This is a genomic window from Prevotella sp. LMAG:51 (assembly GCF_008680225.1).
Taxonomy (GTDB): domain Bacteria; phylum Bacteroidota; class Bacteroidia; order Bacteroidales; family Bacteroidaceae; genus Prevotella; species Prevotella pectinovora.
Genome location: NZ_NALQ01000015.1, coordinates 173,014 through 230,684 on the forward strand (window position 1 = coordinate 173,014; position 57,671 = coordinate 230,684).

Here is a 57,671-nt window from a genome sequence, read left to right on the forward strand (position 1 = left end):
GTATCAGGCTTGCTGGTCGTTCCCATAGTTATCACATCGGTCTTTCCGTCAGCGTTGAAATCTCCCATACAGTAATAACTTGTTCCGAAATCAAAACCGTTTGATTTTACAAGTTTTCCATTGTGGTCTATTGTATAAAGGTTGCCGGTATTGTTGTCATGCATGTTTAGAATCTCTACTGTCCCGTCACCGTCAAAATCTACAAGGCATGGTCTGTCCCATATATCTTCTTGGGAAATGAACTCTATTTCGCTTTGTCTGACCAATGGGGTTATGCCGTTCTCCGAAGACTCGGAAACAAGCATGCAGTAATCGCTCGATGCGTATCCTCCGCGGACAATCAGGTCAGCAGCCCCGTCGCAGTTTATGTCCGTGGCGTAAATTGAATGTTTCGATTCCAGTGCAGGCACTATGCCTTTTTCGTATTTTAGGCTGTAGTTTCCGGCATCGTCAACATCCGACAGATAAAGGTCTATCATATAGAATGGGTGACTGCCCCTTTCCACAACAATGTCGTCATATCCGTCGCCGTTAAAGTCGCCGCTTACGACCGAAGTTATGTATCTTCGTTTATGCTCTTCTTCTGGTGTGAGAAAATTGCCTTCATAAGCTTTTGTAAAAGACTTTCCGTCGCTAAGCAGGATTTGGAAATCAAGCCTGTCGCTGTAGTCTGGGCGTACAAGCATGTCAGTTTTGCCGTCGCCGTTGAAATCGCCGGTAACTGCTGTTGCCAATGTCGCATTGGTGTATGTCGTTGCGCCAAGGTTTGTTGTACCGTTCCACTCATTGTTGTTCCATGAAAACGATGTCGGCCTTTTCCTGTCATTGGCTGTTGACTCTTTTATGCTTCTGACCAGATGTTCATTGTTGGCAATGGTATAGTCTATATCGTACCTTCTTACAAGCTGTTCGCCGTATTTACAGTCTATCCTGTTTATTACATGCGATTTCTTTACCTTCTGTCCGCTTATGAAAGCGCAAGGAGAGCAGCAGGTCTTGTACGTGATGAGTATTGATGCATAGGGGGAAAGTCCGGCCTTGTCGTTTGCGGTATATGTTATCCTTTCCGGGAGAAACTCGTTGTTCTCACAGTCCGAATTGTAGGATATCCTGTAATAGTTGCCTTTCGTGTCTGTCACTTTGGTCTCAAGCCAAAACAGATTGTTGCTATTCCTCCCGCTAAGGTTCTTTGCATTTATATATTCTCTCGTCAGTCCGTCTTTTGTGTAGACCGTGAATTTTGAAGGATTGGCTTTGTTGCCTTCCGCTATGATTTTGGAAAAGCTGTTGTTTTCGGTCCGGTATTCACGATACTCTGCAGTTTCATTTACAATGGTCAGTCTCGCTCCATCAAGCATAAAGCGGTCACTTTCGTCAAAGTGTATGATGTCAGCCTTGCCGTCGCGGTAAAGGTTGCGCGGTACACGGCTTATAAGAGATATGCCCGACAGATCAAAGCTACGGCCAAACAGGCCGTCTCCTTTTGAACTGTCGTATACAATGGACAGTTGCGGAGACATGCCTCCTGTACCTGAAGCTACGGATATAGGCATCTCGTAATGAAATTGGCCGTTAGGAGTTACTTCATAACTGTCTGCCGTCTTGCCTACCGTATCTTTTTCCGACAGGTTGGAAGTTACCAGTATGAACAGCAGTATATACAGATTTTTTACCTTCATACACAAATTCAGTTTTTTATGACTTTTTTTGTAGCTTCGCTACAGGCTACTTTAATATTAAATATATATACTCCAGACGGGCAGTCATTCATGTCAACAGTATATGTACGTTTGTTGAACTCTGCAGATTTTACCACGATCGGAGACAAATCGCTCACTTGCAATGTTGCAGTTGTTCCATAGTCCTTTTTAAGGTCAATGGTAAATTTGTTGTCTTTGCCGATGATAGAAATATCGCCGGATATGTCAATCCGGTTGTTCCCGTCATTTGGCTTCAAAGATGGTATAGTAATGCCTTTACGACTTGTTATGTTACCATTTAAGTCGTATGAGAACGTTGTCGTCTTGTTTATGGCGATTGTTTGGGCGTTTATTTGCATTGTCCCAAATTGCACTATCAGTATGAGAGATGTTAATTTCATATTATAGATTATGTCTTAATCCGTTGGCGGAATTAATTTAAGTTGATAAATATGAGTAAAAGGTTGTACATATCGCTGATTATACCAACTTAGTGGTGCTCAAACATTAAGTTCAAACCATCGTACGTACAACATTTATACAAAATTCATCAAAATACTTGAGATATGCAAGCAATTCTCTGAAAATCTCGCCAATGAATCGGGGTATGTTCCATGTATATAGTCGAGGAATCGGGTAGCGCTACATGCCGTAGTACTGTTCCAGAGTCTTCTGACTTGGAAGTGTGCAAAGACATGCAACACATTGATTTGTCACACCTCTACAATTCTTCAATAAATGGGCACGGTGCTTGCCCAACTGGGGCACGATGCTTGCCCATGTGGGGCACGGTGCTTGCCCCAAGTGGGCACAACCAGTATCCAAAATGTGCCCAAAGCGTTTCAAAGACGAAACACCAGAAAAGGGGATGAAAAACGACCAATTCCCCAATGACACTTCGATGATACTTTAATGATACTTTTCTGTAAAGAATCCCGAAAAGTATCATTAAGCCAACTCGTTGGTACAATGGACTTTATATATATGGAGAAGCCGGAAAATGATACTATGACACTTCTCTATAGAAAAAATGAGAGTATGCCAAGAACATGACACACCCTCAATAACACTTGTTTAGTGACGGTAAAATAATAACTTGGTACGATTTGAGTAAGTAATGTCAACGACACACCTTGTTGTAGACATCCAACACTTTCTGCGCCACGTTGTTTCCCTCGAAGCGTTTCACGTATTGCTGACTTCTCTCTATGCGCTGCTCTCTGCCCGGCGCTCCACACAACACCTGCTTCACGGCTTCTGCCATTCCGCACACATCGTCGGGGTTGACGTATATGGAGTCGTTGCCGCCGGCTTCTTCAAGACAGCTGCCAGTGCATGCCACAACAGGGAGTCCGCTCTGTATAGCCTCGATGACGGGGAGTCCGAATCCCTCATAGCGCGAGGGGTAAACACATGCCTCTGCCATCTGGTATATTGACGGGAGGTCTTCGTGTGGCACGCCGTGGAGCATCTTCACACGGTGCTGCAGGTTGTTTGCCTCTACATACTCTTTCACCTTGTCGGCATACGGTGTGGGGCGTCCCACGATGACGATGCTGACCTCTTCGGGCAGCATGTGCAGGGCTCTCACGGCAAGCAGCACATTCTTGCGCTCCTCGATGGTTCCCACATTCACGATGTATCTCTCTGGCAGCATATATTTGGTGTGGACCTGCTGGAGCTTCTTTTCGCTCTCTCTGGTCTTGAATTCTGTGCTGCAGCTCTGGTATATGACGTCTATTTTCGACGGGTCAATGCCACCGAAGCGCATGATGTCTCTCTTGGTACACTCGCTGATGGCTATGATGCGGTCTGCCTCGCGACAGGTCTTGTGGAATTTCCATGCGTATATCTTGGTGTCTATCCAGTTGTAGTATTCTGGATGACACATGAATATGAGGTCGTGGATGGTGACGACGGTCTTGATGCCGGCCTTTTTGATGCCGAGAGGCAGTTCGCCGGTCAGTCCATGATAGAGGTGCACACCGTCTTTCTTCAGGTCTTCCACTATTCCCTTCATTCTCCACAAGTCTCTCGACAGCTTTGTGTAGCAGCCATGCGGATAAACGAATCTGAGGTTTGAAGATTCTTTCACCTGTCCCCGCAAATCATCGCGTCCCATGTCGGGAGCGTAGAGTCTGAGCTGCGTTCCTTCCGGCACTATACGTTGCAAATCCCCCACAAGGGTCCTGGAATAGTTTCCGAGTCCCGAGGCGTTCCTCACTATGCGCTTTGCGTCAAATCCTATTATCATAATTCTACGTCTTTTCTTTTTATGACATGCCCGTTCTCCATGACATAATATTTGTCGAAATGCTCATGGTTTCTCTTCCATCTGTCGTGGGTCCAGAGATATAGTCTGGGATCCCTCTTTATGGTGTCCTCAAGCATCTTGAAGAAGCGTGTCGTTATCTCGTTCTCCTGCATCTCGGCAGGTTTGTCGGTAATCAGTCTGAAGGTGCAGATGTATTTGCCGCGTTCCGGTCTCTGCATGTCAACATAGAACACGGCGTCGTTCATCTTCTTCATTATCTTCTCGCCGCCGGTTAATACTGGTGTGTCGTGGTTGAGGAACGGCAGCCAGCAGTGTATGTTCAGGTATTTCGGCGACTGGTCTGAGATGTATCCGAAGAGCCACATGCGTTTCTCGCGTTTGTATCTCACGAGGTATCTTAGTATTTCCTGTTTCGGTATGCATACTCCACCCTTGCTCTGGCGTATATCCTTGAAGAGCATGTCGAATATTTTGCTCCTGAGCGGATGATATATAAGTCCGCACACCGCCTCTTTGTGACGTTTGAAGGCGAGTCCCGTGGCAGAGAGCAGTTCCCAGTTGCAGTAGTGGCCGAGGATGGCGGCGCATGTCTGCCCCTTGTCGTAATATTCTTCTATCTGCTCCGCATTTCTGAATTCTATGTGCTTGAGCAGTGTCTCGTCGCTGACGGTGAGCAGCTTCAGTGTTTCCACGAAATAGTCGCAGAGCCAATGATAGAATCCATGCTCTATTTCTTTCAGTTCCTGAGGTGTTTTCTCGGGGAATGAACTGCTGAGGTTTTTCCTCACCACCTTCTTCCTGTAACCCACGATATGATACATGATGATATAGAAGAAGTCGGAGATGCCATACAATATTCTGTAGGGCAGTAGCGACAACACGTAGAAGATGGGGTAGACTATTTTGTATGCCATATATGAATGAATATTTTGTTACGACTGCATATCGTGCAGCTTCTTGTAATATCCGTCCTTGCTGATGAGTTCGTCGTGGGTGCCCCGCTCCACTATCTGTCCCTCGTGGAGCACGCATATCTCGTCGGCATTCTTGATGGTGGAGAGCCGGTGGGCTATCGCCACGGTGGTGCGCGTCTTCATCAGTCGTTCCAGAGCGTCCTGCACGAGTCTCTCGCTCTCTGTGTCGAGAGCCGATGTTGCCTCGTCGAGGATTAGTATCGGCGGATTCTTGAGTATGGCTCGCGCTATGCTCACGCGCTGTCGCTGTCCGCCGGAGAGGCGGCCGCCGCGGTCACCGATATTGGTGTCGTAGCCGTTTTCAGAAGCTTTGATGAATTCGTCGGCATTGGCTATGCGGGCAGCCTCTTCCACCTGCTGCTGCGTGGCGTTGTCAACACCGAAGGAGATGTTGTTGAAGAAGGTGTCGTTGAAGAGTATCGCCTCCTGGTTCACGTTGCCGATGAGCTGTCTGAGGTCGTGGATATCGAGGTCTTTCACGTTGATGCCGTCGATGAGCACCTCACCCTCCTGCACGTCGTAGTATCTCGGAATGAGGTCTACCATGGTTGACTTTCCTCCTCCGCTCTGTCCCACAAGGGCTATCGTCTTTCCTTTCTCTATCGTGAGGTTGATGTCTCTGAGCACCCACTGCTCGCCGTATCTGAACGACACATGGCGGAATTCTATGGTGTGGTCGAAGCTGGAGATGTGTTGAGGGTTCTCCTTCTCCTTGATGTCGCTTTCGGCAAGCAGGATCTTGTCTACACGCTCCATTGAAGCCAGTCCCTTTGGGATGTTGTAGCCAGCCTTGGAGAAGTCTTTCAGAGGGTTTATGATGCTGTAGAGGATTACGAGATAATAGATGAACGTGGGACCGGAGAGCACCTGCTGGTTGAGCACGAGGATGCCGCCGAACCACAACACGATGATTATCATCACCGTGCCGAGGAACTCGCTCATGGGGTGTGCCATCTGCTGACGGGTGTTCACCTTGAGAATCTGGTTTCTGTAGCTGGAGTTGGTGTTGTCGAAGCGCCTGTTCATCTTCTCCTCAGCACAGAATGCCTTGATGATACGCAGTCCGCCGAGAGTCTCCTCCACCTGACTCATGGTGTCGCTCCAGAGGGCCTGCGCCTCCTTTGACTTGCGTTTCAGCTTGCGGCCCACCTTGCCCATTATCCATCCCATGACGGGAACGAAGAGTATGGTGAAGAGAGTGAGTTGCCAACTGATGCAGAGCAGCGTGGCGAAATATGCTATTATGAGGATGGGGTTCTTGAAGAGCATGTCGAGCGAACTCATTATGGAGTTTTCTATCTCCTGCACGTCGCCGCTCATCCTGGCTATGATGTCTCCCTTGCGCTCCTCTGAGAAGAAGCCGATAGGCAGGGATGTTATCTTGCGGTAGAGCTGGTTGCGGATGTCTCTCACTATTCCGGTCCTGATCGGTATCACGGTGGCCGACGACAGGAAATAGGCTCCCGTCTTGAGGAATGTCATGGTGGCGAGGAAGAGTCCGAGCACGAGCAATGTGGTAGTAGGACCGATGTCGGCAATCAGCGCGTTGACATAATAGTCCATGTTGTTTGCCGCAACTTCCTTCATGTTGTCCCAGTTCCATGCCATGAGGTGTGGCGCTGCGGCAGCCTTCTCTGTCTTGAAGATAATCTGCAGGATAGGGATTATGGCTGCAAACGAGAAGATGTTGAGCACAGCCGACAGAATGTTGAACGACACCGTCATGACGAGGTATCTCTTGTATGGCGGCACGAAGCGCCTGAGTATCTGGAAAAATTCTTTCATATAAGAAACAACCCCTTGCCAGCTCGCGGTATCAGCCACTTCCGACTTGTCTCTCCCTCATGACGGAGAGACGCCGACATGCCTGGCGGACGGAACAGCAGGGGATATTTATGTTTGTTATTTATTGATTATCTGATTATGCTTTTGTCTGTCACTATATTTTGTCTGTCACTATATTTTGTCTGTCACTATATAGGAAGGCGGATTATGCCCCGCCTCACTCTGCTGCTGAAGGAGATGGCACGAGAGTGCCGAAGAGCGTGGCGCTGGTGCTGCCCGTTATCTTCACTCTCACCGTCTCGCCCACGTGGTGGTTGCCTTTGTCGAACACCACCGCCTTGTTCTGCTCCGTCCTGCCCATGAGCTGCTGGCGGGAACGCTTGCTGTAGCCCTCAACGAGAACGTCGAACTCCTTGCCCTCGTCTTTTCTGTTCTGCTCGGCGCTTACTTCGGTCTGCAGCTTTATCAGTTCATTGAGTCGCTGTATCTTCACCTCCTCCGACACGTTGTCGGGCAGATGTTTTGAGGCATAGGTGCCCGGGCGCTCCGAGTATTTGAACATGAAGGCAGAGTCGAAGCCCACCTCCCTGACGAACGACAGGGTCTGCTGGTGGTCTTCTTCCGTCTCGTCGTGGTATCCCACGAAGATGTCGGTGGTTATTCCGCAGCCGGGGATAATGCGGCGTATGGCATCTATGGTGTCGAGATACTGCTGACGGGTGTATTTTCTGTTCATCAGCTTCAGTATCTTGTCGCTTCCGCTCTGTGCAGGGAAGTGGATATGGTTGCAGATATTCGGTTCTTCGGCTATGACGTGCAGGATGTCCTCCTTCATGTCTTCGGGATTGGAAGTGGTGAATCTCACTCTCATGTCGGGCACTGCCTGAGCCACCATTCTGAGGAGTTCGGCAAAAGACACCTTGCCTTCTTCTTTCTTTCCCGACGGTGAGAGACCGTAGCTGTTCACGTTCTGTCCGAGCAGCGTAACCTCCTTGAAACCGCGGTCGTGCAGGTCTTTTACCTCTCTGAGGATGCTCTCCGGATCACGGCTGCGCTCCCTGCCTCTGGTGTATGGCACGATGCAGTAGTGGCAGAAGTTGTTGCAGCCACGCATGATGCTCACGAAGCCGCTCACCTTCTGTCCGCCGATACGCATCGGCACGATGTCGCGGTAGGTCTCGGTGGTGGAGAGTTCGATGTTGATGGCGTTGCCGCCGTTCTCACACTGGGCTATAAGGTCGGGCAGAGTGAGATAGCTGTCGGGACCGCACACGAGATTGGCGTGATGGTTGTCTATCAGGTCGTCTTTCACTCTCTCCGCCATGCAGCCCAGCACGCCGAGGATGACCTTGCGGCCCTTCTTCTGCTCTGCATGGAGGGTTTCGAGACGGTTGTATATCTTGTTCTCAGCATTCTCCCTGATGCTGCATGTATTCAGAAAAATAGCGTCTGCGTCGTCTTCCTTTTCGCAAAGTTCATAACCCGCCATCTGCATCACAGAAGCTACAACTTCGCTGTCTGCCACGTTCATCTGGCAGCCATAAGTCTCTATGAAGAGTTTTTTCATTATTTCCTTTATTCGTTTAAAATTGCATACTTTGGGTGCGAAATTAATAAATTTAAATTGTATTTGCAAACTTCACAACGTATTTCAACTTTTCGTTACATTTCTCACTCAAATCGTACCAAGTTATTATTTTACCGTCACTAAATAGATTATTATCAGTTTTTTCCTTACATTTGCAGCTGAAAAGAAATGACAAGAATGCAAAAAGACAAGATACTCATCACTGGCGCCACAGGTTTCATCGGCAGCTTCATCGTTGAAGAGGCTCTCCGCAGAGGAATGGAAGTGTGGGCTGCCGTAAGGGCTACAAGCTCACGGAAATATCTGCCGCAAGAGGGGATAAACTTCATAGAACTGGATTTCAACGACGAGCATAAGCTCAAGGAGCAGCTGCGCCAACACAGCTTCGACTATGTGGTGCATGCCGCCGGCGTGACGAAATGTCTGAACAAGGCTGACTTCTTCAAGACGAACAGCAAGGGAACGAGGCATCTGGTGAATGCCATCCTCGATCTCGCCATACCTGTGAAGCGCTTCGTGTTCATAAGCAGCTTGAGCATCCTCGGACCGATACGGGAGGAGGAGCCGCATACCGACATCACCGACTCCGACACGCCACAGCCCAACACAGCATACGGCAAGAGCAAACTGGAGGCGGAGGACTATCTGCGGTCGGTGGCAGACAGACTGCCGTTCATCATACTGCGACCGACGGGAGTGTATGGTCCGCGGGAAAAGGATTATTTCATGATGGCGGAGAGCATAAAGAAGCATGTGGACTTCGCCGTGGGATACAAGCGGCAGGACATCACGTTCATCTTCGTCAGCGACGTGGTGCAGGCGGTGTTCCTGGCTCTCACCAACGGAAAGACGGGCAGCAGCTACATTCTGAGCGACGGTGAGGTGTATTCGTCACGCACGTTCAGCGACCTGATACAGAAGGAACTGGGAGTGAAGCACGTGCTGCGTATCGTGGCGCCACTGTGGTTCCTGAAAACCGTGTCTACGGTTGCCGAGGCTATGGCGCACCTGACGGGAAAGATTTCTGCCCTTAACCGCGACAAATACAATATCATGAAGCAGCGCAACTGGCAATGCGACATATCTCCGGCAAGAAAGGAACTGGGCTTCGAACCGAAATGCCAGCTGCCGGAGGGTGTGAGAATCAGCATGAAATGGTATAAGGACAACGGATGGATGTAAGCATCATACGGATGTAAGCACCAGACGGATGTCTACACAACGGATGTATGCAATACAAAAGTTGGATGCTGGCAAAGAAACGGATGGAATGATTTGAACGATCGGAACGATTTAAACAACCTGAAAAGGAAAAGACAACGATTATGAAAGATTTATTCAAGATAGAGAAGAAGCCCAAGAAGGGTCTCTTCTGGCTGGAGTGGGTGATGACTGGATATCTCGTGCTGACATTGCTCATGGTGTTCTTCACATACACCAAGGTGGCAAACCCTGAGGCAATGATATGGGGCAGAGTGAGAATCATGGTGGTGACGCTGGCTCTGTGGGGAGTTTACAGGATGGTGCCATGCCGATTCACGAGGTTCTGCCGCATCACGGTGCAGATGGCGCTGCTCAGCTGGTGGTATCCAGATACCTACGAACTGAACCGCATGCTGCCGAATCTCGACCACGTATTCGCCCAGGCGGAACAGTCGCTGTTCGGATGCCAGCCGGCACTGATATTCCATGAGGCAATGCCATGGAGCGTGGTCAGCGAACTGCTCGACATGGGTTATGCGGCATATTATCCGATGATAGCTCTGGCGGCGATATACTATTTTATATGGAGATACAAGGAGTATGAGCGCTGCGCATTCGTTATAATGGCTTCTTTCTTCGCATACTACGTGATATTCGTGTTCGTGCCGGTGACAGGACCTACGTTCTATTTCAAGGCTGTCGGCATAGACCAGATAACGGCTGGCGTGTTCCCCAACCTTGGCGACTACTTCAACACCCACACCGAATGTCTGCCGAGTCCGGGATATACCGACGGCATCTTCTACCAGCTCGTTGAAGACGCCAAGGCAGCCGGAGAGAGACCTACGGCGGCTTTCCCAAGTTCGCATGTGGGAATAAGCACCGTGATAATGCTGCTGATATGGCACACCCGCAACAGGAAGCTGCTCTATATTATGGCTCCCTTCTATGTGTTGCTCTGCTTCGCCACGGTATATATTCAGGCCCACTATGCCATCGACGCCATCGCCGGACTCATCACCGGCACGATGTTCTACTTCATCTTCATGTGGATGTCGAAGGGGATGAAAAATTGAAAGGAATAGAGAGAATAATAAAAGAATAAAAAAACAACAGACGAGTTGATGATGCACAATCGGACAACTCGTCTGTTTTATTAAACCCAAACCGGTCATTAGGGTGTTGGCGTCGATAATTCGTCTGCCGACATTCCTAATGACCGATTTTATTGTGGTAATGCCCCGTCTACTATCCTGCCGCTACACGCCGTCAGCCCAACAGACGGCGTGAGAAATATCTCACAGGATACCACACCGCCAGGAAACCGACAGCTATCACCGTGGCAAACACCACGAGCACGTCTTCCGGATGCACGCTTACGGGATAGGCATCCACTACGAATGTGCCGCTCGACTGTCCCAGCGCCACGATACCGAACTGCTGCTGAAGCCAGCAGAGAAGCAGTCCGATGAGTATTCCTGCCAATGCTCCGAAGAAGGATATCAGTCTGCCCTCAAAGAGGAATATACGGGAAATCTGACGGTCGGTAGCACCGAGATTTCTGAGCGTCACCACATCGTCCTTCTTGTCAATTATCAGCATGGATATCGAACCGATGATATTGAAGCTCGCCACGATGAGGATAAACGTGAGGAAGATATATGCAATGAATTTCTCCACCTTCATTATCCGGAACGTGTCTGCCTGCTGCTCATAGCGGTCGAGCACACGGTAGCGGTCACCTACGATATTCTGCATCTTCTCCTTCACGGCATTGAGGTCGCTGCCGTTCTTCAGGCGAATCTGCAGCGACGACAGCATTCCCTGCTGTTCAAACAGTGTGCGCGCCATGGTGATTGGCACTATCACGTGGTCGCGGTCGTATTTTCCCTGTTTCACCATGAACACCACTCCCGGTGAAATCAGCGAGTCCACTACGAATCCGTCGGATGGATTGGCGAGGTCGAGCTGTCCTGTCTTCCGCGGAGCGTATATCATCAGGTTGCCGTCCCAGTTGGCGTTCATGCCGAGAGTTTCGGCGAGGCGGATGCCCACCACGGCGAAGTTCAGGTTTGCAGCCTGGAGCAGAAACGTGCCGTCGCCATACAGTATGTCGTCGATGCGCGACATACGTTCGAAGTTGTCGTCAACGCCCATCACCCACACCATGGTCTGCTTGCCCTTGTATATGGCGAGCGCCTGGTCCTTCACACACTCCGACGCCACGTCAACCTCCGGCAGCTTTCTCACCTTCTGCAGCAGCGGGTCGTCGGCAGGTGCCGTCTTTCCCTCTGCAGGCACGAGTTCTATCTGCGGGTCGAAGGATGTGAAGAACGATGCCACGAGGTCGTGGAAACCGTTGAACACACTGAGTGTCACCACGAGAGCCATCGTGGCCACTGCCACACCAACGGCACTGATGCAGCTGATGATGTTTATGGCGTGTGTGCTCTTCTTTGAGAAGAGGTAACGGCGTGCTATGTAGAATGGAAAATTCATGACTCTCCTATTTCTTCAGAAGCTCGTCGATATGCTCAATATAGTCGAGTGAGTCGTCGATGAAGAAGCGCAGCTCCGGAATGATTCGCAGCTGGTTGCGCACCCGCTGACCGAGGTCGTAGCGCACCGTCTTCTCGTTCTTTCTGATGTTTTCTATTATCTCCTCTCCCTTGAACGACGGGAAGATGCTCAGATATGCCGTGCAGATGCTGAGGTCTGGGCTCACCCTGACCCTCGTCACCGACACCATCACTCCGTGCATGGCTCTTGTCTGACTCTGGAAAATAAGGCTCAGCTCCTTCTGCAGGAGTCTTGCTATACGATTTTGTCTTGTCTCTTGCATTTTGTAATCTTCTGTTTTTTTTATTTTTCAATTCTTTCTCTTGTGGTGCAGGCTATGCGGATGGCATATTTTTCCACAATCCCTGTACCTGTCGCCAGTCCACTCTCTGCAGGGACTTTTCATGGCGAGGCACCATATTGCCAACAAAGTTATCCACAATGCTGCCAATGGGCGAATAGTATGGAAACTTAAATACAAAAGTAATGATAATAGGGTAAACTCCCAAATTTATTAATTATTATTGTGTAAGTAAGCCCAAGTTTCGCAAGGATCGGGGGGGAAGACAGGCAAGAAGAGAATGGCAGAATCAGACTTTGGTTTTTAATCTAATACCACTGTTATCCACACTATTATCCACAACCGGCAATTATAACCGTAGCGGTACGGTAATATAGCTGCATGGGGAAGAATCACAATGTATAGTAAGAGGAAAACTCACCCCTATTCACCGTTGTCTGAATTCTGTAAACATAAACATGGATATAAATGCCTGTATCGGGCAACCGTTGGAAAGCAATTCTGCCCATCAGGGGAAAGCTGCTTGCCCATGTTGAGAAAGCAGCTTTCCCATATGGGGCAAGCACCGTGCCCCAAAAAGTACATATTTACCCTATCCATTACATATAATTTTATCCTTCCCACACAGTTGTGGAAAACCCTGTTGATAACCGTGTTGATAAGTTGTACTTTATCCACAGCAAAAAAAGAAATCAAAAATCCCTGTGGATATCCACAAGCTTATAAACAACTATTAGAAAACTTTTCCACGAAAAAGGAGCAGCAAAAGATATAAACTTATTATCTTTGCACCGAATGTGGAAATTGTGGATAAATGGGCTTTCATACTGAAATAGAGAAAGAAAGACACATAATAACCTGTTGATAAACCAAGATATTGTGTTGACAAGGAAATGACCAAGGAAATACGACAGAAGTTATGAACAAATCCACAGCATATCATACTACACATATTTGAATTTAAAAATTAAAAACAAAAAAGAAATATAATAATATGACTGTTGACAAGAAGTGGGTCGAGAAAGGTTATATCGACGAACCTGTGGCCGACGGCGTAGACCTGGCCAAAGAGATAAGAAACTTGTGCAAGGAGAAAAACGCTGTGATTCTCGCACACTACTATACCACCGGCGACATCCAGCAGGTGGCTGACTTCATCGGCGACTCGCTCGCACTGGCGAGAAAGGCTGCCGACACGAAGGCTGACATCATCGTGATGTGTGGAGTGCATTTCATGGCGGAGACCTGCAAGATTCTCTCACCGGAGAAGACGGTAATCTGTCCTGACCTCAATGCGGGATGTTCGCTCGCTGACTCATGCAAGGCTGAAGACCTGAAGAAATTCAAGGAGGAGCATCCTGGATATAAGGTGGTGAGCTATGTTAACACCACGGCGGCGGTGAAGGCGCTGACGGATGTGGTGGTGACGAGCGGAAACGCAAAGAAGATCGTTGACACCTTCCCGAAGGACGAGAAGCTGATCTTCGGTCCTGACTACAACCTCGGCTCGTATATCAACAGTGTGACGGGAAGAAACATGCTGCTGTGGAACGGCGGATGCCACGTGCATGAGCGCTTCTCGGCACAGGAGATAGTAAGACTGAAGAAGGAGCATCCGGGAGCTGAGGTGCTTGTGCATCCGGAGTGTAAAGGACCGGTGGTAGCGCTTGCCGACGTGGTGGGCTCTACTGCTGTTTTGCTGAAGCATGCCGTGGAGAGCGACACTAAGGAGTTTATCGTGGCTACGGAGTCCGGAATATTGTATGAGATGACGAACAAGTGTCCGGAGAAGACTTTCATACCTGTGCCGCCAGAGGTGAGCGAGGGTTCGCTGGGCTGCTCTTGCAACGAGTGTGACTATATGAAGATGAACACGCTGCGCAAGATTTACAACGCTCTGAAATGTGAGTGGCCTACAGTGGAAGTGGCTCCTGAAATCGCCCGCGACGCTGTGAAGCCTATCGAGAGAATGCTTGAGCTGAGTTAAGGAATTCTTTGGCAGACGAGTTGACGGATTGACAACTCGTTTGCTTTATATACACAGGCTTCTCCTCCCCCCTCTATTGGGGAGATGGGGAGAGACTTATCAGTTATACTAATAGATAATGAAAATATTGTTGATCGGCGAAGCCAGTTTTCTGCACAACACTCTGAAAAAAGGACTCCAGGAGCGCGGACATACCGTAGTGACCATGTCTGACGGCAACGGATGGCACGACGCTCCGAGAGACATCGACCTGAGGAGAGACAGGAAGTGGGGAAAACTGGGCGGACTGAAAGTGTTATGGCAGATTGCGAGACACCTGCCGCAACTCGTAGGCAACGATATTGTTCAGATACACAACTATCAGTTTGTTCCACTGAAATACGGGTGGAACAAACTGCTTTTCTTTTTCCTCAGACTTCTGAACAAGAAGACCGTGAAGGGCTGTTTCGGCGATGACCCTCAGATTTTCGCGCGCCAGAAAAAAGGAGTGCCGAGATATAGCGACACGTATTGGAACGGCAGACCGCAGAATATGGCAGAGAATGCGGAGCGTATCGACGAGGTGATGCTGCATGGGGCGTATGGCTGCTGGCGGTATACATCGGCAAAGGCCGACGCTCTCGTGGCTTGCCTGTATGAATATTGGTTGTGCTATAACGTGGATTCTTTTGTCCGTAAGCTTCATTATCTGCCGCTGCCTATGATTCTGCCACAGAACGGGACGGAAGGCGCCAGAAGGAAGGAAAACGGCGGTGTGGTGAAAATTCTCGTGGGTATACAGCCCAAGCGCGACTTCATGAAGGGTGCCATGCGTATGGCGGAATGGCTCGAAGCAATCAAGCTGCGCCATCCCGGCAGGATGGAGATAAGATATGTGGAGGGTGTGCCGCTCGAAGAATACAAGCGGATGCTTGCCGAGGCTGACGTGCTCGTTGACCAGCTCTACAGTTTCACTCCGTCGATGAATTCCTTGCAGGCAATGGCGCTCGGCACGGTGGTGATAGGTGGCGGAGAGGAGGAATATTATGATTTCATTGGCGAGAAAGAACTGCGTCCTATAATCAACGTGAGTCCGGAACTGTCGGATGCCGAGAACATGGCGATAATAGAAAAGGCTCTCTTTACCGACGGTATGATAGAAAGGCTCTCCCGCCAGAGCATGGCATTCGTGAAGAAATACCATGACTACAGAAAGGTGGCAGAGATGTATGAAGAGATGTACAGGTCATCTCTTCTCATTTAACCCCAAACGGTATGATTACCGGTCAGGGTTCAACAACTGTATCCATTTTCCAAATACATTTTCTTTATAATACGCGTGGCTTCCGGCTATGGCGTTGTCGCCGTATTGGCGTCTGAGGGCTTCGGAGTCCATCATCGTGGTGATACCCTTGATGAGCAACGAGTAGTGGCTTTGCTTCACAATGATGCCGTTGTAGCCGTTGCGCACGATGTCGGAGGCACCGAAGTCGAAATCGAACACCACGGATGGCAGTCCGCACGACTGTGCCTCTATCAGCGCCATTGGCTGTCCTTCGTATAGAGAGGGCATTATGTGCAGGCTGTATTGCGGATATACGTCCATGATGTTGTTCGACCGTCCGCAGAGTGTTATATGCTCCTGCATGCCGAGTCTCTCTATCTCAGCTTGCAGCACGGCGCGCAGCGAACCGTCACCATATATGTCGAGATGCCAGTCGGGATGCAGCCGGGCAATATCTTTCCAGTGGTCTATGAGCGGAAGAAATCCCTTCTGCTCTTCCAGTCTGCCCACGGCGATAGCCCGTTTCACGCTATAGTCCTCCACTCTCTTCGTAGGCTTCTTGATAAAGTTCGGAATCACCAGCGTGCGGCGTGCGTTGGAATATTCCATGGCATCGCCGTTGGTGAGGCATACCACGGTGTCGGCTTTGCGCTCCATAATGGAGAACATACGATGGTAGGGGGTGAACGGACGTGCCAGATGCGACTCGTATATCTTGCGTGCCTTGGTGTGGCAGAGTGGGAGTAGCAGTGCTCCGAGGGTGGTGGTGAAGAATATTATATCGGGCTGCAGGCTCTTTATAGTCTTGTTCAGTCGTCGGGCTGCCGTCATCAGCGTGTTAGTGCGGCTGATGAGCTTTATCAGCTTGCCGTGGTGCTTGTCGGCGAACGGCACACCGAGATGCACCATCTTGATGCTTTCGTCAAGATGGTATAGCTCTTTGCGCTTGTCGTCGTAAACCGACACCACGCTCACTTCATGTCCGTATTCTGTAGCCAGTGTGTTTGCCTTTTCTGTCACGATGCGTTCCACACCTCCGTTTTCAGAGAAATCTTCTACTATATATGTTATTTTCATGTTTGTTTCCTTACCTTTTCATCCTGCCGAACAGGCGGCAAGTGCGTTCCAGTCCTATGGTGTTCACGAACATCGCCTTCAGTGTGTCTTTCCATGTGGCATAGCCGAAGAGGGACACGTGCTGTTGTGCCAGTCTTATTTTTCCTGTCTTCTGGTATGAATAAAGCTGTGCTGTCAGCATATCCATATACACACGGTGCCAGCGGCGCTCCCTGGTGTTGATGTTCAGTTGGCTGACGAGATGCAGCTGGGCGTCGAGCAGCGACGACAGTCCGTTGCTCTTGTCGGTAGCCGCTATGCCGTTGTCGTTGTAGTGGTATAGGTATCTGCCTTTGTCTATGGTGGCTATTATCGGCTTCTGCTTTATCAGCAGCGCCATGAGTAGGATGTCTTCAAACTTCTTGCCTTTCTCGAATGCCACGTTATTGAAAAGGCTTCTCTTGTATATTTTGTTGCATGCCCAGCAGTGTTCCGTTCCCTTGTATGCCAGCCAGTCGAGGGCGTCTTTGAAGAGATGGTTGCCGGGATTGAAGAGGGTCTCGTCGCGTAGTCCCGGTCGCTGCAGCATGGGATATTCCAGTATGTCGAGAAACGGATGTTCCTGCAGCAATGCTATCAGCGGACTGTAAGTATTGGGAGCCAGTTCGTCGTCGCTGTCTACGAAGGTGATATAGTCACCCTCTGCCCTCTCGATGCCGAAGTTGCGGGCATCGGAGAGTCCGCCGTTCTCCTTCTTCCAGTATTTTATGTTCTTGTATGTAGCGGCATACTCCTCAGCGATGATTCCGCTACCGTCGGTCGAACCATCGTTGATGAGAAGTATCTCGATATCGTCGAATCCCTGTATTCTCACGCTGTCAACACATCGTCGCAGCATCTTTTCCACATTGTATATCGGGATGATTACGCTCAATGTCATGATTTGTGTGTTATTAGGTTCTTTATTGTTTTCCATCTGAAGAGAATCTGCCTTGCCGTCGAGAAGCGGCTTCCTTTGCCGTTGCACGATGCGGCGCTCTCGTGTCTGCGGAAATATATCAGTCGGTCGTTGATGAATGCCACGTCGAAGAAGAAAGCCGCCACGTTGCCTATCCAGATGTCGTGCATCGGTATGTCGGCAGGAAAGGGCAGCGCTTTCTGCATCACGTCGCGTCTGAAAGCCATGCAGCACCCCGTATATCCGTTGTGCCACAGCAGGTTATAGAGTCTGCCGGGTTTCATCTTTATCATCTTGTAGAAAGAGTCGTTGGTGGTGTTGAGGTCTTTGTCTGTCACTATGGCGTCGCTGACCACACAGTGGTGGCTGCGCAGGACTTCCATGCATACCGCCACCTTGTTTTCCATCCACACGTCGTCCTGGTCGGAGAGGAAGATATAGTCGCCTTTAGCATGGCGCAGGGCATTTTCGAAGTTCCGTGTCAGACTGTTGCTGAGGGTGTTTTTTCCACCTTCTTCCTTGTGACAATGCTTTCCATCTTCTTCCTTGTGATAATGTTTTCCACCTTCTCCTTTGCGGTTATCCACAATCCTTATCCTCTTGTCGCCGATGGAGCGCACTATTTCAGATGTATCGTCTGTCGATCCGTCGTCGGACACGACAATCTCGTCCGTCTCTGCCAGTTGTGGCAGGATGGACAGGAGTTGTTGGCGGATATATCTCGATCCGTTGTATGTCGCTATGCAGACGGTAATCATTATATAGTTATTGAAATTGTTTCATTGTCCTTGCCTACTTGAATACATCATACTTCTTGTCGATGTAAGGAGTGCTGATGTCGCCGGCATCGATGATGGAATGGAAGAGGAATGCCGTGTTGTATTTCTTCTTGGCGTTTCTCTCCAGGGCTGCGTATTTCTCTGGATAACGGCTCTTGTATTTGTCGGAGCACCATATCCAGCAGGCGGCGTTTCTCACCTCCTTGGTGTCGTTGGCATGTGTATATTGTCCGTCTTCGCCCAGATTTTCGCCATGGTCGGAGAGATATATCACTATGGCGTTGCGATGGCGCAGGCGTTCTCTCACCTGATGCCAGAAACTGTCGGAATATAATACGGTGTTGTCGTAGGAGTTTATGAACTGTTGCCGGCTGTTCTCCGTTATCACGCGACTCGTCAGTTCCGGTTTCCAACGGGCTGCCGACTTGGGATAATGGGCGTTATACCACCAGTGTGAACCGATGCTGTGTATGACGATAAGGTTGCGGCTGTTTGACTTTCCGTTTGTCAGTGCGCTGTCAAGAGGGGGCAGCACATCGTCGTCGAGCCATGAGTCATAGATATATAGCGACTTGCCGCCGTTTACATACGTCAGCTTGTCTGCCTCCTTCATGAAATATATGAATGTGGGAACGCTCTCCTGGTTTGAAATCCATGATGTGTGGTAGCCGGCTCTCTTGAAGATGTCGATGAACGACCGTTCTGTATATGCCCTGTCCTTGGTGTTGTGGTCGGCCCTGGTCATGATATACGGCACGCTCTCGTGGGTGAACCAGTATTCTGACTCTATGTCAGGCAGTGACACCACGTTCTTCTCCTTTGCCAGCAGCGGCGTGGTGGGCCTTGCATATCCGTTGATCTGCATGTGGTCGGCACGCAGCGTCTCACCGATGATGAACACCACGTCGATGCTGTCAGTGCCACATGTCGTCTTTCCGCCGAAGGCAGGACGCTTGTCTGCCACGATGCGCTTGTTGCCGAGATATTCGTTTAGCGAGGCATAGATATTGAAGGGCAGACGGTTGGATACCGGTATTCCAAGTCGTCCGTTGTGGAAAATGCCGTATATCAGTGCCATGCAGACGATGATGTGTATCCATTGCCATTTCAGATTGTCCAGCCTTATGAATCGCCATCTCGCTATGAATATAGCCGCGACGAGGTTTATGAGTATAAACAATATCAGCGGCAGCGTTATCATGTCAGATGTAGTTGTGAGGTCGTTGGTGAAGGTGAGGTCTATGGTCATCGGCGTCACCGTGACCTTCATTGTATAGCGGAAGAACGCCACGGCAGAAGTCAGTGCCGTCAGCAGCGGATACGCCACGGCGAAGACATATTTGTTTGCCGCTATCATCCAGATGAAGACAAAGGTTGTCATCTCTATCGCTCCCCATTGGAAAGCCTGTCCCACAAAGTCTTTCATGCTGTTGCATGGTGAGTCGTAGAAGTCGGCAAAGGCAAATTCCATTCCCCACAGCAGCGTTATTGCCAGTGTGAAGAAGACGAATCCCCTCATCTCATTCCATTTCTTCCTTATCGAATATTTCATCTGTCTTTATTTCCTTGTTTTTATATATAATGGACAAAACGCTTGATAAAGCACTTGGGCGTCATACCGTTGCTTTTCCTTGTTAATATATTATATAGGCTTGGTTATATCACCATATAAATATATATATAGAGAGAGACTTAGTTTATCACCGCAATCTTGCATACCGTGCCGCTGTCTCCGCTCTGCGTCGCTGTGTTCACCATATATATGCCGCTTGCCACTCTCCTGCCCTTCTTGTCGCATCCGTTCCATTGGAAGGATCCTCCGGTGCTTCGTCCTTCAGCCACGAGCACACCGTTTGTGGTTGTGATTTTCACGTCGCTGTCGTAGGCAAGTCCTACTATGGTGATGAGTCCCGTATAGTCAGGCTTCACGGGATTCGGATAAGCCCATACGTTGTCTTTGCTCATGCTCTCGTTGGTAGCCACGGCATTGCTTTCCACTGAGCACAGGCCCTTTTCAGTTCCTATATATACCGTTCCCGTCTGCTTGTCTATCTCTATATCGAGGATACCGTCGGCGAGCAGACAGCTGTTTGATGCCAGGAAGTGAGCCTCCTGCACCATGTTGTCGCTGCTTATTACATACACGCCGTCGCGGCTCGTGCCTATCCATTTGCGGTCGGCATTGTCTATTGCCATCGTGGTGATGTCGAGTCCGGCAAGCAGATAGTCGGCATAGTTGGTACCGTCGTTGCGGGGCACCTTTACCTGATAGAAGCCGAGCGACGGGTCGCGCTGGTATTCCTCTGTCAGTTCGAAGAGACCAACGTTAGTTCCCACCCAAATATTGCCGCTTCTGTCTTCGGCGAGCGTCTTGCATCTCTCGATACCGCTTATTTCCGCCATGTCCTCGTTCACGAAATGCGTGTAGCTATATAGATTGTTGCCGTCAGCAGAATAGCAATACACTCCAGGGTTGGCGTTTCGTCCGTTGTTTATCCAAATCCTGCCATGAGAGTCGTATCCCATGATCTTGGCATTGTTCACGGAGAGGTGGTTTATGGTCTTGTCTGGCGACGACCATTTGCCGTCGGCAGAATATTTCAGTATTCCTTTGTTTATCGCCTGATGGTTTATTACCCACAGCGTGTTGTCTTTGTCGTAGAACAACGATGTGATGATCTGATAGTTCGGATCACCTTCCAGACCGTCGACGAAGGATATCGGACTGTTTTTGTAGTCAAATCTGTTGATCAGTTTTCCGTCGAGGAATTCGTATAGTCCGCTTTGTGATCCAGCCATCACGTGGTTGTCGTTTTTGGGGTCGATGTCGAGACAAAGCATATCCTTATATATGATACCGTATTTCTCTGCTATTCCCTTGTCGTCGTAAGTAGTCCAGGTATTGCCGTCGATGTCGTACACCTGTATCGTGGCTGGCTTTTCCCTGTCCCACTCTCCACCGTTGCAGGTATAGAGCTTTCCGTTCCTTATCTTCAGAAAACCGATGGTATTGTATTTCGGTGTACCTACGGGATTTATGTCGCTCAGCGTCACGGTCTTCGTGCCGTCGGCGGTAACGGTGTATGCCTGCAGCTTCTCGTCCTCCTGGTTGGTCCAGTAGCATTTGTTTGTCTTGTCGTAGGCCACGTATTGCAGATATCCGTTGTCCCATGTCGTGGCGATGTCGTTGGCATGGTTGAACGACACATTGTCTGTCGTGGCGTGCCAGTTAGACTTGTCGAGCAGGTTTGCCGACTTGTCGGCTGCCAGTATTCCGTCGCTGGTGTTCACGTATATCTTGTTTCCGCTGAAGGCACAGTCGGTAACATTCTTTCCCAGATTGTAGGTGTCGAGGATAAGTCCCTCCTTCATGTCAATCTGCACCAGTCCGAAAGCCGTACACAGATATGCCAGACTGCCCTCTATCACCACCTTGTTTACATCCTTGCTTACCGTCATCGTCTTGTCGTAGTAGCCCGCGATGTTCGTCACGTTCAGCTTGTTGTCGAGCAGGTCGATGTTGTAGTTGTCGTATACAATGATAAGCTTCTTCGCCGTGTTGTTCCATGCTATCTGCGATATTGTGCATTCGCTGAGCGGGAACACCTTGTCGTATGTCGCCACGCTTCCGTCCGTGATGTTGTATGAGAACAAGTCGCCGGAGCTGAGCACATAAACCATGTTTCCGGCAGGCTCTATGTCTGTAATCTTTCCATAAGCCATATATGCCTTCCATTTGTCCAGATTCTGTGCTCCGGCGTTTGTCGTCATTGCGGCGAGCAATGTGAGGAGTGATATGAAGTGTCTGCGCATTTCTTTTTTTCTTTATTGTTTTCTCTTATAACGCAACAACCTGCAGAATTATTGCTGACAGGTGGCGGAAAAGAGGAATTGTGCGAATTTCTCCACAGCCCTTGCCCTATGAGAGATTTTGTTCTTTATGTCGTTGCCGAGTTCGGCGAATGTCTTGTCGTAGCCGGTAGGCTGGAATATAGGGTCGTAGCCGAATCCCGACTCTCCCTTCTTTTCTTCCGTTATCTCGCCTTCCACTATGCCTTCCATCTCTCCCTGGGCAGCTATACCGTCCGAGTCTTCGTCTTTTAGGATATAGGCTATCACGGTGCGGAAACGCGCCTTGCGGTTTTCCTCTCCCTTGAGGTTGGCGAGCAGCTTCTTCATGTTTGCCTCGCTGTCGTGTCCGTCGCCTCCCGCATATCTTGCAGAATATACTCCGGGTTCTCCGCCGAGAGCTTCAACTTCGAGTCCTGTGTCGTCGGCAAACACACTGATATGATAATGTTCAAACACGTATTTTGCCTTTATCATGGCATTTTCTTCCAGAGTCTTTCCTGTCTCCGGAATATCCACGTGGCATTCAATGTCGTTGAGCGACAATACCTGGAATTTGTTTCCAAGAATGTTTCTCACTTCTTCCAGTTTGTGAGCGTTGTTTGTTGCAAATACTATTTTCATTTTTATTTATAGTTGACGAGTAGACAAGTTGACGAGTTGACAAGTAAACGAGTTGACGAGAAGACAAGTCTTATGAGTTTACAAGTCAGCAAGACCCCTCCTGACATCTCCTTGTGTGAGAGACAGTATTATTTTCCTCATACTTCCTTATATGTTCTGAGTACTGTCTCTCTCTCTTCTGGGGAATGTCAGGAGGGGTCTTCTTCTATTTGTCAAGCATTCTCCTGTTGTTTTTTCATTTCCTTTTCCAGTTTCTGTGCCTTCACCTTCACCTTTATCGGATCGAAGCCCTCTCCGAATACGCCCTGCACGCTGCTTTGGCTTACGAAGGCATTAGGGTCTATAGACTTTATGACGCGGAAGATTTCCACGCTTTCCCTTTTCTTTGCCATTAGGCAGATCACCTTTATAGGGTCGCCGGAATACCATCCGTGACCGTCGAGTATTGTCATTGTGTGCTCGGTCTCCTTTGCTATGGCGTTGGCAATCTCCTGGTGTTTCTTTGAGAATATCATGAACTGCACGGACTGTCGCTGCCAGTTCATCACGAAGTCGAGCATGTTGCATTCGATGAACATCGTACATAGTCCGAACACCACCATCGTGCATCTCTCTGGGAACGTACCGAAGGATTCGATGAGCAAGCTGCTGCTGATGATACAGAGGTCCACCATGATAAGTCCCATACCGAGCGAGATATTGTGGTATTTGTTCACCACCGCCGCGATGATGTCGGTACCGCCTGTACTGCCGTTGTTGAGGAACACGATGGCGAGCGCCGTTCCCGTGAGCATACATCCGATGACGAGCGACATGAAGTCGTTGCCCTCTCCCATCAGCTTATAGAAAGTGCCGTCGGGCATCTCCACCACTTTCTGCGCTATGTCGAGCATCACGGTCAGTGCGAATGTGGCATAGATTGTCTTTGCCAGAAACCGCCATCCCAGTATCTTCAGTGCCGCCACTATGAGCGCGGCGTTGATGATGAAGAAAGTCCACTGCACCGGAAATTTCGTTGCATAGAACACGATGGCTCCTACACCGGCGATACCGCCCGTCACAATCTCGTATGGCAATAGGAAGACGGTGAATCCGAATGTGTATAGCATAAGTCCGAGAGTGATGAAGAAATAGTCTTTTATCTCTCTTCCCAGCGCCTTGCCGGCGTTACTTCTCATGAATTGTATTATTCCGCCACCATTTTTCTGTGCGAAAGCTGCATTGTTGTTGTCAGTTGCCATAATAAAAAGTTAGTTGTTAGAGACTCCTGGTCTCTGCTGTTTGATTAGTATATGAGTTAAGGTTATTTATAGGGCCGGTTTTTCTCTTTGCCAGGCCTTGTTTCTTTCTTCTCAGAATGTTTCCAATCCCCTCCCCTGCTCCATCCGCCATTTATCGGCAGCAGGTCAGGGAAGGGATTGTATGAGGATTATTTTATCACCACGTTAACGATTTTCTTAGGCACCACGATGACTTTCACAACCTGTTTGCCTTCGAGGTATTTCTGGCTCTTCTCGTCGGCGAGCACCTCGTTCTTTATCGTCTCGTTGTCGGCGTCAACGGGGAATGTCTTCTGGTAGCGCGCCTTTCCGTTGAACGATATCGTGAGCTGCATGCTGCTTTCCACGAGATATTTCTCGTTGAACTCAGGCCATTTGGCGTCGCATACCGTAGTCTCGTTGCCGAGCTGATGCCACAGCTCCTCTGCCACATGCGGTGCGAATGGCGAGATGAGAACCACGAGGTCTTGCAGCACCACCTTGCTGTGGCATTTCATCTGCTGCAGTTCTCCCACGCAAATCATGAATGCCGAGATGCTCGTGTTGTATGAGAAGTGCTCAATGTCGCGGGTCACCTTCTTGATGAGCTTGTGTATGCTCTTCAGCTGTTCTGCCGTAGGCTCTTCGTCGGTTGGCAGGAATTGTCCGTCGCGGCTGAAGAACAGTCCCCACAGCTTTTTCAGGAAGCGGTGGCAACCGTCGATGCCGTTGGTGTCCCAAGGCTTGCTTGCCTCCACCGGACCGAGGAACATCTCATACAGGCGCAGAGTGTCGGCACCGTATTTCTCTACGATCATGTCGGGGTTCACCACGTTGAACATCGACTTCGACATCTTCTCTACTGCCCATCCGCAGATGTATTTTCCGTCTTCCAGTATGAACTCGGCGTTCTCATATTCAGGTCTCCATTTCTTGAAAGCCTCCAGATCGAGCACGTCAGCGTTCACGATGTTCACGTCAACGTGTATCGGAGTAGTCTCATATTGGTCTTTCAGTCCGAGGCTCACGAACACCGGTGCCTTGGAGTGGTCGTCGCTGTTTATGCGGTATACGAAGTTAGAGCGTCCCTGTATCATTCCCTGGTTCACGAGTTTCTGATATGGCTCCTCTTTGCAAGAGCATCCGTAGTCATACAGGAACTTGTTCCAGAAGCGCGAGTAGATGAGGTGTCCTGTGGCATGCTCCGTACCTCCCACGTAGAGGTCCACGTTCTGCCAGTATTCGTCCACATCCTTTGCCACGAGTGCCTTGTCGTTGTGTGGGTCCATATATCTCAGGTAGTAAGCCGACGAACCGGCGAATCCCGGCATGGTGTTCAGCTCCAGCGGGAAAATCGTGGTGTCGTTGATGAGCGCCTTGTCCACCACTTCGTTCTTCTCCGTGTCCCAAGCCCATTTCCTGGCGTGTCCCAATGGCGGCTCGCCTGTTTCCGTAGGCTTATACTGGTCTACTTCAGGCAGTTCCACAGGCAGACACTCTTCCGGTACCATGTATGGCATACCGTCCTTGTAGTATACGGGGAATGGCTCACCCCAGTATCTCTGTCGTGAGAATATGGCGTCGCGCAGGCGGTAGTTCACCTTCACCTTTCCGATGCCATTCTCCGTAACGTATTTCTTTGTCGTTGCGATAGCCTCCTTCACGCTCAGTCCGTTGAGCGAGAATCCGGCGATGGCGTTCTTTGCCGTTGGTGCCGGTGAGTTGCATACCGTTCCCTCTTTGGCGTCGAAGCTCTCCTCGCTAACGTCGGCACCCTCGATGAGCGGGATTATAGGCAGGTTGAAATGCTTGGCGAATGCGTAGTCGCGTGAGTCGTGGGCAGGCACAGCCATGATGGCTCCCGTACCGTATCCTGCGAGCACGTATTCAGAAATCCATACAGGGATGTTCTCGCCCGTGAAAGGGTTCACGGCATAAGAGCCTGAGAACACTCCCGTAACCTTGTGGTTTGCCATGCGGTCGAGCTCTGTGCGCTTCTTCACATAGGCGAGATATTCGTCCACCTCAGCCTTCTGTTCGCTTGTGGTGAGTTTCTCCACGAGTTCGCTCTCAGGCGCCAGCACCATGAATGTCACTCCGAAGATAGTGTCGGCACGTGTTGTGAAGATGGTGAAGTCCCAGTCCTGTCCGGCCACTTTGAAGTTCATCTCCGTTCCTTCCGAGCGTCCAATCCAGTTGCGCTGGGTCTCCTTGATGCTGTCAGTCCAGTCCACCTGGTCCAGTCCGTCGAGCAGTCTCTGTGAGTAAGCGCTGACGCGCAGACACCACTGGCGCATCTTCTTCTGCACCACGGGGAATCCTCCGCGTTCCGACACACCGTCCACCACCTCGTCGTTGGCGAGCACCGTGCCGAGACCGGCACACCAGTTCACCATCGTCTCTCCGATGTAAGCTATGCGGTAGTTCATGAGCACCTGCTGCTGCTCCTTCTCCGTCATCTGCTTCCATTCCTCGGCGGTGAATGTCAGTTCCTCGCTCTTTGCCACATTCTCTGCCGCCTCGCTGCCTTTCTCTTCAAACATCTTCACCAGCTCTTCGATAGGCATTGCCTTCTGGCATTTCTGGCAGTAGAATGATTTGAACATCTTCTGGAAAGCCCACTGTGTCCACTTATAGTATTTCGGGTCGCATGTGCGCACCTCTCTGTCCCAGTCGAACGAGAATCCTATTTTGTCGAGCTGTTCTCTGTATCTTGCGATATTAGTCTCTGTGGTCACTGCCGGATGCTGTCCTGTCTGTATGGCATACTGCTCCGCCGGCAGTCCGTAAGCATCGTATCCCATCGGGTTGAGCACGTTGAATCCGTTCTGTCTCTTGTATCTTGCGTAGATGTCAGAGGCGATATATCCCAACGGGTGTCCCACATGGAGTCCTGCTCCCGAAGGATAAGGAAACATGTTGAGCACGTAGAATTTCTTTTTCTCCTTGTCTTCCACGACTTTATAGGTCTTGTCTTCCACCCACTTCTGTCGCCATTTCTTTTCGATTTCGTTGAAGTTATACTCCATTGTGTTATATGTGTTTTATTGTTTTTCGTGAATAAAAATTGTATTTATATGTTGAGTTCAATCTGCAAAGATAGTCATTATATTCTGTATATACAAGTTTTGATATTTTTTTGTTCAAGTTCGTCATGTCTTTGACATGCAGTATTATGTATTCCCTGTCGGGTGTGATGCCGTTAATAGCTTCAATTGCATTTTCACCGGCAAGTCCTAACGTCTGGTTTTCGTCAATGCAATGAAATACCCGCAAGTGTAATGAAAAGGTGCCATAAAATTGTGTGTAAGCAAATAAATCGTTATATTTGCAAAGTGATTACGCAAAATGCGTAACGCAAAATGCGTAATGATAATAAAACGTTGGTTATGAGAAAGATAGATAATCCTTTTTTGTTGTATGGATACGAAGGACCAGAGTATTTCTGCGACCGTAAGAAAGAGAGCGAAGACATTATATCATCGTTGACAAATGGCTGCAATCTCACCCTTATGAGTCCGAGAAGGTATGGCAAGACAGGTCTTATACGTCATGTGTTTCATAAGATAAAGGAGATGGACAACGATGCCGTCTGCTTCTATATCGACATCTATGCCACCAATTCTCTGTATGATTTCGTGCAGACATTCGCCAAGGCGATAGTCGGCAAACTCGACACGCCGCTACAGAAAGCCGAGAATGCGATAACAAATGTTTTCAAAGGCAGTCAAATCACGATGTCTACCGACTTCATGACCGGCCTTCCTCAGGTGTCGCTCAGTTTCTCACCACAGTCGTCGGAATCCACTCTCGACGAGATATTCTCATATATAGCCCAGTCAAAACGCCGTTGCTACATTGCCTTCGATGAGTTTCAGCAGGTGTTGGAATATCCTGAGAAAAACGTAGAAGCACTCTTGCGCACCCATATCCAGACTATGAGCAACGCCCGCTTCATATTTTCCGGAAGCCGTTTGCACATGATGATGGAAATGTTCAATTCACCAAAGCATCCCTTCTACAGAAGTACGGAGAAATTGAGCCTGCATACCCTCGACGAGGCTGTTTATTTTGCCTTTGCAGAGGATAAGTTGAGAGAGAAAAACGTTTCCATCTCACCGGAAGTTTTCCATGATATCTACGACAGCGTGGATGGAGTGACATGGTATATACAGGCAGTGATGAACCGCCTCTACCGTCTCTCCGACATGGAAGTAACCCGTAAGAAACTGGACGAGGTGGTGCGTCAGATAATACTGTCAGAAGAAGAAGACTACAAACGCCTGTTCCATCTGCTCACAGCTAACCAGGCAAACCTTCTGCTGGCGATAGCGAGGGAAGGCAGCGTGGCGGAACCTATGTCGGGACCATTCATCAGCAGGCATCAGCTCAAGACGGCAAGCAGCGTGCAAAGAGCCTTGAAATATCTTGCTGACGAAGAGTATGTATATCTTTCAGACAAAGGATATATCGTGTACGACCGCTTCTTCGGAGTCTGGCTCAGAGGATTATGATCAGGCATACCATGCGCAGGCAGAAATGAAACATCCCTTTTTACACTCGTAGAATGCAAAATTTAATGAAATATATGCCTGCGGCAAACAGTTTTCTCGAAATTATGCGTCCGTTGAGTGTAAAATTCTTATATTTGCAGATTGATAGTAAAAACAGAAGACGGCAGACGGGCATTCGGGTTGACGAGGAAACGAGTTGACACGGATATTTTCATTTGCCCATACAGTCGCTGTTTGCAAGCTCTGCCCTCCCCCATTGCCGGATGCCAATTCCGGAATAAGGGGCAGGGTGATAATGTTTTTTTCAGAAAACAATAAAAGAATAAATATAAAACTAAGACATGGCACTAAAATGTGGTATCGTTGGACTCCCTAACGTGGGAAAGTCCACTCTTTTCAACTGCCTCTCAAGCGCTAAGGCACAGGCGGCAAACTTCCCTTTCTGTACTATAGAACCTAACGTCGGTGTTATCACCGTGCCCGACGAGCGACTCACGAAGCTCGCCGAGATAGTACACCCCGGACGCATCGTGCCGGCAACCTGCGAGATAGTAGACATCGCCGGACTCGTGAAGGGAGCAAGCAAGGGCGAAGGACTCGGAAACAAATTCCTCGGAAACATCCGTGAGACCGACGCCATCATCCACGTGCTGCGCTGTTTCGACGACGACAACATCACACACGTTGACGGAACGATAGACCCTGTGCGCGACAAGGAAATAATCGACACCGAGCTGCAGCTCAAAGACCTGGAGACCATTGAGGCGCGACTGGGCAAGCAGCAGAAGGTGGCACAGGCAGGAAACAAAGATGCCAAGGTGGAAGTGGGTGTGCTCGAGGCTTACAAGGCAGCCCTGGAGCAGGGAAAGAACGCACGCACCGTGGAATTCGACTCTAAGGAGGAACAGGAAGCAGCACGCAACCTCTTCCTGCTCACCGCAAAGCCTGTGCTCTACGTATGCAACGTTGACGAGACTGCCGCCAAGACAGGCAACGAATACTCAAAGCGCATCGAAGATATCGCCAAGGAAGAAGGAGCGGAGACTCTCGTGATAGCCGGAAAGACAGAGGAAGACATCGCCGGACTGGAGACATACGAAGACAAGAAGATGTTCCTCGACGAGCTCGGACTGGAAGAGAGCGGCGTGAACCGACTCATCAAGAAAGCCTACTCGCTGCTCAACCTCGAGACTTTCATCACCGCCGGAGAGATGGAGGTAAAGGCATGGACATACCACAAGGGATGGAAGGCGCCACAGTGTGCAGGAGTGATACACACCGACTTCGAGAAAGGTTTCATCCGTGCAGAGGTGATAAAATATGCCGACTATATCCAGTATGGATCAGAGGCAGCCGTGAGAGAAGCCGGAAAGCTCGGCATCGAAGGCAAGGAGTATGTGGTGCAGGATGGCGACATCATGCATTTCAGATTCAACGTGTAGACGCCCCGTCAACTCGTCAACTCGTCAACTCGTCAACTCGTAGCATGTCAACGACATGTGAATAAAAAATAGAAAATGCTTTTCATTGACTGGAACCCAAGCATAGAGGCCTTCAGGATAGGCTCCTTCGCCATGCGCTGGTACGCCCTGTGCTGGCTGATAGGACTCCTGGCGGCATACTTCATAGTGAGGCGCCTGTATATACAGCAGAAAATCAAGGAGACGCTCTTCGAACCGCTCTTCATATACTGCTTCCTCGGAATACTCATCGGCGCACGACTCGGACACTGTCTGTTTTATGAACCGGACTATTTTCTCTCCTCAGGCCAGCACATTGTGGAGATGTTGATACCCATACGCTTCCTGCCCGACGGAGGATGGCGCTTTACGGGATATGCCGGACTGGCAAGCCACGGCGGAACGATAGGACTCATCATCACGCTGCTGCTATACGTCAGGAAGACGAAGCTGAATCTATGGACGGTGCTCGACAACATCGCCATAGCAACGCCTATAACGGCGTGTTTCATAAGGCTTGGCAACCTGATGAACTCGGAGATAATAGGAAAAGTGACCGATGTGCCATGGGCATTCGTGTTCCAGCAGGTGGACATGCAGCCAAGACACCCGGGGCAGCTGTATGAGGCGATAGCCTATGCGCTGCTGTTTGTCATCGGACTGTATTTCTACAGAAAATCTCCGCAGAAGGTGGGCACGGGATTCTTCTTCGGACTCTGTCTCACATATATCTTCACGGCACGCTTCTTCATAGAATACACCAAGGAGGTGCAGGAGGCTTTCGAGGCCTCTCTCCCACTCGACATGGGACAGCTGCTGTCGATACCGTTTGTCGTAATCGGCATATTGTGTATGAAAGGCGGGAAATGGATGACATGGCTGGCACAGAAAGTATGATCCCCAACACCAGATAACCTATTGACAGCACAGTCTGGCAAGACAGGCTGGCACTATTATTAATCTAAACAAAAACCGATTATGAAAACAAAAGGCATTATTCTGGGAGCTTTGGCCACATTGGTCATGTTCTCTTGCGGCGGAAACAAGGCTACTGCCAGTGAGCAGTTGCAGACAGACTCTGTGGTATACAACCATAGCGACAAGAGGATGGAGATAAGAATAGTCTTCGACTACCCCACTGCCGGCAATCAGTATCTCAAAAACTCCATTGCCGAATATATCAGTGAGCAGCTCGGAGCCACTTACATGGGATCGCTCGGAAACAAGGATTCGCTGTTGCAGCATTATGTGGCAGACACGAAGAAATATCTCAATGCCAACATCGAGGAACTGGGACTTGACGCCGACCAGATGGTGTCGTGGAGCGCAGATATCAGAAAAGACTGTGAGACAGACAAATACGTGACCTACACCTGCGGCATCTACCAGTATCTTGGCGGTGCCCACGGCATGGGCAACATGAGCGGCATGACGTTCCGCAAGAGCGACGGCAGACGCTTCGGCAGCGAGATACTTAAACAGTCTGTCTATGGCGACACATCTTTCAACACCATTCTCAAAGAGGGAATGAAAGACTATTTCCAGGAGTTCGACGGCAAGAGAATGTCCGATGATGAACTGCAGAGTATGATAGTGGGAGCCGATTGCACAGTGGATTTCCTGCCGCTGCCAAAAACAGCACCATATCTCACCAAGGAGGGCGTAATGATTATCTATCAGCCATACGAACTGTTTTCTTATGCCGCAGGCTGCGTGAGATTCATCGTGCCATTCAGCAAAATCAAGCCATACCTCAATGCTGAGGTGCTGAAGATGCTGTAAGTATCATCACTCAGATTGGACAATGAATTCAGAAATAGAAAAGTATATCCTCGACCATAGCGACCCGGAGGGCGATTATCTGTATCGCCTATACCGCGCCACCAATATCCATCTGCTGCATGGACGCATGGCGAGCGGACATCTGCAGGGTAGGGTGCTGAAGATGCTCGTGAGGATGATCCGTCCGAAGAACATCCTCGAGATAGGCACCTTCAGCGGCTACAGCGCCATCTGTCTGGCAGAAGGACTGGAAGAGGGGGGAATGGTGTATACCTTTGAGATAAACGACGAGCAGGAAGACTTCACGCGTCCCTGGATAGAGCAGTCGGCTGTCGCCGACAAGATACGCTTCATCATCGGCGATGCAATGACCGAGGCTCCCAAGCTCGGAGTGGAGTTCGACATGGCATTTGTTGACGGCGACAAGCGCACGTATATGGAGTCGTATGAGATGGTGCTCTCGCTGCTCAGACCCGGAGGATTCATCCTTGCCGACAACACACTGTGGGACGGACATGTGGTGGACCACGCCTACGACAAGGACAAGCAGACACACGGCATTGAGGCATTCAATGACTTCGTGGCGCACGACCCCAGAGTGGAGCGTGTGATGCTGCCGCTGCGCGACGGACTCACGCTGATATACAAGAAACCATAAACCCCAATCGGTCATTATGCCGTTTGAAAGAAAAACAATGCGCCTCAAGCTCTTGTCGATGACAAAGATGCTTGAGGCGCATTTATTTTCTATTTCCCCAGATAGGTCTCAGAGAGAGACACACAGGGTGGGGGAGTGATATTTTTACGGTCGTGTTCCTTCTGTCGTCAGCATATCAAGGCTGCTTGCCGATATAAGCCAGGATACCACCGTCAACGTAGAGCACGTGGCCGTTTACGAAGTCGCTGGCATCAGAAGCGAGGAATACGGCAGGACCCATCAAGTCCTCTGGAGTTCCCCAGCGTGCGGCAGGAGTCTTGCTGATGATGAAGCTGTCGAAAGGATGGCGGCTGCCGTCAGCCTGACGCTCGCGCAGCGGAGCGGTCTGTGGAGTGGCGATATAGCCAGGGCCGATACCGTTGCACTGGATGTTGTGCTCGCCGAACTCAGAGCAGATGTTGCGGGTGAGCATCTTCAGTCCGCCCTTTGCAGCAGCGTATGCAGAAACTGTCTCACGACCCAGTTCGCTCATCATTGAGCAGATGTTGATGATCTTGCCGTGGCCCTTCTTTATCATTCCGGGGATAACGGCCTTCGACACGATGAATGGAGCGTTGAGGTCGATGTCGACAACCTGGCGGAAATCCTCCACGCTCATCTCTGTCATAGGGATGCGCTTGATGATGCCGGCGTTGTTCACGAGGATGTCGATGACGCCAAGTTCCTTCTCGATGTCGGCAACCATCTTCTTCACCTCCTCCTCATTCGTAACGTCGCAGATGTAGCCCTTTGCCTCGATGCCCTTAGCCTTGTAGTCGGCGAGAGCCTGGTCCATATGATGCTGTGAACGGCAGTTGAAGGCAATCTTCGCACCTGCCTTTGCGTAAGCCTCGGCAATGGCGAAACCGATACCGTAGGCTGCTCCCGTAACGAGAGCTACCTTGCCCTCAAGGGAGAAATTCTTTGAGAATGTATCCATATTAGTATTTTTTAGTTAGTTTGTTATTTATCGAATATGTATTATTTAGTTTGTCGTTTTTATTGAAAGGCAACAAGACCGTATACCTAATACCCGTTTTGTCTTATATTCCTTATTTTCATTCTGTTGCCCTCTCGTGGCGGCAGTATCTTGGTTTGTAAAACTTGTTATATGAAAATCCTTGTTTTCATAACCGTTTGTGGCTGTTTAACCCCAATCGGTCATTAGGCCGTTTAAAACGGGTATTATTATTATCAGCGCACAAAGTTACGAAAAATAATTCTTTTGTTTCCACATTTTTTCTTAAGTTTGCAGAAATTAATCAAATGATACTACTATGGCTGGCATTTCTTCTCTTTGGCAAGATGATTATTGGCTTCTGGTGATGCAACTGTATATGCGCAAACCCGTAGGGCTGAAACGTATGTATAGCAGGCAGATGGTGGATCTGAGTATCGAACTGCATCTGCCGCCATCCTTTATATATGAGAAGATGTTCGACCTGCGCAACGGTTCCACACCGTTTCTCAGCAGCTTGATGCAGCGCTACAAGGACAATCCACGGCGGTTGCGTGCCGACGCTGCCAAGGTGAGGAGCATGATGGGATTCTCCTGCGCTTCGGCATTCTATGATGGGGTGGAGGTGAAGGAGACTTTCGAGAAGGACTTCCGCCAGATTCCTCATTGTGAACCGCTCACGCCGGTGGCTCTCATCCTCGTGCTCGACCTCTATTTCCGTCTCACGCCGATTACGATGGTGGCATCCACGCCCGAGGTGGAGGAGCTGGCGCGGCTGATAGGCGTGAAGGCAAGGGTAGTGGAGGATGTGCTCAACGTATATCAGATTCTCGATCCGTATCTCAACCGGCAGGAATTTATGGTTACGCCGCTGCTCCAGCCTTGTCAGCAGATATGGCAGCGCTATGGCAACGGCAGCATAGAACAGCTCGCAGCACTTGCCGCCCAGCTGCGCGACTATTATGCCTGACGATTTCCGCCTGTCGTGACATTGGTCTTCATTACCTTTTATATATATAAGGGTAATCAAAACTACAGAAAATGGGCAAGCAGCGTGCCCATGTGGGGCAACGTGCTTGCCCATCATGGGCAACGTGCTTGCCCCTGTTGGGCAGATTTTCTGTCAGACGGATGCCCAATAAGTTGATGTTGTAATACCCATATCCCTGTTTTCAGAATTCTGCCAACGCATGCCATTCCTGCCGTCTGAATTCCTTTCATCTGATAATTGTAAGTAAGCGTATCCGCGATGCAGTCTTGTACACATTCAACTATCAGCCCTTTCATCAGCAAACCATCCAGACAATTGGCTGACAGTTGACTATCAGGCAACTCTCTGTCTGTCAGAGTATTACAACAAAAAACCAGACAATCTGACAGTTTCTCAGAAATTCTCGTTTTTTACTAAAAATCAGCGATATTTGCACCTTTTACTCATATCTACCAACTTAACCCCCAATCGGTCGGTTGTTAGGGCTTGCTTGGATTTTGCTCTTTTAGAAGAGAGGATTTGGATTAAACCCAAATCGGTCATTAGGCCGTTTAATGTATAATTTTAATAACTGCTTGCAGTCTTTTGCTTTTTATAAGGCGTCTTTTGCTTGTTTTTAATTCGCAATAGCCCGCTATTACTCATTAAAAGCCAAACAAAATCCACTCTTCTAAAAAACAAAATCCAGGCAAGCCCTAATGACCGATTTGGGTTAAAGAGACAACACTGTGTGCTACAGATTATCATATACCTTCGCTCCAAAGTCTTCTGAAAAAATCAATGATATGGATACACTCTACATCTCCCATCTTTCTGTTGATAGGATCTAACGAAACTATCAACAGTTTGCTTTCAGGATAATCAGAGGCGAAAGTCTTGAGACCTTTTAAATGCCTTGGCAGTACCTCCTCTACAGATTTTATCTCTATTGCAACTCTTGCATCACCAATCACAGCATCCACCTCTTGACCAGTATAAGCCCTCCAATAACTCAATTGTTCCATACTTTCCTTATAACTCAGCCAAGCTCTTAGCTCTTGAATTACAAGGTGTTCGAAAGCATGACCATACTCTGCCGTGCCTCTCACCAATTCCTTACGATGCAACAAATGATTGGCTACACCTATATCAAAATAATAGAATCGAGGAGCCTGCACCAATCTGCGTTTCATTGTTTTGGTATAAGCAGGTACACGGAATCCTAAAAGAGTGTCCTCCAATATATCAAAATAGTTACCAACAGTATTGGCACTTACACCACAATCTTGAGCTATATTATTGTTATTTATCATTTCGCCATCTGTTAATGCCGCAACCTCCAGAAAACGCTGAAAAGTGTTTAGATTCCTTACAAGAGCCTCTTCCTTGATTTCTTCTTTTAGATAAACATCAATATATGCAGATAGACGGCGATGCGGATTCTTTGCCAGATAATGCGGTGGCAACATTCCATAATTGATAGCTTGTTGTAAATCAAAGTCGGGAATCTCAGCACTCACAAAAGGAAATAGATATACAGGATATGCTCTGCCTCCCAATGTATTATAGCCTTTGCGTTTCAATTTTCTGGCACTTGAACCACATAGAATAAACACAAGTCCTTTCTCTGACATCAAACGATGTACTTCATTAAGCAACTCAGGCACTTCTGGTATCTCATCTATAATAACAAGCGTACCTACTTCCTTGTTAGAAAGCATCTCATAAAGCAGAGAAGGCCGACGACTGAAGCGCCCCTTTATAGTTGTATCCAACAAGTCAATGTATATACTGTCTGGAAATTTCTGACGCAAAAAGGTACTTTTTCCTGTCTGACGGGCACCAAACAAAAATATACTATCCTCTAACTCCTTGTCAATATGGCATATACGTTCAATCATACATTATGTATTTGTTCGTTTATATTGCGGATTTTCATAGATTTTCCGCAACGGTATTGCGGATTTTCATGGATTTTTCGCAACAAAGATACAATTATTTATTGAAACATACAAGCTTTATCCCAAATCGCTTTCTATGTTAATATCCAAATGTTTTGACCATTATTTTCAATTTATGCTGAGATTTTATATTCAGGGGTGAATGTTTGGCGATTTCTGACCATGGCTGTGACCAAATGTACAAGTTTGTTCTTGACATTGTTCAGTGCAACCTGCTTCTTCTTTCCTCGTTCTACGAGGCGCATGTAGTACCTCGCCATAATGGGATTGAAGTTGACGGCAGCTAGTGCCGCTTGCGTCAGCATGGCCTTTATCTGGCGGTTAGCCATATAATGTACATGCGGATCGGAATGCACACTGGTTCCCGAATCTTTGCCAAATGGAGCTAGGCCGTAATAGCAGGCAATCTTGCGTGAGTCGTAGTTGAAACGCCGGAAGTTGTCGGTGTACACCATCAGGCACACAGCGTTCTGCGTTCCTATGCCAGGCACCGAGGTCACGATGGTGAACACCTCGGTGAGTTCCTCGTCCGACTTGATGAGATCGGCAATGCGCTTATCTATCTTCTCTATCTCCTTATTGAGTTCAGAGACGATGTGCCGTCCGCTCTGCGAAATCATTGTCTTGACTGGCGACTTCTCCATAGTGAGTCGCTTTTCGCCTCTACGCACCTGGAAACTGCATCTGTGTCTTACGATCATCTGACGGTATAGGAACAGCTCACGCAGTTGTGTAAGCGACTCGCTAAGAGGCTCGTACATAACGGCTTTATCGTAATTCCTCATGGCGTATTCTGCAATCATCGAGGCGTCAGCACGGTCAGACTTCAATCGTCTAAGACCAGATGCGTCTTTGATGCTCTTTGCGTTCTCAAGCCACATGTCGTAGCCTTTACCGTAGAGGAAGTTGCACAGTCCCTTGCTGTAGTCGCCCGTGTTCTCGCCACAGAAGAGCCACAAGGACGAGTCGATACCGCAGGAATTCTGCTCAACCCACTTGACCAACTGCCTATAGCCAGACACGGTTGTCTTGAACTCGTTGAACACTCTAGCAGCGGTTTCTGCCAGTCCGTCTGCAAAAAGGATAGCCACATCAACTTTTTCTTTCGAAAAATCAACTCCGATAAATAAATTCTTCATAACTTTGTACGAGTTATATTGTGTAGAATTGGTCAATAGTTGTATGGACTAACACTCTAACAAGGCTCAGAGCCGATAACTTTCTATCTGGTCTTTGCAACTATGTCGATGAGGACCTAAACGATTTATAGCTTTACGGCTGGGTCATTAGCTGGTTTACCTCTTCGACAGACCGATTCTACCTTTTTACAACAAAGGTACGAAACTGTCTTTAGCAATCATAGTTTTACCTTGATTATTTTGGAGTTTATGCGACTTCGTCGCAATCTTCTGCAAACTTAGAGGTCATTAGGGCTTGCTTGGATTTTGTTTTTTTTAGAAATCCTAAAATCCGCAAGCAATCTCAATGACAATCTCAATTGCAGTAAAGAGCTTGAACACTATGCATCATGATAGTATGAGCGTGAATTTTGTCCGATTTGTGCACACCATCCCCTTACCCCACGATGCGACTTGAGGTAATACGCAGATTCAAACCGGAAAGAAAGGATTCTTATCCGAATTCTGTTTTGAAGGGTTTTGCATAAGCTCGGTTCTCTGTGTAGATATTCAGCACGTATTGCCTTGCAGTCATGATCCACTTGGCAGGTACGGAGATGAATCTGAAGACAAAAGCCTTTATGCGACTCGTTTTCTTGAGCCCAAAAGCCTTGGTGTCAAGCCTGCTCATGATGGTCTTGTAGAAATTGTGTATCAATGCAGTAAGCAGAAGAAAGACAGTATTCTCCGCCATGAATGACTTGGGGAGCCTGCTCCAACCGAATCCGTTGTTCATGTCGTCAAAGATACGTTCCTTGCCGCCACGCAGATTGTAGAATTCAACAATGTCCCTTGTCGATGACTTGTAATCGTTGGTCAGAATACAACGGTAAGTGTATTCGCCTTCCCACAGGTCAAGGTCGCCACTGTTGCGTCTTTGTCTCTGGATGACAAGACGATAGCACTTGCCTTCCCATTTCTCAACGAGAATGGAATTGAGTTCGAACTGGATGCCGTTAATCTCCTCCGTCTTCCATCCTCTCAGAGCAAAGATGTCATTGTAGAGCGAACTGCATCGGTTGGCACGGATGTAGAAATGTTTGCGATGCTTCTCTATCTCACTGACGATTTCCTTCGAGCAGGAACCGCAGTCTGCCCTGAAGCGATTTACACGGATGTTCTGGGATTCCAGAAGAGCGAAGAATCTCTTATGGGTGTCTGCCTGATGAAAACGCACATTCGTGTTACCATCGCTGTTCTCGATATAGACTATCTTGTCACCGATAACATATACGCCAGGCCTGTAGCCGAGGAACTTTTTGTAGGTCGGTTTTGCATCATACTTCTCCGTTTCAAGGAACTGATGGTCAAAGTCAACATCGTATTCCTCAATTTCCTTCAACTCGCCTGTAGAAACCAAAGCGTTTATAAGCAATGTGTTGAGTTTGTCTGCAGTATTGAAATCATAGGTCTTGCCTTGGTCGGAAGTATAGGAGATGTTTTCCTGTATCAGTTCCTTGATGGCTCTGAGGATGGTATCAGAGCTGCATGTACGAAGGGTAGGATGATACGAGAGATGGCGCATCAGTTGTGACGTTACATCTTCCACGCATGAGCCGCCACAGAAATAAACGCTCATCAGCGAACGGACTATCTCGCTGAACTGATATCCGAAGATACTGCTGCATCTCTGACCCAGTGTTGAGTCGATAACGGGTGAAAGCATGGAGTCAAATTTCTCCATGATTGAAAAAATTCCTCCAAAAGGTGTGAGTTTCTCAGATTTAATTTGTATTTTTGCCATGTCATATTAGAGTTTTGCTTGTTTTCTTTTTGCAACACTAAGATAAGTGAAAATTCTGACATGGCAAAATCCTGGGCAACTTTTTGTTGCTCAGGAACTTATAAATTAATTTAAATCAAAGTGTTGCGGAATTAAGGATAAAAATGAAATTTACCGTTATTGATAAAGAAAACTGGGATAGAAAAGAATACTTTGAGCATTATTTTTCTGGAGTTCCATGCACATATAGTATGAGTGTAAAGTTGGATATTACGGAAATAAAAAATAGAAAAAAGAAATTATATCCAACAATGTTATATTTTATTACTACTATTGTTAATAGACATGATGAGTTTAGAACTTCATTTAATGCAGAAGGGCAATTAGGTGTGTATGATGAAATGATACCTTGCTATACAATATTTCATAAAAATACGGAAACTTTTTCCAATCTTTGGACCGAGTATTTTAACAAGTATGATGATTTCTGTGCCGCTTATGAAAAAGATATGGAAGAATTCGGAGAACTAAAAGGAATGATGGTAAAGCCGAATATTCCTGAAAATAATTTTCCAGTATCAATGATTCCATGGACAACATTTGAAGGTTTTAACTTAAACCTTCAAAAAGGATATGAGTATTTGTTACCTATATTTACAATGGGAAAATATTATGAAGAAAGAGGAAGATATATTTTGCCATTAGCCATTCAAGTACATCATGCGGTATGTGATGGATTTCATGTATGTCGTTTTGTAAATGAGTTGCAAGATTTAATCAATGGATAAATTCAATTTGTAGAGCTGATTAAGTGAACAATTTTAATATATTACGAACAATTTATAGTAAGTTATAGAAGCAACCACATCTTAGAATTCAATATATTGAAAAGTCTAAGGTGTGGTTGTTTTTATGCTATATTTATCACGAAGAAGGCTAACATAGCCTTCTAAAAAAATAATTGGCTACGCTTTCGATCAGAGAATGACTAATGATTTAGTTGTTAAAGCCTTAAAAAATGCTTATTACAGCCAATTTCCCGATAAGAATAAGCAATTAATATTTCATAGCGATTTAGGCTCTCAATACACTAGCAATGATTTAAGGGAGCTATGCAAAGAGTTTAATATTATACAATCGTTTAGTAAAAAAGGTTGTCCATATGATAATGCTTGTATAGAATCTTTTCATTCATTAATAAAAAAGGAAGAAATATATAGAAATACATACCGTACCTTCGAAGAAGCTAATATGGCTATTTTTAAATATATTGAAGGTTGGTATAACAGAAAAAGGCTACACTCTTCTATTAATTACATGACTCCAGATCAATGTGAATTATTAGCTAGAAGTGCAGCATAAAAAAGTTTGACTTTTTGTGTCCAAAATATTGACATAAGACCAAGGTACCCATACAGAGGATTCTGATATAGATATCGGAATTTATTACAATCAAGAATCATTTGACCTGACAGCGATTAACCAAATTGCTACAGAGTTGGATGATGAGAATAGAAACAACCTTGTTGTACCTCCCGGAGCGTGGGGTGATTGGATCAATGGCGGCGGATGGTTAGTTATGAACGGGTATCATGTTGATCTGATTTTACGTGATATAAAACGGGTGGAACAAATAATCAAAGATACGGAGCAAGGAATTGTTACTGCAAATTATCAGACCGGGCATCCCCATGGTTATATAAGTGCTATGTATCGTGGAGAATTGGCTATCAGCAAGATACAATATGCTAAAAATGAAAGCTTATGCGAATTAAAAAATCAGGCGGAAATTTACCCTGGTGCTCTAAAGAAGAGCTTGATAAACTTTTTTTTATTTGAAGCAGAGTTCTCTTTAATGTTTGTAAAAGCAAATGCGGGAGCAGAGGATAAATATTATATTGCAGGCCATGTTTTTCGTATTATTTCATGCTTAAATCAAGTACTATTTGCATGTAATAATGCTTATTGCATTAACGAAAAGAAAGCTATAAAACTGCTTGAAACTTTTGAATATAAACCTAAAAAATATGCCGAAAGGGTAAATCATATTTTTGAAGTACTCGGTCTTTCACTTTTTGAATGCTACGATATGACCGAGAAGCTTTATAAAGAAGTGAAAAAAATTGCAACGGAGATAAATAACTTTTTAAACGAGGAGAATTCAGATGAAAGAAAACAAATATGATGATAATATATTTTTTCAAAAATACAGTCAAATGAGTCGCTCACAGCAGGGACTAGCCGGTGCAGGAGAATGGGAAACATTGAGAAAGCTGCTGCCGGATTTTAAAGATAAGCGTGTGCTTGATTTAGGATGCGGCTATGGATGGCACTGTATTTATGCGATGGAACACGGTGCTTCTTCTGTTGTAGGTGTTGATATTTCTCATAAAATGTCTATGGTAAAAAGTTAAAAAATCCTCCCACTTTTGTTAGATATATTTTTTTGTGTAATTTTGTAATCGTTATGCGGCAGTAATAATATACATATTAATACGAGTTAGTAATCCTGTAGTTCTCATATGCTACGAGGAGGTATTAAAAGGTGCGTTTCGACAATGCATCTACTGTAGTATATTATTGCTTAATCCAAATGAATATTATAAATTTAGGAATTCTTGCTCACATTGATGCAGGAAAAACTTCCGTAACCGAGAATCTGCTGTTTGCCAGTGGAGCAACGGAAAAGTGCGGCCGTGTGGATAATGGTGACACCATAACAGACTCTATGGATATAGAGAAACGTAGAGGAATTACTGTTCGGGCTTCTACGACATCTATTATCTGGAATGGAGTGAAATGCAATATCATTGACACTCCGGGACACATGGATTTTATTGCGGAAGTGGAGCGGACATTCAAAATGCTTGATGGAGCAGTCCTCATCTTATCCGCAAAGGAAGGCATACAAGCGCAAACAAAGTTGCTGTTCAATACTTTACAAAAACTGCAAATCCCGACAATTATATTTATCAATAAAATTGACCGTGACGGTGTGAATTTGGAGCGTTTGTATCTGGATATAAAAACAAATCTGTCTCAAGATGTCCTGTTTATGCAAACTGTTGTCGATGGATTGGTTTATCCGAATTGCTCCCAAACATATATAAAGGAAGAATACAAAGAATTTGTATGCAACCATGACGACAATATATTAGAACGATATTTGGCGGATAGCGAAATTTCACCGGCTGATTATTGGAATACGATAATCGATCTTGTGGCAAAAGCCAAAGTCTATCCGGTACTACATGGATCAGCAATGTTCAATATCGGTATCAATGAGTTGTTGGACGCCATTTCTTCTTTTATACTTCCTCCGGCATCAGTCTCAAACAGACTTTCAGCTTATCTCTATAAGATAGAGCATGACCCCAAAGGGCATAAAAGAAGTTTTCTTAAAATAATTGACGGAAGTCTGAGACTTCGAGACGTTGTAAGAATCAACGATTCGGAAAAATTCATCAAGATTAAAAATCTAAAGACTATTTATCAGGGCAGAGAGATAAATGTTGATGAAGTGGGTGCCAATGATATCGCGATTGTAGAAGATATAGAAGATTTTCGAATCGGAGATTATTTAGGTACTAAACCTTGTTTGATTCAAGGGTTATCTCATCAGCATCCCGCTCTCAAATCCTCCGTCCGGCCAGACAGGTCCGAAGAGAGAAGCAAGGTGATATCCGCTCTGAATACATTGTGGATTGAAGACCCGTCTTTGTCCTTTTCCATAAACTCATATAGTGATGAATTGGAAATCTCGTTATATGGTTTGACACAAAAGGAAATCATACAGACATTGCTGGAAGAACGATTTTCCGTAAAGGTCCATTTTGATGAGATCAAGACTATCTACAAAGAACGACCTGTAAAAAAGGTCAATAAGATTATTCAGATCGAAGTGCCACCCAACCCTTATTGGGCCACAATAGGGCTGACGCTTGAACCCTTGCCGTTAGGGTCAGGGTTGCAAATCGAAAGTGACATCTCCTATGGTTATCTGAACCATTCTTTTCAAAATGCCGTTTTTGAAGGGATTCGTATGTCTTGCCAATCTGGTTTACATGGATGGGAAGTGACAGATCTGAAAGTAACTTTTACTCAAGCCGAGTATTATAGCCCGGTAAGTACACCTGCTGATTTCAGACAGCTGACCCCTTATGTCTTCAGGCTGGCCTTGCAACAGTCAGGTGTGGACATTCTCGAACCGATGCTCTATTTTGAGTTGCAGATACCCCAAGCGGCAAGTTCCAAAGCTATTACAGATTTGCAAAAAATGATGTCTGAGATTGAAGACATCAGTTGCAATAATGAGTGGTGTCATATTAAAGGGAAAGTTCCATTAAATACAAGTAAAGACTACGCCTCAGAAGTAAGTTCATACACTAAGGGCTTAGGCGTTTTTATGGTCAAGCCATGCGGGTATCAAATAACAAAAGGCGATTATTCTGATAATATCCGCATGAACGAAAAAGATAAACTTTTATTCATGTTCCAAAAATCAATGTCATCAAAATAATGGAGCGGTCAGGAAATTTCTATAAGGCAATACAGTTGGGATATATACTTATCTCCATTCTTATCGGATGTATGGCATATAATAGCCTCTATGAATGGCAGGAGATAGAAGCATTAGAACTTGGCAATAAAAAAATAGACGAGCTCCGAAAAGAAATAAACAATATCAATATTCAAATGATAAAATTTTCTCTATTGGGTGAAACAATACTGGAATGGAACGATAAAGATATCGAGCATTACCATGCACGGCGTATGGCAATGGACAGTATGCTCTGCCGTTTCAAGGCCACCTATCCAGCAGAGCGCATCGATAGTGTGCGCAGTCTTTTAGAGGATAAGGAACGACAGATGTTCCAGATAGTCCGGTTAATGGATGAACAACAATCTATTAACAAGAAGATAGCTAATCAAATTCCGGTTATTGTGCAGAAAAGTGTGCAGGAACAGCCCAAAAAGCCAAAACGAAAAGGTTTCTTGGGCATCTTTGGCAAAAAAGAGGAAACACAGCCAACGGAAACCACGTCCATGCGCTCCTTGTCGGTCATGGAGAGCGTGGTGATGTTCACCACATTCTTCAGTTCCGTCAACACTTCGTTGCTCTCTTCCAGCAGTTTCGTGTAACCGAAAGCGATTGCCGACAGCTCTTCTGGTCTGAAATTTCCATCACGGAGCATCCTTTGGAAACTGTTTACATAAATGTCGGTGATGTCGCCTACCATCAGGATGGTCTGCTGCACCTTGCGGGCGTCCTTGACGAGATTGTTCACCGATCTGAGGGCATCGTAATACTTTTTGCCCTGCTGATAGATTTTCACCGTTTCCTGAAAGTTGCTCACCATGTTCGTGGCAGTCTTGGAGGTATGAATGATGTTTTTGGAGGCATTGATGATACCCTGCGCCAGATTGCCCGGATCGCTTACGACCCACTGTGCGCTTGCCCTGCCTGCGAAAAGCAGGCACAGGCAGATAATCATTGTTATTCTTGTTCTCATGTTACTTTGGATTTTAGTGGTTGTTATTCTTCTGTCGGGTGTCCCGGCTGCGGTTTCACCCGCACATAGTCGCCGCCCGGCGAGAAGGTCAGCACGTCCGTTGCCCCGTTGTAGGACACGTCGATGCGGAAGCCGGTGTTCATGAACAGGTTGTCGTTTTCCTCCTGCAAGAGATAGGTTTCCGGTTTCAGCTTGCGGCGCAGACCGCTCCGGCGGAACACCGTCACCTTGTAGGCTTCGCCCTCCTTGTAGATAAGCACGTCGGGCTTCCCCTCCACGCTCTCCCAGTTCCCGCACAGCATATCACGGCGGTTGTCGGCCACGTCGCAGGATTGCAGCATCATGACCGCCAATCCGATTAGACACTTGCTGTCTTGCAGGTTTTCCAAAGTTGGAACTTCCCATGCTACGAATTTTGTTGCTATTGCTGTTCTCATATCCGTTGTTTTTGATTTTTATTTTTTATGCGGATTCAAGAGAAATTAGAAAAGTGTATTTTGTTTGGCTTTAATCAGTTTTTTGCATTACCTTTTAATAAGGTAAGCTGCATCTCGGTAATTAAAATAAATAAATTTATTTTGCATTACTCTCAATTTGCATTACCTTTGCAAATTCATTGCATATAGGCAATATATTCAACTATTTTTTTAATTTAAATCATTATGTCATATCTATTTACATCCGAATCAGTTTCTGAGGGACACCCAGACAAAGTGTCTGACCAGATTTCAGACGCATTGCTCGATCAGTTCCTCGCATACGACACCAAAGCGCATTGCGCGATAGAGACATTCTGTACTACAGGTCAGGTGGTAATCATGGGAGAGGTTCGCTCCGAAGAATACGTTGACCTGCAAACAATCGCCCGCAAGACGATAAAGAAAATTGGATACACCAAGTCGGAATACCAGTTCGACGGTGACTCATGCGGTGTGCTCACTGCCATACACGAGCAGAGCGACGACATCAACCGCGGAGTGAGCCGTGAGGAGGACTTAGACCAGGGTGCCGGCGACCAGGGAATGATGTTCGGCTATGCCACAAACGAGACCGACAACTACATGCCTGTATCGCTCGACCTGGCACAGCTCATCATGCGAACACTTGCCGACATCCGCAGAGAGGGAAAGGTGATGACCTATCTCAGACCCGACTCAAAGAGCCAGGTGACAGTGGAATATTCCGATGACGACATACCTCAGCGCATTGATACCATCGTGGTGTCTACACAGCACGACGACTTCATCAAGAATGCCGACGGTACCGACAACGACGAGGCTATGCTCCAGAAAATCCGCGAGGACGTGATAAACATCCTCATACCGAGAGTGAAGGAGCAGATAGGAGAGAAAGTGCTCAGGCTCTTCAACGGCGACATCAAGTATTTCGTAAACCCGACAGGAAAGTTCGTGATCGGTGGACCTCACGGCGACACCGGACTGACCGGCCGCAAGATAATCGTTGACACATACGGCGGAAAGGGAGCACACGGCGGAGGCGCCTTCTCAGGAAAAGACTCCAGCAAGGTGGACCGCTCGGCAGCCTATGCCACACGCCATATCGCCAAGAACATGGTGGCAGCGGGAGTTGCCGACGAGATGCTCGTGCAGGTGAGCTATGCCATCGGTGTGGCAGAGCCGGTAAGCGTATACGTGAACACCTACGGCAGAAGCCATGTGGAGATGAGCGACGGAGAGATAGCAAAGAAGATCAGCGAGATGTTCGACCTGCGGCCGAAGGCTATAGAGCAGCAGCTGAAACTCCGTCAGCCTATGTATCTTGAGACGGCAGCCTACGGACACATGGGACGCAAGCCGGAGACAGTGAAGAAGACCTTCACCAGCCGCTATCATGAAACGAAGACTATCGACGTGGAGCTCTTCACATGGGAGAAGCTCGACCTCGTGGACAAGATAAAGAAAGAATTCGGTCTTTAATCCCAAAGGTGGCAGAATGACCGTTAGGGTTTAACCACAAAACGGCAAGACGCCCGTTAGGGAGTCTTAGATTGAAAAAACGTGGCAAGTGGAAAGCTTGCCGAACAGCAGACGAGTTGGCAAGATCCTCTCCTGACCTCCCTTTGAAGGGAGAGACTGTCAAGTCACAGGAAAACACCTTGTCAACTCGTTTTCCTTGTCAATTCGGCAGGGAATCAACAAAGAGAGTAATAGACAATGCTACAGACAGACTCAACAGAAACGAAACATAGTCAGCAACATGGTGTGCAGCTCATTGAGCAGCATCATGAGGAGATGCGCCAGCCATATCAGGTGTTGCATGAGCTGCCCCGCGATGCCACTCCGGCACAGCAGGACTCAGCTTTGCAGACGGTGTATGGCGCACAGCCACGTGTTCAGGAGGCGGTGCCGCTCGACTCCACCAGTCTGCTCAACCGTGCCAATGCCATCGGCAAGCTGGAGAACGTGGAACTGCCGCAATACTACAAGCAGAACTTCTTCTCCACCGATTCACTGTGGCATCCGGAGCTCAACGGCGGCCGCTATGGCATTGCCGGCGACCCCGTGCCCTATACCATACGCGGCGACAACATGATTACGGCACTGTTGCTCTGCTGCTTCATCCTCGCCTTCGTGGCATTCTCAAAGTCGAGATGGTTCATAATGAGGCAGACCAAGCAGTTCTTCAGAACAGAGCGCAGCGGCACTACGGTGATGACGGAGACGACAAACGAATTCCGTTTCCAGTTCTTCCTCGCTGCGCAGACCAGTCTGCTGCTGTCGCTCGTTGCCTTCTTCTATGCCCAGGAGCGCAATTCCGACACCTTCCTCGTCTCGTCGCAGTATCAGTTGATAGCGATGTTCTTCGGCGTCTTCGCCGGGTATTTCATGCTCAAGTCCATACTGTATACTATTGTCAACTGGGTGTTCTTCACCGCCCGGCAGAATGCGTCATGGATGAAGTCGTTCCTTTTCACCACCTCCGTCGAGGGAGTGGTGATGTTCCCCGTGGTAGTGTCGCAGGCATATTTCGGACTGTCGATGAAACACACCATCCTCTATGTGGGAGCCGTTGTGGTGTTGTCGCGATTGTTGTCATTATACAAGTGCTTTTTAATCTTTTTCAGACAGAAAGGCGTTTATCTGCAAATAATTTTGTACTTTTGCGCCCTTGAAATAATACCGCTTCTTGCGCTCTGCGGCACGTTGTCGGTTTTGATAAGTTATTTGAATGTAAATTTTTAAGGCATCGATGATTAAGAAGATTTTAGTTTCTCAACCCAAACCTACTAGCGACAAGTCACCTTATTATAGGATTGCAGAAGATTTTGGAGTAGAGCTGGTATTTAGACCATTCATAAAGGTGGAAGGACTCTCTTCGAAAGAATTCCGCCAGCAGAAGATAAGCATCACGAGCTTCACTGCCGTGGTATTCACGTCTCGCCATGCGATAGACAACTTCTTCAAGATTGCTCAGGAGATGCGTTTTGAAATCCCTGACACGATGAAATATTTCTGTGTCACTGAGACCATTTCATTATATATCCAGAAATACGTGCAGTACCGCAAGCGTAAGGTGTTCTTCGGCAGCACCGGCAAGATCGACGACCTCGTGCCGCTGATGATGAAGCACAAGCAGGAGAAATACCTCGTGCCGCTGAGCGACGTTCACGACAACTCCGTGAAGAAGCTCCTCGACACAAAGGGACTCCAGCATACCGAATGCGTGATGTACCGCACGGTGTGCAACGACCTCACCGAAGAGGAAGTGAAGAACTTCGACTACGACATGTGTGTGTTCTTCAGCCCGTCAGGTGTGGCAGCATACAAGAAGGCATTCCCGGATGGATGCGGAGCGGCACCTATGAAGGCAGCCACCTTCGGTCCTGCAACTGCCAAGGCAGCCCACGACGCCGGACTCGACGTGCAGGTGGAAGCACCATCAGAGAAATATCCTTCGATGACGAGCGCTCTGCGCCGATTCCTCATCGACCAGGAAGACTAATATAACACCCCTTGATGACTCTCCCGACCAGGAACACCCTAAGCAAGAGTGAGCGCCTGCACGGCAGGAATGCCGTGGAGCAGCTGTTCCAGAAAGCGAAAAGAAGCTCTATGGTTGTCTTTCCGCTTAGGGCGGTATATACCCTCACCACAGAAGAGGAACAAAAGGGCGAAGCTGCAGTGAGAGTGCTTGTCAGTGTTTCGAAGAAGCATTTCAAGAGAGCCGTGAAGCGCAATCGCGCCAAGAGGCAGGTGCGCGAGGCTTACCGCAAGAACAAGCATGCTCTCGCCGATATCATCGCCGGTATGCCGGGCACAGGACTCTCCATCGCCTTCGTGTGGCTCTCGGATGAGCCGCAGCCGTCTGGCGAAGTGGAGGCATCTATGGTAGCGTTGCTCAGCAGGATAGGGGAGAAGGCGCATCGCATCTACGACAACAGCAGGAAAGCGGAGACCCACAATCTCACGGATCAGGAACAACCATAAGGCTCTATGGGCAAGATAGTGAAGTTTATCTCCAAAGCCCTCGTATGGCTGCTGTGCCTGCCGATACTGTTCTATCAGCGGTGCATATCCCCGTTTACGCCGCCCTCATGCCGCTTCACACCCACATGCTCCGAATATGCCCGTGAGGCAATAGTGAAACACGGACCGGTGAAAGGACTGTATCTCGCCATCCGGCGTATTCTGAGATGTCATCCCTGGGGAGGCAGCGGTTACGACCCCGTGCCGTAGGGGGGGATGGAAAAGTCTGGTACTTAAAGAAATAAAACATTAACGATATGAAAAAGAACTTTGTTGAAGAACTTAAATGGCGCGGTATGCTGGCTCAGATGATGCCAGGCGCCGAGGAGTTGCTGCAGAAGGAGATGGTAACCGCATATCTCGGTACCGACCCTACGGCTGACTCACTGCACATCGGACACCTTTGTGGAATCATGATGCTCCGCCACCTTCAGCGTTGCGGACACAAGCCTATCATCCTTGTCGGCGGTGCCACAGGAATGATCGGTGACCCATCTGGCAAGAGCCAGGAGCGCAACCTGCTCGACGACAAGACTCTCTACCATAACCAGGAGGCAATCAAGAAGCAGGTGAGCAAGTTCCTCGACTTTGAGGGCACCGAGCCTAACAAGGCAGAGCTGGTGAACAACTACGACTGGATGAAGAACTTCACCTTCCTCGACTTTGCCCGTGAGGTGGGCAAGCATATCACTGTGAACTATATGATGGCAAAGGAGAGCGTGCAGCAGCGTCTCAACGGTACGGCCCGCGACGGTCTCTCGTTCACAGAGTTCACATACCAGCTGCTCCAGGGATACGACTTCCTGTATCTCTACCAGCACTACAACTGCAAGATGCAGCTCGGCGGCAACGACCAGTGGGGTAACATGACCACCGGTACGGAGCTTATCCGCCGCACTCTCGGCAACGATGTGGAGACTTATGCCCTCACCTGTCCGCTCATCACCAAGGCCGACGGCAAGAAGTTCGGAAAGACAGAGAGCGGAAATATCTGGCTCGACCCTAAGCGCACTTCTCCATACAAGTTCTATCAGTTCTGGCTCAATGTCAGCGACGACGATGCGGAGCGCTACATCAAGATATTCACAAGTCTCGATAAGGAGACCATCGACGCTCTCGTAGAGGAGCACAAGCAGGATCCGGGCAGACGCATCCTCCAGAAGCGCCTTGCTGAGGAGACCACGGTGATGGTACACTCCAAAGAGGCTCTCGACGCTGCCATCGAGGCGTCAAACATCCTCTTCGGAAAGTCTACAAAGGAGTCGCTGCTGAAGCTCGACGAGCAGACATTCCTCGACATCTTCGAGGGTGTGCCACAGTTTGAGGTAAACCGCGACGTGCTCGGACAGCCGGCAGTAGAGATTTTCACACAGGCTGCTCCAGTATTCGCCAGCAAGGGCGAGATGCGTAAGCTCGTACAGGGTGGAGGAGTATCTCTCAACAAGGAGAAACTTGCGGCTTTCGACCGTCCTGTGACAGAAGACGACCTTATCGACGGTAAGTATCTGCTCGTGCAGCGCGGCAAGAAGAATTATTATCTCCTCATCCTCAAATAAGGATTACAACGTTCTTTCAACAAGGCGCTTGGCATGGGGATAAAATTCCTCGGTGATAATTTTTGGAATAGGCAAAAAAATATAGATAGCAAAATTTGGTAATGGTATAAAAAAACATTACCTTTGCAACGCATTAGACTTGGGAAACGGTGGTTTCTCAAAACAAAAAGATGATTTGATTGTCCTATGGTGTAATGGTAGCACTACAGTTTTTGGTTCTGTCAGTGGTGGTTCGAGTCCGCCTGGGACAACGGGGAGCGGCGAGCGAAGTGATTCGGTCGCCGTTTTTGTATGCTTTTGGCAAGAGTAATCTCTTGTCTTTTATAAGGCTCTTTTACCTGTTTTCAATTCGCAATAGCTCACCATTACTCATTGTCCCCAAATCGGTTATTAGGGCTTGCTTGAATTTTGTTTTTTAGAAGAGTGGATTTTATTTAATGAATAATAGCGAGCTATTGCGAATTAAAAACAAGCAAAAAACGCCTTGAAAAAAACAAAAGACTGCAAGCAGTTGTAAAACATTACATTGAACGGACTAATGACTGATTTGGGTTAAACGACAAGTTGTATCTACATCAAGAATCCAGACCATAAAGGTTTTGCCCGAGATGGGTAAACCTAATAATGGCCATCTTTTCTCGATAAAACCGTGGAAATGCAAGGAAAATTTGTGCATTTCAGGCTGTTCGCTTATTTTCCTGTTCAAATATTTGGGACATTCAGACAGCCGTTTTTATCTTTGCAAAAAACGAAAGACAATGAGAACAATCATTTTGCCGACGACTATACCAAGGAAGTCCTCTATATGCTGAAGAAGTCCAACGTGGATATTTCCAACAGCGATATAGCATACCGCGGCATCCAGATAGCCTTCGCCAGCATTCAATATTCCGAGAGCATGACTTATACGAGTATAAACGCAGAGTGACAATCCATTTTTTAATCATTTAATTATAGAAAGGATAAAACTATGAAAAAAATCTTTTTATTGCTGTTCGTGCTTGCCAGTTCATTATGCATGAACGCACAGAACATAAAGTATGTGGAGTTGACGCAGGACGGCGTATTCACCCCCTCCCCGGTCAGCGACGAATGGAGAGATGTTGATTCTATTGTCGTGACAGGAACATTGGGAAACAAGAACTATTATCAACTCCGTGACCTTGCAGAGTATTTTGATCTGACAGGACTTAATCTGGAGAATTGCAAACTTGTGGATGACTGTATCGGTACAATGGCTTTCAAGCCACGCGTTCCAGCCGTATGCGTATTAGGAATAGGCGAAGATACTTGGAATTACGGATACGAGAGCATAAAGACGGAAGAGAGATATTACCGTGTCAATCTTAAGTATGTTACATTGCCGTATGGTCTGAAGAAGATATGCTATGGAGCTTTCTATTGCAACAATCTTGAAACCCTTGACCTTCCGGAAAGTGTTGAGTCAATCGAGTACATGGCCTTTGCCGGCTGCAGATATCTGAAATCATTCATTCTGCATGCTTCATCTCCAAGTGAAATCACCCTTGGTGAAAAAGTGTTTGAAGACATTTCCGAAGATGTTGTGCTCTACGTTCCCCAAGGCGCCAAGTCCGCTTTCGAGTCAGACGCGACCTGGGGCACAGCCTTCAAGACGATAAAGGAGTATGACGTTGCAGGAATACACAATGCTGTAATGACCTCAGATGCTGGGGCAGACAGGATTTTTACCCTTGACGGCAGGTATGTCGGTACCGACATCAATGCCCTGGCAAAGGGAATGTATATAGTCAACGGAAAGAAAATCTTGAAATAATCTGCATTGTTCGTCGTCAATGGAGTGAAGACAGAGACATACAAGCTGCAATGATGCAGTCAGAGCTTGTTTTATTTTGAATCACGTAAATTAAGTTAGATAGGGGAGAGGGAACTTGTCTTAAAAGTCAAGGGCCCTTCCCCTTTGTGCATTTCCCTCGTCATTAATTGTGATGAATTTAGAGCCGGGTGTATTAATAATGTTGAAAGTCTTTTTAGTGAACAGATTGTTATTATTATCTTTGCAGACGGCTTATCGGTAACTTCATTGCAGTGTCTGGGGATGAAGAGAATAGCAGTAAATAACAATATAAAATCCTATGAAATTTAGAGAGAATCTGTCGGTTAGGAGACGCTTTCTTTTAGTCGCCCTCTTGATTGTAGCTTTGATGGTCGTAGCTATGTCTTTGTTTCTTGTTCACAAGAGAAACGCTACACCTCGTGAGCTTGCCCATATAAACGCATTGTGTAGTAAGGATATACAAAGGGCAAAAACACTGTTTATTGCAGCCAAGAAGCGTGAGAAAACCTATGATGAGGATGGCAGATGGTTCTTGAAGTTTCTTTCTCTCAAACTTAAGGTGAAAGAAAACTCTGATTTTAAAGATGATAAAGAAGTCTTGGCACTCGTTGACCATTATGAAGGATATGGTGATGATGCTATGCTGTCGGATGTATATTATTGTGCGGGTTGCGTGTATCGCACATTGAATGACTACCCTAAAGCCGTAGAGTATTTCATGAAGATAGTAGGAGTGAACCATACCATAAAGGCTCCTACAGATATAGAAGCCCTTTGCTATTATCAATTGGCCTATATCTATTCTGTACAGGGGCTCGACAGCGAAGCTCTGAAATGGCAGAAGAAAGCCTTGCAGATACATGAGAGTCAAGGCGATCTCACACATTGTGTGTATGACTATAACAATATGGCATGGAGCTATATGGCATTAGGCTATAAGAACAAAGCTCTGAAGATGCTCCTCAAGGCCAGGGGCATGGCCCTGAAGATAGATGATGCAGCCCTATTGTCGGAGGTGGATGGTTTTCTCGCAAATTACTATAACGAGAATGGTCCTCTTACAGAAGCGAAGAAATTTATTGATTCTGCGCGTCGTAATGTTGGCAATGCCACACTCAGTTCCACATACTCCTTGTCTTTTGAAATCTATGACAAGCTCGGCCTGCGTGATTCTGCCGCTGTGTTTTGCAACAAGGTGCTACAACATGGGTCTGTATATGCCAAGCGTCATGCTTATTGGTGGCTAACGGTGCAAAGCCTGAAGAATGGTGATGCAGAAGGCGCTTTAGGTAACTTCGTTAGTTACAAGAACTATGTTGACTCTGTGGATATCGTTTCGCCACGTGATGCTTTGGCAAGTGCCAATGCCATGTATGACTACGAATTGAAAGAGAAGGAGAATCTGAAGCTAGAGATGCATCAGATGCGTCAGACGGTCTATATTATAGTTTCCGTGACCATTGCGATAATCATAGTCCTTTTGTCAATGTTGACATATTTCATTTTATGGCGGAGAAAACGCCTTCTTGAAACCCGTATGGAGATATTGAACAAGGCATTGGAAAGGGAACGTGAGCTGAAGGAAGAGGCTATTGCAGAAAAGGAGATGGAAATGGAGCAGATGCGTAGGCAACTTGCTGAGTCGAAAAGTGGAAAAATCGGCAATGAAGAACAGGTATTTGCCGTTGCTGACAGAAATGATGACATTCAGAAGAAGAAACTTATTGTTCGTTCCCGAAATCTGCGCGACAAAAAATTTCTTGAATCAGAGGTGTTCAAAAAACTGATGCTGGCAATTTCGGGAGGAGAGAATGTGAAGTTTGAAGACTGGGATGAGTTGTTCGCTACGGTGAATCGGATTTATCCAAGTTACAAGGATAATATAGCGAAATTCTGCCGTATGAGCGAGATACAGATGAAGGTGTGTGTGTTGCTGAAAATCGGTGTGAGCTTTTCTGACATTTCCGTCCTCGTAATCAGGTCGAAAGATACCGTTTATTCAATTTGTACCAGATTATATTTCAAGAATTTCAAGACCAAGGGAACAGCCAGCAAATGGGCTGAGCTGATGAGGTCGTTGTAGCTTGTTTCCTGTTAGACTGTATTCGTATTTTTATTGTTTGTTCGGGTTACACGACAAGTTGTATCTATATCAAGAGTCTATACCAGAAAAGTTTCCCCTCCCCGTTACCGATTACTAAAAAAACGTAACAAAGGCTTTACAATTATCCGGTTTTATAGACATCGAAAGAATATTTTTTGTAACTTCGCAAAAAGAACAATGCATACCCCTATGATATGCGCCACTCCCCGAAATGCAGGAAGCAGTGATGAAAACAATATTTGCCGCTTGATGATTGTCATGGAGGATGGATGAAAGCGTGTAGGATTGTTTTTTTATGATATTTGTAATATAAAACTTTACTATTATGGCAAAAGGTGGAAAAGGAAGAAAACGACTTAACAAGAAGCAGATTATAGATAAGCTCCAGGACTTCTTCTTGGAGAATCCCGAAAAGCAATATAGTTTCAAGGAAATATTCCGTGCGCTCCGTCTCGACACGCATCCCGCAAAGATGCTCGCCGTTGACGTGATGGAGGAAATGGCATGGGACGACTTCCTCGTCAGGAAAGGCGAAAGCGCCTATCAGCTCAACCAGAACGGACAGGTGCAGGAAGGCACCTTCCAGCGCAAGGCGAACGGCAAGAACACCATCGTTCCCGACGACGGTGCAGCCCCGATATTCGTGGCAGAGCGCAACTCTATGTTCGCCCTCACCGGCGACAAGGTGCAGTTCACCATCATGGCGCGCCGCAAGAACCACATCCGCGAAGCAATGGTGACAAAGATACTGCAGAGAGCCAAAGACACCTTCGTGGGCAAGCTCAGAGTGGAGAGAGACTTCGCCTTCCTCGTGTCAGACGGCAATATCTTCGTAAACGACGTCATAATCCCCAAGCGCAAGCTGAAGGGCGGAAAGACCAACGACAAGGCAGTGGTGAAGATCACCCAGTGGCCATCCAAGGAGAACAAGAGCATGATAGGCGAAGTGGTTGACGTGCTCGGCGAGACCGGCGACAACGATGTGGAGATGAACTCCATACTCGCTCAATACGGTCTGCCATACAAATATCCGAAGGCAGTGGAAGACGCTGCCAACAAGATAGACCCTACGATAACCGAGCAGGACTACAAGGAGAGAGAAGACTTCCGCGACGTCACCACCTTCACCATCGACCCACACGACGCCAAGGACTTCGACGACGCCCTCTCTATCCGCGAACTGTCGAAAGGCTTATGGGAAGTAGGAGTACATATCGCTGACGTGTCGCATTACGTCACCGAGGGGTCTATAATCGACAAGGAGGCAGTGAAGCGAGCCACAAGTATATACCTCGTAGACCGCACCATACCTATGCTGCCGGAGCGACTCTGCAACTTTATCTGTTCGCTACGCCCCGACGAGGAGAAGCTCACATACAGCGTGATATTCGACATGAACGAAGAGGGAGAGGTGTTGCGCTGGCGGCTCCATCACTGCGTGATAAAGAGCAACCGCCGTTTCTGCTACGAGGAAGTGCAGAAAATCCTTGAAGACAATGGAGTGGTGGACGGAACAGGACAGCCAGCACCGCCACCAGCCAAGGGAAAGACATATCAGGGAGAGTATGCCACGGAGCTCATAATGCTCGACCGCATAGCCAAGAAGCTGCGTGCCGCAAGGTTCAAACACGGTTCGGTGAAGTTCGACCGTGAGGAGCTGCGCTTCGACATCGACGAGAAGGGCAAGCCGACACGCTGCTACTTCAAGATTGCCAAAGACGCCAACAAACTCGTGGAGGAGTTCATGCTCCTCGCCAACCGCACCGTGGCAGAGAGCGTAGGAAAGGTGGCGAAGGGAAAGAAGCCGAAGACATTGCCATACCGTATCCACGACCAGCCCGACCCAACGAAGCTGGAGACATTGAGACAGTTTGTGGTGAAGTTCGGCTATAAGGTGAAGACCGACGGCACGAAGGGTGCCATCACCAAGAGTCTCAACACGCTGCTCGACGAATGCGCCGGCAAGAAGGAGCAGAAGGTGATAGAAACCGTGGCGCTGAGAGCCATGATGAAGGCAAAATACAGCATCCACAACATCGGCCACTACGGACTCGCCTTCGAGTATTACACCCACTTCACCAGTCCTATCCGCCGCTATCCCGACACTATGGTGCATCGCCTGCTCACACGCTATCAGGCAGGAGGACGCAGTGCCAACAAGGAGCACTACGAGGAACTGTGTGAACACTCCAGCGACATGGAGCAGATAGCACAGAACGCCGAGCGCGACAGTATAAAATACAAGATGGTGGAGTTTATGTCAGACAAGATAGGCAACACCTACGATGCCCACATCAGCGGACTCACCTCCTATGGCATCTATTGCGAAATCGACGAGAACCACTGCGAGGGAATGGTGTCGCTGAGAGACCTGAATGACGACTACTACGATTTCGACGAGCGCAACTACTGTCTTGTAGGCCGTCGCCACCACAACAGGTATCAGCTTGGCGACCCGATACGTGTGCAGGTGGCAAAGGCAAACCTGGAGAAGAAACAGCTCGACTTCGGAATCGCTGACGAGTAGACAGCTGCTCCGCTCAGTATAAACTATTGATAATCATATCGTCATTGGCAACCGGTACTCTTCCGTCATGAGAGAGTACAGGTTGCCAATTACTGTATCATAATGAGGCAGATACCGTTGCCCCGCATCATTCCCAACCGATATCAGCCGGCAGTATCAAACAAAATATCTCAAAAAATATGAGGCTCAAATCATACCAAGTTATTTTTTCACCGTCACTAAGGCATTACAAAAGAGTCCCATCCGCGTCTTGTATATAAAAAG

Annotated in this window: 45 protein-coding genes, 1 tRNA gene and 5 pseudogenes (2 of these 51 only partly in view); 29 read left to right on the forward strand and 22 right to left on the reverse strand. The window is 47.6% G+C overall.

Going from position 1 to position 57,671, the window contains the following annotated elements:
• Together CCC32_RS05035 and CCC32_RS05040 are read right to left on the reverse strand one after the other, a co-directional pair.
• Nucleotides 1-1,679 carry the 5' portion of a T6SS effector amidase Tae4 family protein gene (locus CCC32_RS05035; RefSeq protein ID WP_287072729.1) on the reverse strand. 4,399 nt of this gene lie to the left of the window's left edge, so only the first 1,679 of its 6,078 coding nucleotides appear in the window; the start codon lies at nucleotides 1,677-1,679; the stop codon falls past the left edge of the window.
• A gap of 8 nt (nucleotides 1,680-1,687) precedes the next feature.
• Entirely contained in the window at nucleotides 1,688-2,101 is a 414-nt protein-coding gene (locus CCC32_RS05040; RefSeq protein WP_287072731.1) for a T9SS type A sorting domain-containing protein, read from the reverse strand.
• A gap of 51 nt (nucleotides 2,102-2,152) precedes the next feature.
• Here CCC32_RS05040 and CCC32_RS05045 point away from each other — a divergent pair.
• Nucleotides 2,153-2,315, forward strand: a pseudogene (locus CCC32_RS05045) (IS982 family transposase); the annotation flags it as partial.
• Between the two features lie 505 nt (nucleotides 2,316-2,820).
• Here the strand turns inward: CCC32_RS05045 and CCC32_RS05050 are convergent.
• The 4 genes from CCC32_RS05050 to miaB form a co-directional block, all read right to left on the reverse strand.
• Nucleotides 2,821-3,954 (reverse strand): glycosyltransferase family 4 protein, encoded by a 1,134-nt coding sequence (locus tag CCC32_RS05050; RefSeq protein WP_287072732.1) that lies wholly within the window; start codon nucleotides 3,952-3,954, stop codon nucleotides 2,821-2,823.
• A complete protein-coding gene (locus tag CCC32_RS05055; protein WP_287072734.1) occupies nucleotides 3,951-4,889 on the reverse strand; it encodes a lysophospholipid acyltransferase family protein in 939 nt (312 codons plus the stop codon). The genes CCC32_RS05050 and CCC32_RS05055 overlap by 4 nt, the downstream gene beginning before the upstream one ends.
• Nucleotides 4,890-4,907: 18 nt before the next feature.
• Complete coding sequence (locus CCC32_RS05060) at nucleotides 4,908-6,734, reverse strand: ABC transporter ATP-binding protein (protein ID WP_287072736.1); 1,827 nt, start codon at nucleotides 6,732-6,734, stop codon at nucleotides 4,908-4,910.
• A gap of 217 nt (nucleotides 6,735-6,951) precedes the next feature.
• Nucleotides 6,952-8,301 carry a tRNA (N6-isopentenyl adenosine(37)-C2)-methylthiotransferase MiaB gene (miaB, locus tag CCC32_RS05065; protein ID WP_287072738.1) on the reverse strand — a complete coding sequence of 450 codons (1,350 nt, stop codon included), beginning with the start codon at nucleotides 8,299-8,301 and terminating at the stop codon, nucleotides 6,952-6,954.
• Between the two features lie 189 nt (nucleotides 8,302-8,490).
• Here miaB and CCC32_RS05070 point away from each other — a divergent pair, with 189 nt between their 5' ends.
• Nucleotides 8,491-9,504: an NAD-dependent epimerase/dehydratase family protein gene (locus tag CCC32_RS05070; protein ID WP_287072740.1), complete on the forward strand. Its 1,014-nt coding sequence runs from the start codon at nucleotides 8,491-8,493 to the stop codon at nucleotides 9,502-9,504.
• A 143-nt stretch (nucleotides 9,505-9,647) separates the two neighbouring features.
• On the forward strand, nucleotides 9,648-10,601 hold the full coding sequence (locus CCC32_RS05075; protein WP_287072742.1) for a phosphatase PAP2 family protein: 954 nt from the start codon (nucleotides 9,648-9,650) through the stop codon (nucleotides 10,599-10,601).
• Between the two features lie 193 nt (nucleotides 10,602-10,794).
• On the opposite strand, the gene CCC32_RS05080 is transcribed toward CCC32_RS05075, so the two are convergent.
• Both CCC32_RS05080 and rbfA read right to left on the reverse strand, forming a co-directional pair.
• Nucleotides 10,795-12,024 (reverse strand): FtsX-like permease family protein, encoded by a 1,230-nt coding sequence (locus CCC32_RS05080; RefSeq protein WP_044064383.1) that lies wholly within the window; start codon nucleotides 12,022-12,024, stop codon nucleotides 10,795-10,797.
• 7 nt (nucleotides 12,025-12,031) lie between these two features.
• Nucleotides 12,032-12,367, reverse strand: a complete 336-nt coding sequence (rbfA, locus tag CCC32_RS05085) for a 30S ribosome-binding factor RbfA (protein WP_287072745.1) — start codon at nucleotides 12,365-12,367, stop codon at nucleotides 12,032-12,034.
• Between the two features lie 1,012 nt (nucleotides 12,368-13,379).
• Here rbfA and nadA point away from each other — a divergent pair.
• Together nadA and CCC32_RS05095 are read left to right on the forward strand one after the other, a co-directional pair.
• Nucleotides 13,380-14,372 carry a quinolinate synthase NadA gene (gene nadA / locus CCC32_RS05090; protein ID WP_022316921.1) on the forward strand — a complete coding sequence of 331 codons (993 nt, stop codon included), beginning with the start codon at nucleotides 13,380-13,382 and terminating at the stop codon, nucleotides 14,370-14,372.
• A gap of 118 nt (nucleotides 14,373-14,490) precedes the next feature.
• On the forward strand, nucleotides 14,491-15,615 hold the full coding sequence (locus CCC32_RS05095; RefSeq protein WP_287072748.1) for a glycosyltransferase family protein: 1,125 nt from the start codon (nucleotides 14,491-14,493) through the stop codon (nucleotides 15,613-15,615).
• A gap of 15 nt (nucleotides 15,616-15,630) precedes the next feature.
• Here the strand turns inward: CCC32_RS05095 and CCC32_RS05100 are convergent, their stop codons facing one another.
• From CCC32_RS05100 to leuS, 8 genes are all read right to left on the reverse strand, one after another.
• Nucleotides 15,631-16,713, reverse strand: a complete 1,083-nt coding sequence (locus CCC32_RS05100) for a glycosyltransferase family 4 protein (protein ID WP_287072750.1) — start codon at nucleotides 16,711-16,713, stop codon at nucleotides 15,631-15,633.
• 10 nt (nucleotides 16,714-16,723) lie between these two features.
• Nucleotides 16,724-17,632: a glycosyltransferase family 2 protein gene (locus CCC32_RS05105; protein ID WP_022316918.1), complete on the reverse strand. Its 909-nt coding sequence runs from the start codon at nucleotides 17,630-17,632 to the stop codon at nucleotides 16,724-16,726.
• Nucleotides 17,629-18,408 carry a glycosyltransferase family 2 protein gene (locus CCC32_RS05110; RefSeq protein WP_287072752.1) on the reverse strand — a complete coding sequence of 260 codons (780 nt, stop codon included), beginning with the start codon at nucleotides 18,406-18,408 and terminating at the stop codon, nucleotides 17,629-17,631. The genes CCC32_RS05105 and CCC32_RS05110 overlap by 4 nt, the downstream gene beginning before the upstream one ends.
• Nucleotides 18,409-18,442: 34 nt before the next feature.
• Entirely contained in the window at nucleotides 18,443-19,981 is a 1,539-nt protein-coding gene (locus CCC32_RS05115; RefSeq protein ID WP_287072754.1) for a phosphoethanolamine transferase, read from the reverse strand.
• Between the two features lie 140 nt (nucleotides 19,982-20,121).
• Entirely contained in the window at nucleotides 20,122-22,242 is a 2,121-nt protein-coding gene (gene porZ / locus CCC32_RS05120; protein ID WP_287072756.1) for a type IX secretion system anionic LPS delivery protein PorZ, read from the reverse strand.
• A 48-nt stretch (nucleotides 22,243-22,290) separates the two neighbouring features.
• Nucleotides 22,291-22,902: a non-canonical purine NTP diphosphatase gene (locus tag CCC32_RS05125; protein WP_044064391.1), complete on the reverse strand. Its 612-nt coding sequence runs from the start codon at nucleotides 22,900-22,902 to the stop codon at nucleotides 22,291-22,293.
• Nucleotides 22,903-23,114: 212 nt separating this feature from the next.
• Complete coding sequence (locus tag CCC32_RS05130; RefSeq protein ID WP_042518119.1) at nucleotides 23,115-24,080, reverse strand: YitT family protein; 966 nt, start codon at nucleotides 24,078-24,080, stop codon at nucleotides 23,115-23,117.
• Between the two features lie 251 nt (nucleotides 24,081-24,331).
• Nucleotides 24,332-27,190: a leucine--tRNA ligase gene (leuS, locus tag CCC32_RS05135; protein ID WP_278840070.1), complete on the reverse strand. Its 2,859-nt coding sequence runs from the start codon at nucleotides 27,188-27,190 to the stop codon at nucleotides 24,332-24,334.
• A 360-nt stretch (nucleotides 27,191-27,550) separates the two neighbouring features.
• Here leuS and CCC32_RS05140 point away from each other — a divergent pair, with 360 nt between their 5' ends.
• The 5 genes from CCC32_RS05140 to CCC32_RS05160 all read left to right on the forward strand — a co-directional run bounded on the left by CCC32_RS05140 (nucleotide 27,551) and on the right by CCC32_RS05160 (nucleotide 32,575).
• Nucleotides 27,551-28,675, forward strand: coding sequence for an AAA family ATPase (locus tag CCC32_RS05140; RefSeq protein WP_287072761.1), 1,125 nt, complete (start codon nucleotides 27,551-27,553; stop codon nucleotides 28,673-28,675).
• Nucleotides 28,676-29,016: 341 nt separating this feature from the next.
• A complete protein-coding gene (gene ychF / locus CCC32_RS05145; protein ID WP_022316910.1) occupies nucleotides 29,017-30,117 on the forward strand; it encodes a redox-regulated ATPase YchF in 1,101 nt (366 codons plus the stop codon).
• Between the two features lie 75 nt (nucleotides 30,118-30,192).
• On the forward strand, nucleotides 30,193-31,032 hold the full coding sequence (gene lgt, locus CCC32_RS05150) for a prolipoprotein diacylglyceryl transferase (RefSeq protein ID WP_022316909.1): 840 nt from the start codon (nucleotides 30,193-30,195) through the stop codon (nucleotides 31,030-31,032).
• Nucleotides 31,033-31,113: 81 nt separating this feature from the next.
• Nucleotides 31,114-31,917, forward strand: a complete 804-nt coding sequence (locus CCC32_RS05155; protein WP_287072763.1) for an RsiV family protein — start codon at nucleotides 31,114-31,116, stop codon at nucleotides 31,915-31,917.
• A gap of 22 nt (nucleotides 31,918-31,939) precedes the next feature.
• Nucleotides 31,940-32,575, forward strand: a complete 636-nt coding sequence (locus tag CCC32_RS05160; protein WP_022316907.1) for an O-methyltransferase — start codon at nucleotides 31,940-31,942, stop codon at nucleotides 32,573-32,575.
• A gap of 175 nt (nucleotides 32,576-32,750) precedes the next feature.
• Here the strand turns inward: CCC32_RS05160 and CCC32_RS05165 are convergent, their stop codons facing one another.
• Nucleotides 32,751-33,554, reverse strand: a complete 804-nt coding sequence (locus tag CCC32_RS05165) for a gluconate 5-dehydrogenase (protein ID WP_022316906.1) — start codon at nucleotides 33,552-33,554, stop codon at nucleotides 32,751-32,753.
• Between the two features lie 337 nt (nucleotides 33,555-33,891).
• On the opposite strand from CCC32_RS05165, the gene CCC32_RS05170 reads away from it, so the two are divergent.
• Nucleotides 33,892-34,542 carry a hypothetical protein gene (locus CCC32_RS05170; protein ID WP_044074031.1) on the forward strand — a complete coding sequence of 217 codons (651 nt, stop codon included), beginning with the start codon at nucleotides 33,892-33,894 and terminating at the stop codon, nucleotides 34,540-34,542.
• 764 nt (nucleotides 34,543-35,306) lie between these two features.
• On the opposite strand, the gene CCC32_RS05175 is transcribed toward CCC32_RS05170, so the two are convergent.
• From CCC32_RS05175 to CCC32_RS05185, 3 genes are all read right to left on the reverse strand, one after another.
• Nucleotides 35,307-36,443 (reverse strand): ATP-binding protein, encoded by a 1,137-nt coding sequence (locus CCC32_RS05175; protein WP_287072767.1) that lies wholly within the window; start codon nucleotides 36,441-36,443, stop codon nucleotides 35,307-35,309.
• A gap of 173 nt (nucleotides 36,444-36,616) precedes the next feature.
• Nucleotides 36,617-37,642, reverse strand: a complete 1,026-nt coding sequence (locus CCC32_RS05180; RefSeq protein WP_042517114.1) for an IS110 family RNA-guided transposase — start codon at nucleotides 37,640-37,642, stop codon at nucleotides 36,617-36,619.
• Nucleotides 37,643-38,135: 493 nt separating this feature from the next.
• The gene (locus CCC32_RS05185; protein WP_287072769.1) at nucleotides 38,136-39,425 is read right to left on the reverse strand and encodes an IS1380-like element IS612 family transposase; all 1,290 of its coding nucleotides are present in this window, start codon (nucleotides 39,423-39,425) and stop codon (nucleotides 38,136-38,138) included.
• A 143-nt stretch (nucleotides 39,426-39,568) separates the two neighbouring features.
• Between CCC32_RS05185 and catA the strand changes: the two genes are divergently transcribed.
• From catA to CCC32_RS05215, 6 genes and pseudogenes are all read left to right on the forward strand, one after another.
• Nucleotides 39,569-40,192, forward strand: coding sequence for a type A chloramphenicol O-acetyltransferase (gene catA / locus CCC32_RS05190; protein ID WP_164788644.1), 624 nt, complete (start codon nucleotides 39,569-39,571; stop codon nucleotides 40,190-40,192).
• A 160-nt stretch (nucleotides 40,193-40,352) separates the two neighbouring features.
• Nucleotides 40,353-40,766, forward strand: a pseudogene (locus CCC32_RS05195) (IS3 family transposase); the annotation flags it as partial.
• 79 nt (nucleotides 40,767-40,845) lie between these two features.
• A complete protein-coding gene (locus tag CCC32_RS05200) occupies nucleotides 40,846-41,589 on the forward strand; it encodes a nucleotidyltransferase domain-containing protein (protein WP_502705604.1) in 744 nt (247 codons plus the stop codon).
• A pseudogene (locus CCC32_RS05205) lies at nucleotides 41,570-41,800 on the forward strand (class I SAM-dependent methyltransferase); the annotation flags it as partial. The gene CCC32_RS05200 and the pseudogene CCC32_RS05205, both read left to right, overlap by 20 nt.
• A gap of 197 nt (nucleotides 41,801-41,997) precedes the next feature.
• Nucleotides 41,998-43,923, forward strand: coding sequence for a tetracycline resistance ribosomal protection protein Tet(Q) (tet(Q), locus tag CCC32_RS05210; RefSeq protein WP_287072776.1), 1,926 nt, complete (start codon nucleotides 41,998-42,000; stop codon nucleotides 43,921-43,923).
• Nucleotides 43,923-44,453 (forward strand): annotated as a pseudogene (locus CCC32_RS05215) (histidine kinase); the annotation flags it as partial. The gene tet(Q) and the pseudogene CCC32_RS05215, both read left to right, overlap by 1 nt.
• Here CCC32_RS05215 and CCC32_RS05220 read toward each other — a convergent pair.
• Together CCC32_RS05220 and CCC32_RS05225 are read right to left on the reverse strand one after the other, a co-directional pair.
• Nucleotides 44,441-44,917: pseudogene (locus CCC32_RS05220) on the reverse strand (DUF4141 domain-containing protein); the annotation flags it as partial. The pseudogenes CCC32_RS05215 and CCC32_RS05220 overlap by 13 nt on opposite strands.
• Before the next feature lie 23 nt (nucleotides 44,918-44,940).
• Nucleotides 44,941-45,354, reverse strand: a complete 414-nt coding sequence (locus tag CCC32_RS05225; RefSeq protein WP_287072777.1) for a DUF3876 domain-containing protein — start codon at nucleotides 45,352-45,354, stop codon at nucleotides 44,941-44,943.
• Between the two features lie 225 nt (nucleotides 45,355-45,579).
• On the opposite strand from CCC32_RS05225, the gene metK reads away from it, so the two are divergent.
• The 12 genes from metK to CCC32_RS05285 form a co-directional block, all read left to right on the forward strand.
• Entirely contained in the window at nucleotides 45,580-46,854 is a 1,275-nt protein-coding gene (metK, locus tag CCC32_RS05230; RefSeq protein ID WP_042520308.1) for a methionine adenosyltransferase, read from the forward strand.
• A 237-nt stretch (nucleotides 46,855-47,091) separates the two neighbouring features.
• Nucleotides 47,092-48,120, forward strand: coding sequence for a DUF4271 domain-containing protein (locus CCC32_RS05235; protein WP_287072780.1), 1,029 nt, complete (start codon nucleotides 47,092-47,094; stop codon nucleotides 48,118-48,120).
• A 7-nt stretch (nucleotides 48,121-48,127) separates the two neighbouring features.
• The gene (locus CCC32_RS05240; protein WP_022317027.1) at nucleotides 48,128-48,880 is read left to right on the forward strand and encodes a uroporphyrinogen-III synthase; all 753 of its coding nucleotides are present in this window, start codon (nucleotides 48,128-48,130) and stop codon (nucleotides 48,878-48,880) included.
• A gap of 14 nt (nucleotides 48,881-48,894) precedes the next feature.
• On the forward strand, nucleotides 48,895-49,365 hold the full coding sequence (rnpA, locus tag CCC32_RS05245) for a ribonuclease P protein component (protein WP_287072783.1): 471 nt from the start codon (nucleotides 48,895-48,897) through the stop codon (nucleotides 49,363-49,365).
• Nucleotides 49,366-49,371: 6 nt separating this feature from the next.
• Nucleotides 49,372-49,614 (forward strand): membrane protein insertion efficiency factor YidD, encoded by a 243-nt coding sequence (gene yidD, locus CCC32_RS05250; protein WP_044079620.1) that lies wholly within the window; start codon nucleotides 49,372-49,374, stop codon nucleotides 49,612-49,614.
• Nucleotides 49,615-49,661: 47 nt separating this feature from the next.
• Nucleotides 49,662-50,960 carry a tyrosine--tRNA ligase gene (gene tyrS, locus CCC32_RS05255; protein ID WP_044065228.1) on the forward strand — a complete coding sequence of 433 codons (1,299 nt, stop codon included), beginning with the start codon at nucleotides 49,662-49,664 and terminating at the stop codon, nucleotides 50,958-50,960.
• Between the two features lie 180 nt (nucleotides 50,961-51,140).
• Nucleotides 51,141-51,211, forward strand: a tRNA-Gln gene (locus tag CCC32_RS05260).
• 488 nt (nucleotides 51,212-51,699) lie between these two features.
• A complete protein-coding gene (locus tag CCC32_RS05265; RefSeq protein ID WP_287072786.1) occupies nucleotides 51,700-51,888 on the forward strand; it encodes a hypothetical protein in 189 nt (62 codons plus the stop codon).
• Between the two features lie 42 nt (nucleotides 51,889-51,930).
• On the forward strand, nucleotides 51,931-52,755 hold the full coding sequence (locus tag CCC32_RS05270) for a leucine-rich repeat domain-containing protein (protein WP_287072788.1): 825 nt from the start codon (nucleotides 51,931-51,933) through the stop codon (nucleotides 52,753-52,755).
• Nucleotides 52,756-53,074: 319 nt separating this feature from the next.
• The gene (locus tag CCC32_RS05275; protein WP_287072791.1) at nucleotides 53,075-54,859 is read left to right on the forward strand and encodes a tetratricopeptide repeat protein; all 1,785 of its coding nucleotides are present in this window, start codon (nucleotides 53,075-53,077) and stop codon (nucleotides 54,857-54,859) included.
• 346 nt (nucleotides 54,860-55,205) lie between these two features.
• On the forward strand, nucleotides 55,206-57,407 hold the full coding sequence (gene rnr, locus CCC32_RS05280; RefSeq protein WP_287072793.1) for a ribonuclease R: 2,202 nt from the start codon (nucleotides 55,206-55,208) through the stop codon (nucleotides 57,405-57,407).
• Nucleotides 57,408-57,632: 225 nt separating this feature from the next.
• Nucleotides 57,633-57,671 carry the 5' portion of a transketolase gene (locus CCC32_RS05285; protein ID WP_262503192.1) on the forward strand. 840 nt of this gene lie beyond the right edge of the window, so only the first 39 of its 879 coding nucleotides appear in the window; the start codon lies at nucleotides 57,633-57,635; its stop codon lies beyond the right edge, outside the window.

Excerpts from the sequence above, each read along its gene's own strand:
- CCC32_RS05040 (WP_287072731.1), bottom strand. The coding sequence starts at position 2,101 with ATGAAATTAACATCTCTCATACTGATAGTGCAATTTGGGACAATGCAA.
- CCC32_RS05050 (WP_287072732.1), bottom strand. The coding sequence starts at position 3,954 with ATGATAATAGGATTTGACGCAAAGCGCATAGTGAGGAACGCCTCGGGA.
- CCC32_RS05055 (WP_287072734.1), bottom strand. The coding sequence starts at position 4,889 with ATGGCATACAAAATAGTCTACCCCATCTTCTACGTGTTGTCGCTACTG.
- CCC32_RS05060 (WP_287072736.1), bottom strand. The coding sequence starts at position 6,734 with ATGAAAGAATTTTTCCAGATACTCAGGCGCTTCGTGCCGCCATACAAG.
- miaB (WP_287072738.1), bottom strand. The coding sequence starts at position 8,301 with ATGAAAAAACTCTTCATAGAGACTTATGGCTGCCAGATGAACGTGGCA.
- CCC32_RS05070 (WP_287072740.1), top strand. The coding sequence starts at position 8,491 with ATGACAAGAATGCAAAAAGACAAGATACTCATCACTGGCGCCACAGGT.
- CCC32_RS05075 (WP_287072742.1), top strand. The coding sequence starts at position 9,648 with ATGAAAGATTTATTCAAGATAGAGAAGAAGCCCAAGAAGGGTCTCTTC.
- CCC32_RS05080 (WP_044064383.1), bottom strand. The coding sequence starts at position 12,024 with ATGAATTTTCCATTCTACATAGCACGCCGTTACCTCTTCTCAAAGAAG.
- rbfA (WP_287072745.1), bottom strand. The coding sequence starts at position 12,367 with ATGCAAGAGACAAGACAAAATCGTATAGCAAGACTCCTGCAGAAGGAG.
- nadA (WP_022316921.1), top strand. The coding sequence starts at position 13,380 with ATGACTGTTGACAAGAAGTGGGTCGAGAAAGGTTATATCGACGAACCT.
- CCC32_RS05095 (WP_287072748.1), top strand. The coding sequence starts at position 14,491 with ATGAAAATATTGTTGATCGGCGAAGCCAGTTTTCTGCACAACACTCTG.
- CCC32_RS05100 (WP_287072750.1), bottom strand. The coding sequence starts at position 16,713 with ATGAAAATAACATATATAGTAGAAGATTTCTCTGAAAACGGAGGTGTG.
- CCC32_RS05105 (WP_022316918.1), bottom strand. The coding sequence starts at position 17,632 with ATGACATTGAGCGTAATCATCCCGATATACAATGTGGAAAAGATGCTG.
- CCC32_RS05110 (WP_287072752.1), bottom strand. The coding sequence starts at position 18,408 with ATGATTACCGTCTGCATAGCGACATACAACGGATCGAGATATATCCGC.
- CCC32_RS05115 (WP_287072754.1), bottom strand. The coding sequence starts at position 19,981 with ATGAAATATTCGATAAGGAAGAAATGGAATGAGATGAGGGGATTCGTC.
- porZ (WP_287072756.1), bottom strand. The coding sequence starts at position 22,242 with ATGCGCAGACACTTCATATCACTCCTCACATTGCTCGCCGCAATGACG.
- CCC32_RS05125 (WP_044064391.1), bottom strand. The coding sequence starts at position 22,902 with ATGAAAATAGTATTTGCAACAAACAACGCTCACAAACTGGAAGAAGTG.
- CCC32_RS05130 (WP_042518119.1), bottom strand. The coding sequence starts at position 24,080 with ATGAGAAGTAACGCCGGCAAGGCGCTGGGAAGAGAGATAAAAGACTAT.
- leuS (WP_278840070.1), bottom strand. The coding sequence starts at position 27,190 with ATGGAGTATAACTTCAACGAAATCGAAAAGAAATGGCGACAGAAGTGG.
- CCC32_RS05140 (WP_287072761.1), top strand. The coding sequence starts at position 27,551 with ATGAGAAAGATAGATAATCCTTTTTTGTTGTATGGATACGAAGGACCA.
- ychF (WP_022316910.1), top strand. The coding sequence starts at position 29,017 with ATGGCACTAAAATGTGGTATCGTTGGACTCCCTAACGTGGGAAAGTCC.
- lgt (WP_022316909.1), top strand. The coding sequence starts at position 30,193 with ATGCTTTTCATTGACTGGAACCCAAGCATAGAGGCCTTCAGGATAGGC.
- CCC32_RS05155 (WP_287072763.1), top strand. The coding sequence starts at position 31,114 with ATGAAAACAAAAGGCATTATTCTGGGAGCTTTGGCCACATTGGTCATG.
- CCC32_RS05160 (WP_022316907.1), top strand. The coding sequence starts at position 31,940 with ATGAATTCAGAAATAGAAAAGTATATCCTCGACCATAGCGACCCGGAG.
- CCC32_RS05165 (WP_022316906.1), bottom strand. The coding sequence starts at position 33,554 with ATGGATACATTCTCAAAGAATTTCTCCCTTGAGGGCAAGGTAGCTCTC.
- CCC32_RS05170 (WP_044074031.1), top strand. The coding sequence starts at position 33,892 with ATGGCTGGCATTTCTTCTCTTTGGCAAGATGATTATTGGCTTCTGGTG.
- CCC32_RS05175 (WP_287072767.1), bottom strand. The coding sequence starts at position 36,443 with ATGATTGAACGTATATGCCATATTGACAAGGAGTTAGAGGATAGTATA.
- CCC32_RS05180 (WP_042517114.1), bottom strand. The coding sequence starts at position 37,642 with ATGAAGAATTTATTTATCGGAGTTGATTTTTCGAAAGAAAAAGTTGAT.
- CCC32_RS05185 (WP_287072769.1), bottom strand. The coding sequence starts at position 39,425 with ATGGCAAAAATACAAATTAAATCTGAGAAACTCACACCTTTTGGAGGA.
- catA (WP_164788644.1), top strand. The coding sequence starts at position 39,569 with ATGAAATTTACCGTTATTGATAAAGAAAACTGGGATAGAAAAGAATAC.
- CCC32_RS05225 (WP_287072777.1), bottom strand. The coding sequence starts at position 45,354 with ATGAGAACAGCAATAGCAACAAAATTCGTAGCATGGGAAGTTCCAACT.
- metK (WP_042520308.1), top strand. The coding sequence starts at position 45,580 with ATGTCATATCTATTTACATCCGAATCAGTTTCTGAGGGACACCCAGAC.
- CCC32_RS05235 (WP_287072780.1), top strand. The coding sequence starts at position 47,092 with ATGCTACAGACAGACTCAACAGAAACGAAACATAGTCAGCAACATGGT.
- CCC32_RS05240 (WP_022317027.1), top strand. The coding sequence starts at position 48,128 with ATGATTAAGAAGATTTTAGTTTCTCAACCCAAACCTACTAGCGACAAG.
- rnpA (WP_287072783.1), top strand. The coding sequence starts at position 48,895 with ATGACTCTCCCGACCAGGAACACCCTAAGCAAGAGTGAGCGCCTGCAC.
- yidD (WP_044079620.1), top strand. The coding sequence starts at position 49,372 with ATGGGCAAGATAGTGAAGTTTATCTCCAAAGCCCTCGTATGGCTGCTG.
- tyrS (WP_044065228.1), top strand. The coding sequence starts at position 49,662 with ATGAAAAAGAACTTTGTTGAAGAACTTAAATGGCGCGGTATGCTGGCT.
- CCC32_RS05270 (WP_287072788.1), top strand. The coding sequence starts at position 51,931 with ATGAAAAAAATCTTTTTATTGCTGTTCGTGCTTGCCAGTTCATTATGC.
- CCC32_RS05275 (WP_287072791.1), top strand. The coding sequence starts at position 53,075 with ATGAAATTTAGAGAGAATCTGTCGGTTAGGAGACGCTTTCTTTTAGTC.
- rnr (WP_287072793.1), top strand. The coding sequence starts at position 55,206 with ATGGCAAAAGGTGGAAAAGGAAGAAAACGACTTAACAAGAAGCAGATT.